Genomic DNA, 57,671 nt, shown 5'->3' on the forward strand with positions numbered 1-57,671 from the left:
AAGCCCACCAGCGCCGATGGTACTGCGAAAGCGGGAGAGTAGGTCGCCGCCAGTTTTTTTTTAAGTCCTCAATCGTAAGATTAGAGGACTTTTTTTATGCTAAAGTCTCATACATGTATTTGTATGAGACTTTTTTCGTTTATAACAGAATATTCAAAATTCCATATTCAAAATCCGAGATTTAAGATTTGGTATTCAACAATTAAAATCCAGTACTTAAAGCTCAATATCCAGTATTAAAAAATCTAAATCCTTGATTTGATATTTAATATTTCAAATACAAATGAATAGGTTTCAATTTCAAACAAAATTTAGAGTTCTGTCTTTAGTTTAATAACATATGTCAAGCATAAAACGTGAATAAACAGACAAAAGTGATAAGATCCGTTGGTGAACACAGATTTAGATGAATACGGATCAATATAGAAGATTGTGCCGCTCCTAAGGAGCTTCATAAAATGGATATGAAACCTTTTCTACAAAATCTATAATGTCTATAAAGGTATCGCTCCTACGGAGCTCTCTAGACAAAACCCACTGAATATATAGCACGACTTAATAAAATCATAAACGTTTAAAACTACAAATAAATTAAAACGAACTGTAAGAGCAATATTGACAATAAAAACAAAAGAGCTAATAATTATTAATATTAATTTATTCTGCTCCGTAGGAGTGTAAGCTTTTATATAAAATCCTGTTCGAATAGCCTAAATAAAAGCATTTACCATGCAACAAGCATAGAAAATTAAGTATTGCTAATAAAAAAGTATCGAAGAAGTGAGGCGTAAATGCAAATAGAAGGAAATAGATCCTAATAAAGTACAAAAGTGTAATAAACTCCTGTAAATAAAGCTGATACACAATTGTATCAGCTTTACAAATTTATGAGTACAAAAATCATGCTAAATGTTTATATTTTCAAAAAAAAACATTAAATTCGTAGATATTATGTTAACAGACACGAAGTAGAATATGCTAAAACAACATTTACAACTTAAATTAGGTCAGAAACTTGCACCGCAGCAGATTCAACTGATGAAGCTGATACAGCTTCATACTTTGGAGTTTGAGGAAGAACTTGAAAGGGAACTTGAAGAAAACCCTGCATTAGAAATTGCTAAGGATGAATCTAAAGAAGATGAATATGCTTCTTTGGAAGATAATTATGAAAGTGAAGGTACAGAAAGTATCGAGACAGATTTTGATGTGAACGAATATCTGTATGATGATGAACCAAGCTATAAAACTGCATCAAGCAATTATTCCGCAGATGACGAAGATTTTGATAACGAAAGTCTTTTGACTGAAGGACAATCGCTTTTTGACTATCTGATGGAACAGATTAACCTTATCAATATCAATGAAGAGGATCTGAAAATAGCTGAATATATTATTGGTAATCTTGATACAGATGGTTATCTGAGAAGAGAAATTAAGTCCATCGTTGATGATCTTGCATTTTCTCAAGGGATTTACACTACAAAAGAAAAAGTAGAAGATATTCTTGAAAACTATGTGCAAAAGCTGGATCCGTCTGGCGTGGGAGCAAGAGGTTTGCAGGAATGCCTTTTATTGCAAATTGAAAAGAAAGTAAGCGCAGATAAAGCAGTTTCGTTGGCAGCAAATATTTTAAGACATCAGTTTGATGCTCTTACAAATAAGCACTACAACAAAATTATTCAGAAATATGATATTGAAGAGGAAGATCTGAAAGATGCCTTAGAAGAAATATCTAAATTGTCTCCGAAAGTAGGTGGAAATTTCGATACTCAAACGATTACCATTAATCAGGAGATTATTCCGGATTTTGTAATTCAGGTGAAAGACGGGCAGGTTATTCCTATGTTAAATAGCAAAAATGCTCCGACACTTAGAGTTTCTGAGGAATATAAAGATATTTTAACGACCTATTCACACGATAAAAACTCGTCTGAGCACAAGCAAGCGGCTTTATTTATTAAACAAAAGCTTGATGCTGCAAAATGGTATATTGATGCCATTAATCAGCGTCAGAATACTTTATTGCAGACAATTACTGCGATTGTGAAATTCCAGCATAATTATTTTATTACAGGTGATGAGAAGTCATTAAGACCAATGATCCTGAAAGATATTGCAGATATCACAGGTTTTGATATTTCTACAATTTCAAGGGTAGTAAAAAGTAAGTATGCGGATACTCCGAACGGAATTATTTATCTGAAAGATCTATTCTCCGACAGTCTTACGAATGATGATGGTGAGGAAGTTTCCACAAAAGAAATCAAAAATCACCTGCAGGAAGTAATTAGTAAGGAAAATAAAAGAAAGCCTTTAACAGATGATGCTTTAGTGGTTATTTTAAAAGAGCAAGGCTACAACATTGCCCGAAGAACAATTGCAAAATACCGTGAACAGCTCAATATTCCGGTTGCAAGACTGAGAAAAGAGCTTTAAAAATAAAAAGCATTTCAAATTTTGAAATGCTTTTTTTGTATTTTGATAAGTGAATTTAATTTTCCTGAGATTCTATTTCTTTAAGCTGATTCAAATTCTTGTCGAGCCTGTTCATAATAATTCCGTAAACAAGTCTGTAATAAATCCAGATCAAAGTAACGCACAAGATTGTACTTACAGATATTGCTATTATAAAACTCATCAGAGAAGAACGTGAAAGGTGTATCTGTTGAGAATTAAAAATATAAAATGCAAAAGCAGTCAGTGCTCCGATGACAATTAATAATAATCCAATATTGGTTAAGATGAACGCATTGACCGTCTTTTTGAAAGTAATTATCCTGATGATAAACAATTTAAGATCTTCTTCGATTTTTATTTTACGATAATTCTGATAAAATTTTATAACAAAAAATCCTGTTACTAAAAGACTTAGAATTTTAATTACTAAATAAATGGTATCAAGGCTATTTTGAATAGTATCATTACGCTGTACACCCATTTTTTCAAGAATATTAAGCAGGCTGTCGAATTCATTGCTGTTTACGAGGTAAAATATTCCCATTAAACTGAAAAATAAAAACTCTGCCACGCTGATCCAGAAAATATATTTCATATAGTTGCGTGACTTTTTATTGAGCATTTTCAGAATCTCATTATCATCGTATTTCGGTTGAACAGGCTGTTCCTGCCAGGTTTTCTTAAAGCTGTCTAAATCAAATTCAGGCATGTTTTTCCATTTTTTCTTTAAGGATTTTCTTTAATCTGTTCATTTTCACACGTGCATTTACCTCAGTTATACCTAAATTTTCTGCAATATCTTTATAAGGAAGATCATCGAGATACATCATCACGATTGCCCTTTCTACATTGGGTAAAGTTTTGATTACGGTGTAAAGAAGTGAAATTTGCTGCTGTTTGTCATCATCATCTTCGATAAAATCTCTGTGATTGATGTCGAGCTCATTGGTTTGTAAACTTTTACTTTTTTTTCTGAAAAGAGTGATTGCTGTGTTCAGCGCAACACGGTACATCCAAGTAGAAATTTTTGAATTCCCTTTAAAAGAATCATAGCTTCTCCACAGCTGCAAAACAATTTCCTGAAAAAGATCTTCCTCATCTTCCAGTGAATTGGTATAAAGACGCGAAACCTTGATTATCAATCCCTGATTATCTTTCACAAGCTGCGCAAACTCTTTCTCTTTAGAAATCACAATAAATGTATAACGGCACGAAGATAATAATTATTAATCAATTGTGAATTTTACTTTGTAAGTCAATTGTGAATTTTATTTTGAAAATTTAGTTATAAAGTTTCAAAAATTGACAAGGAAACGAATTGACTATTCACAATTCACTTTTTATCTACGGCAATTTCCTATCTTTGCAGCCACGAGAAAGTCGGCTTGTTGATTCTTATTTCGGTAAGGGTAGGAAAGTCCGGACACCATAGAGCAGCAAAGCGGATAACATCCGTCATCCGTGAGGATAGGACAAGTGCAACAGAAAGCAGGTACAGTTCGGCTGTAGTGAAACCAGGTAAACTCTTTGCGGTGCAATGATAAGTATATCGGTTCTTTTCAGCAATGGAAATAGGGGCGGCTCGTCCTGAAAACCGAGGGGTAATCAGCTCAAGTTTTGCAGTAATGTAAAACGCAGATAAATAACAGGCATCCCGAATTTTTGGGAGACAAAATCCGGCTTATAGATTTTCTCGTGATTTTTTTAAGATAGAAGATAGAAGTTGGAAGAGGGAAGTTTTTAAACTGAATGATTTAAACCTCAATCTTCAAACTTCCATCTTCCATCCAAATTATTTCTCGCTTTCCAATTGCTTTTTAGCATCATCCAAATCTTTTCTATCTTCGTCTGAAAGCTCAGGAAATTTCAAATCCATTTTTTCTAAAGTATCAATAATGATCTGTATCGCAGAAAGTCTGGCAAACCATTTATTATCAGCCGGAATCACATACCAAGGAGCATGATCTTTAGAGGTTTCATTAATGGCAGTTTCATAGCACTCCATATACTTCGGAAATAATGCTCTTTCGGGAAGATCAGAAGCTGAAAATTTCCAGTTTTTTTCCTGTTCATTGATGCGGTCTAATAATCTTTTCTTTTGCTCGTCTTTAGAAACATGTAAAAATATCTTAACAATTGTAGTTCCGTTTTGAGCAAGATGTTTTTCAAAATTTCGAATGCTTTCATATCTGTTTTCCCAGAATTTATCATCAAAATCTTTGACAGAATCCCATGTTTTTTCGCTTAAATTATATTCAGGGTGCACTTTGCAGACTAAAACACTTTCGTAATGAGAACGGTTGAAAATTCCGATCATTCCTTTTTGGGGAAGAGCCAAATAATGCCTCCACAGAAAATCGTGTGAATATTCTCTTGAACTTGGCGTTTTAAAACTTGTTACATTACAGCCTTGAGGATTTACTCCGCCGAAAACGTGTTCAATCAAACTGTCTTTTCCCGCTGCATCCATTGCCTGAAGTACCACCAATAGAGATTTGCTTCCATCAGCGTAAAGCTTTTCCTGTAATTCTCTAAGTTTTTCTTTTTCACTAATAAGTATTTGTACACCTTCTTCTTTTGTAAGTTTTCCTTTGTATTCTGTTGAAGATTTTTTGATTGAAAATTTTCCTTTTACCTGAAAGTCATCTGAGAAATTATTATTCATGTTTTTAATTTATTTAAAGTTTAGAATTTAAATCAAAAATTAATGTTTAGCAGATTCCATTAACCAAAATCAATCAGCCATCAACTAAACCCAACATAAATGTAATAAAAAAAACCGCCTCGATTGAGACGGTTTAGATATTTTAAGTAGAAATTTATTTTGCTGCTGCTACTTTTTTTGCAGCTTTAGCAGCTTTTTTCTCTTCTTTAGCTTTAGCTTTAAGCTCTGCCGGAGTTAATGGTTTTGGATCCGGAGCATTAGGAGTAACTTCTCCTTTGATGTAAATTACACTTCTGCTGTTTACAGGATCGTTAGAAAATACCTCGATCATTTTGTTGAAAGGAGAAACACTTGCAGTGTTATATCCAACTTTAATTTTAGCAGATTTACCAGGAGCAATCGGTGCAGTGCTGAATTCCGGTGTTGTACATCCGCAAGATGGCTTTACATTAGAAATAATAAGAGGCTTATCACCTGTATTCGTTACTGTAAAGAATCTTGTTCCGTCAGAATTTGGTTTAATCTGACCATATTCATAGGTAGTTTTATCAAATGTGATAGTTTGCGCAGATGCTAATGCAAATGTTCCGAATAATGCAATTCCTGCAAATAAATTTTTCATATTCTTGAATGTTAATATGTTTGTTAGATAAATTTTGAGAAACAAAGTTAAAAATTATTTTAATTAGTGCTTACATTTTTTTAGATTAAACTATTTTTGCAGATTATAAGTTAAAGAAACTAGAATTTATGCAGATTTCAGAAAAGTACAATCCACAGGAAACAGAACAAAAGTGGTACAATTACTGGTTGGAGAATAAATATTTCCACTCGGAGCCAAATGAAAAGCCGCCTTACACTGTTGTAATTCCTCCGCCAAACGTTACGGGGATTTTGCACATGGGGCATATGCTGAATAATACCATTCAGGATGTTCTGATCCGTCGTGCAAGAATGCAGGGCTTTAATGCTTGTTGGGTTCCGGGAACAGATCACGCTTCCATTGCTACGGAAGCTAAAGTTGTTGCTAAACTGAAGTCTGAAGAGGTCAATAAATCTGATATTACTCGCGAAGAATTCTTAAAACATGCTTGGGACTGGACTGACAAATATGGAGGAACAATTCTTGAGCAATTGAAAAAACTGGGCTGTTCTTGCGATTGGGACAGAACCCGTTTCACAATGGAACCTAAACTTTCTCAGCAGGTAATCAAATCTTTTGTTGATTTATACAATAAAGGGTTGATTTATCGAGGCTACAGAATGGTAAACTGGGATCCGGAAGCGAAAACCAATATTTCTGATGAAGAAGTAATTTTTAAAGAACAAAACGGAAAATTATATTTCCTAAAATATAAAATCGAAGGTTCGGAAGAATTCCTTTCGGTAGCTACAACACGTCCTGAAACGATTTTCGGAGATACTGCGGTTTGTATCAATCCTAAAGATGAGAGATACGCTCATTTGAAAGGTAAAAAAGTAATCGTACCGATCGTAAACAGAGTAATTCCTATCATTGAAGACGAATATGTTGATATCGAATTCGGAACAGGTGCTTTGAAAATTACGCCGGCTCACGATATTAACGACTACGAAATCGGACAAAAACACAATCTTCAAATGATTGATGCTTTGGATGATGACGGAAATCTTAATGAGCACGGTTTACATTACGCCGGTAAAAATAGGTTCGATGTAAGAAAACAAATCACGAAAGAATTAGAAGAAAAAGATCTATTGCTGAAAGCAGAAGATTATGTAAATAAAGTGGGAACTTCAGAAAGAACGGGAGCAGTTATCGAACCTAAAGTTTCTGTTCAGTGGTTCTTAAAAATGTCTGAAATTGCAAAACCTGCCTTGGATGTTGTAATGGATGACGAAGTAAAATTCTATCCTGAAAAGTTTAAAAATACCTACAAACACTGGATGGAAAACATCCGCGACTGGAATATTTCCCGTCAATTGTGGTGGGGACAGCAAATTCCTGCGTATTACTATGGTGATGGAGAAAATGATTTCGTAGTTGCAGAAAGCATCGAAGAGGCGTTAGAACTTGCGAAACAAAAATCTCAAATTTCGAATCTGCAAATTTCAAATCTTCGTCAGGACGAAGACGCTCTTGATACATGGTTCTCCTCATGGTTGTGGCCAATGTCTGTTTTCGACGGATTGCTTGATCCTGAAAATAAAGACATTAATTATTATTACCCGACTTCAGATTTGGTTACAGGTCCGGATATTATTTTCTTTTGGGTTGCGAGAATGATCATGGCTGGATTGGAATACAGAAAAGAAGTTCCTTTCAAAAATGTTTATTTTACAGGAATTGTAAGAGATAAGCAGAGAAGAAAGATGTCAAAATCTTTAGGAAATTCACCAGATCCGTTGGAATTGATGGATAAATATGGAGCAGACGGAGTTCGTGTAGGAATTTTATTAAGTTCTGCAGCAGGAAACGATCTTCTTTTTGATGAAGATTTAATGCTTCAGGGAAGAAATTTCATGACGAAGATCTGGAGTGCTTTCCGGTTGATCAACATGTGGAATCATGAAGATAAGCCAGCGAATTCAACAGAAATTCAGGCAATTGAATGGTTTGAAAATAAATTAAACAAAACAATCATTGAAATTAATGATCAGTTTGAAAAATTCAGAATTTCTGATGCTTTACATTTAATTTATAAGCTGATTTGGGATGATTTCTGTGGTTGGTATTTAGAAGCAATTAAACCCAATTACGGAGAAGGAATTTCAAAAGAAGTTTACAACAAAACAGTTGCACTTTTTGAAGAATTAATGAAACTGGTTCATCCGTTTTTACCGTTCCAATCAGAAGAAATCTGGCAATTGATTTCAGACAGAAATATTGAGGATGCATTAATTATCGCTCAGCAGAAAAAAGCAGAAGCATTTAATGAGGATATTATCAAAAACTTCGAAACAGCATCAGAAGTAATTTCGGGAGTTAGAAATTACCGTCAGACAAAAGGAATTTCTCCAAGAGAAGTAGCTGAAATTTACACAAACGCTTCAGAATTTGCGAACGAATCAGTGATTAAAAAACTAGCCAACGTTTCAGAAATTCATTTTGGAACAAAAACAGATAAGCCGAGCTTTACATTTTTGGTGGGTGCAACGGAAATTTCTATTCCTTTAAGTGAAAACTTAGATTTAGGAGAAGAAAAAGCGAAGACTGAAGAAGAATTAAAATATTTAAAAGGATTCCTAATTTCTGTTGATAAAAAACTTTCAAACGAAAAGTTTGTTGCCAACGCAAAACCGGAAATTGTAGAAGTAGAGCGTAAAAAACAACAAGATGCTCTCGATAAAATTGCGATTTTGGAAGAGAAGCTAAAAACATTGTAGGAGGATGTCGGAAGCTGGATGTCGGATGATTTTAAAGTCATCATAAAAACATCCAGCTTCCATCATCAAACACCCAGCAAAAAATAATGACACACTTAGAAAATATAGAAAAACTTTTCTCTAAAGACTTTGTAGAAAGTCCGTTATTAGAAAGTTTTGAAGTCGGAAAAATATATCTTTCGACCGGAAAACTGGTTGCCTGTGATCCTTTAATCACCAATGATATGCAGCCTTTTTCTACTGAGTTTCCAAAAGGAGACTTTCAGGTTTTGCTTCATAAAGAAAGAGAAAGCAATTGTGTTGCTTATGCCGAAATTATTTTCAGCAATGCCAACATTTCTTCATGGAAAATGGCGACTACGAGCAATCAGAATATTAAAGAACTTTCTGATGGTGAAGTTTTCGGTTATCCCGTAGAAAGCGGGATGGGTTGTTTTATGGATCTGCAAACTCAGGAGCAGCTTAATCTTTTAGAACAAAAACTTTTCCAGAGAAAAGGAGACGATTTCATGGGGATATATGAAGAGTTTTTTCATGAGCATTTTTTTGATGAAAACGGAGCGATAGACCAGTTTGCATTTTTAAAACCTAATGAAGAAAATCCGGGAAATATTTTTGCTTTCGAAACTGGTTATGGAGAAGGTTTTTATGCAAGCTATATAGGATTTGACGATAAAAATAATCCGGTAAAAATAATTACAGAATTTATTGAGATATTGGTCAATTAAAATTCCTTACATTTAGTAGGTCATATTTATTGGCAAGTTTAACGAAATAAGTTATGAATTTTTCTTCAGAACATCCAAAAATTGTAGTTGTAGGCAGTTGTTCATTAGATTTGGTATTGTATACCGAAAAAATTCCAACATGCAATGAAACAGTGGTTGCAAGGCTCTCGGAAAATCATTTTGGAGGAAAAGGTGCCAATCAGGCAGTGGGCACGGCGAGATTGGGAGCAAGTGTTTACTTTGTCGGTTGTGTCGGGGTCGATCCTTTAGGGCAGCAAATCATGCGTAACCTTGTGAATGAAAACGTAAATGTAGGTTTTGTTTATGAAACCGATCAGGAATCTACGGGAATTGCCTATGTCACCAATTGTGGCAGAGATTTTTCGATTGTAGTAGATCCTGCTGCCAATAAAAATGTTTCCATAAAACAAATTAGTGATGCTGAAAAATATATTTATTCATCCGACCTTGTTCTGGTTCAGTTAGAAATTCCGATAGAAGTAATAGAATACACAATAAAGAAAGCAAAAGATCTGGGTAAATTAGTAGGTCTTTACGCATCACCGGGAACAAAATTGAGTGATGAAATTCTTGATCAGGTAGATTTTATTGTGGCTAAAACCAATGAACTTTCAATAATTTTCGGAGAAGATCAGAGAGAAGATATCCTTAAAAAGTATTTCAATAAGTTATTTGTAAGAGACGAAACCAATTCGACTATTTATTTCGACGGAACCGAAATGAAATACTTCCGTAACGAAAATGAAAGCATGGTGTATAAAATGGGAATGGGAGATGCTTTTACCTCGGGTTTTGCCGTGGCTTTGTGTCATAAAAACACCCTTGAAGACTGCGTGAAATTCGGAAATCTTGTTTCTTCAAAAGTTTCTTTGGGGAAAGGTGCGCAGTCGGCTCTTCCTTATCTTAAAGATTTGATCTAAACGATATTTAATGCATATTGAAAAGTCTTCAATAATAAAGATTTATAAAAGTAAAATTTCCACATTTGATGTGGATTTTTTTATTTCTTGTTCATGGAAAAACTGATACTGACCACTCAAGACCAAATTCATCTTACTGCACATCTTTTTAAACCAGAAAACGACAACGGCAAAATCATCGTGATCAATTCCGCAACCGGAGTGAAACAGCAGGTTTACTTTTCTTTTGCCCAGTTTTTTGCCGAAAAAGGATTTACAGTTATTACGTACGACTATCGTGGAATTGGACTCTCAAAACCTCAGAAAATGAGAAATTTTAAAGCTTCGATGCGAATGTGGGGAAGTGAAGATTTCAGAACGATTACCGAATTTGTTGTGAATAATTTTCCAGATTACCAGAAGTTTTGTTTAGGACACTCTGTCGGCGCTTTAATCGTAGGAATGAATGAAAGATCAGAAATATTTGAGAGATTTGTTTTCGTCGCCACTCAAAATGCATTCATCGGAAACCTGAAATGGAACACAAAAATGGAAGCTTTTTTCGGTTTTGGATTGGCACAGCCGTTTTTCACAGAGCTATTTGGTTATTTTCCAGCGCATTGGTTCGGGTTGGGAGAAAGTCTTCCAAAAAATTGCGCTTATGACTGGAGAACCTTAATTTTGAACAAGAAATCCACCGGAAAATTATTGCTTAAAACAAATGATTATTCTAAAAAATTAAATCAAAAAGTATTGGTTTTATATGCTGAAGATGATGTTTGGTTAACTGAAAAAGGGGTGAAAAGTCTTCTCAGTGATGTTTATTCTGATCTTAAACCGACTTACAGACTTTTGAAGACTTCTGAATCGGAAAAAAGTGAAATTGGGCACGTCAATTTTTTCAGAAGTTATAATAAAAAGCTTTGGAATATTGTTTTAGATAACATCAAAGGTTAAGCAGTAAAAATTTCCCTCCAAAGGAGGGGTGGATAAATTTTCAAAGAAAATTTAGACGGGGTGGTTTAAGCATAATCTACATTAAAATTTAATTCAAATGAGCTACGTTATAGAAAACACAATTCAATTCGTAAAGGAAAAACTTGAAGGAGCAGAAGCAGGACACGATTGGTTTCACATCGAAAGAGTCTGGAAACTTTCCAGAAAAATTGCTCAGACTGAAGAATGTAATCTGGAAGTTGTAGAACTTTCTGCACTGTTGCACGACATTGCCGATCCTAAATTTCATAATGGGGACGAAACTTTAGCCTTAAAAATCTCGAGAGAGTTTTTAGAAAGTCAGAATGTTGAAGAAAAGATTATTCAGCAGGTTTTATTCGTGATTCAGAATATTTCATTTAAAAACAGGGGAGAAACTCCCAAAGATTTACCAATCGAATTAAAAATCGTTCAGGATGCAGACAGAATTGATGCCATCGGAGCGATAGGAATTGGCAGAACATTCAATTTCGGAGGTTTTAAAAATAACCTTATGTATCATCCCGATATTCAGCCAAAACTGAATATGTCGAAGGAAGAATACAAAAAATCGAACGGAACAACCATTAATCATTTCTACGAAAAATTATTACTTCTGAAAGATTTGATGAACACCCATGAAGGCAAAAAAATAGCCGAAGAAAGACACCAATTTATGCAGGCTTTCCTCGACCAGTTTTTGAAAGAATGGAATGTGGACTAAGATTCTGATGAGCTGTTTTAAATAAGTATCTTTGCGATATGGGATTTATCATTTTTGTTATTTTTCTGTCATTGGTTTTATCGCTGCTTTTTTCAAAACTGAAAAGGGGCAGATTGGGTCAGTTGGCTAAACTGTTCCGTATTGCAAGTGTTGTTTTTGCAGTTTCTATTTTTACCTATTGGTTTATTAAAAAATCTGTTGTTCGGATTGTAAACGATTCTTTGTCTTTGCAGGTGATCAATAAACTTCCGCAACCGCTGGATTTTTATGTAATCAATGTAAATAATCTGGATGAAAATACACCTTTAGAGACCAAACACATCGGAAAAATCCGTCCCGAATACTACAGAATTGAATATTTGAAGATGCATAAATCTGATGAATACTGGATCGCAGGATTTTTAGGCAAAAAAAATCTTGTTTATTTTTCGCAGCATTCAGTTCCGAATAAAAATATGGATCAGATGATTGAAGTACAGAATTACATCAACCAAAGCGAAAAACTATCGGATATTGCTAAAAAAGAGATTGATGAAGACAATTACCAAAATATGCTGATGGGAATCTGGGTAACGCTTTGTTTTCTTTTACTATTCCTCAATTTCGTTTTGCTGGTCAGAAGAAAATAATTTAAAACAAACTCGGCATTTTATCTTGTCCCATTACCGGAATATGAATATCGATTTTCCATTCTTTATTTAAATTCTCAATAAAATAGGCGGACAAAAGAGGTGATGCTTTTTCAATATTTTGATGAACAAAGAAATAGAGATTCTGCAAACCATCTTTTTTCCATGTTGTAAGATGTTGCAGCCAGTCGTTTAGCCTTTCATAATCACTTTCCGCATTGGCTCCTACGTATCGGATGAACGCATTTGGTGTAGTCAACCGCATATGAAGCATATCTCTTCTTCCGGCGGTATCGACGATGATATTGGTAATATTGTTTTCTTCAAAAAGCGTACAGGTTTTGTCTAAAATTTCCTCATCTGTAAACCATTCTGTATTTCTTAACTCAATTGCTAACGGAACTTCTTTAGGCCATTTGTTAACGAATTGTTCTAGCCTTTCGTAATCTTTTGGCTTGAAATTATCATGAAGTTGAAGAAAAACCATTCCCAGTTTTTCATCGAAATTCAGAACTGCCGTTGCAAACTGAGTCACAACATCATCAATATTCAAAAGTCTTCTGAAATGAGAAACAGTATTGGTGATTTTAGGGAAAAATTTAAAATCTGCAGGTGTTTTTTCCTTCCAGGTTTGCACCTGTTCCGATGTTGGCATTCCGTAGAAAGTTGCGTTTAATTCAATGGAGTTGAATTGAGTTGCGTAATAGGTTAATTCATCCTTTGTTCCTTTCGGGTAAAAACCTTTAAGATCGGTTTTGTTCCACTTTGCACAACCAATAGAGATGTTTTCAAGTCCTTTTTTATTTTGCTTTAAAATCTCTTTCGTTCTTGGATGGTCTTTTGGTAACTTAAAATCTATTTTTGAAGGATCTTCTACTTGTCCGAATTTCATTGGGATTAGGTTTTAGGAATTATTAAACTACACTAACAAATATAAAACAAAAACCACAGAATTTCTATGGTTTATGTGTTAATCTGTTTTAAAATTACATTTGATTATTGCTAATCTTCCGGTTCCAGTTCAAAAATATCCTCCACCTTTTTACTGAAATACTTAGCAATTTTTAAGGCTAAGACCGTTGAAGGAACGTATTTTCCTGCTTCCATAGCATTGATCGTTTGTCTTGAAACTCCAATTTTTTTTGCTAGATCTTCCTGAGTAATATTTTTTAAAGCCCTTTCGATTTTAATAGTGTTTTTCATTTTTTAAGCAATAAATAATTAAATCTGAAAACATACAATACCAATGGTAAAAACATAATCAGGATCATTACGGTGAAGAAAAGTGTTCCGAAGATGGTTAAAAATAAAATCAAAACAATGGAATAGGTGACAATAAGGCTCCAGAAAACAGATTTTAATCTTAAACTTGAAATATATTCATCCTCAATTTTTTCTTTGGAACAACCGATTAAAATTCCGCCGATAATGATTAAAATTCCAAAGAGATTTGGAAATAAATCTATTTCTGCATTTTTAAATAATCCTGGCTCTTCACTGCTGAAAGGTAGTCCTGAATTATAAAAAACAGGCAACGAAACTTCCGGAAAATTGATCAAGTTTGAAAGTGATAATAATCCCATAGCTAATGATGGAATAAAAATTAACCAGCCTATTCTTTTATAGCGGTGTGGGAAAAGTTGTAATGTATTCATGTCTGTAATTTTTAATTATTCAAATGTAAAAAATATTTTACATATTGTAAAGTTTATTTTACTTTTTTATTTATGAATCATAAATCACTACAAAAAGTTTTCTAATAACCGTTATTTTCATGCCTGGATTTTTAACCACGAAGAGCACTAAAGATTTCACAAGGAACACAATCGTTGTGAGCTTCGTGAACCGCCGTTGTGTACATTGTGGTAAAAAATAATCATGATGACAGCAAACAGCATTTATGGTTGAAAGTTTTTAAAACAAAAAAACCGCAGAAAAAATTTCCACGGTTTAATATTTTCACAGCCAAAGAACTTGACACTTTTTACTAGGCTCTTATCTTAAGCTTCACAAGCTGAACAAGTCACAAAATTCACCATCATTTCTTTAGAAACAGACGAACTTCTTTGGTAGTACAATGTTTTTACCCCTTTTTTCCAGGCTTCGATGTAAAGATAATTTACGTCTTTTACAGGCATCGTTGAAGGAATCTGCAGGTTCAGAGACTGCGCCTGATCAATGTATTGCTGTCTTTGTGCAGCCTGAGAAATGATCTCCATCGGAGAAATTTCTTTGAAGGTTTTAAATACTGCTTTCTCGTCTTCAGTCAACTCATTGATGTGTTGTACCGAACCGTGATTCAGCATGATGGTTCTCCATGTTTCTTCGTTGTCAAGACCTTTTTCTTCTAATAATTTAGCAAGATATTTATTCTTACGCATGAAGTTTCCTTTTGCCAAACCAGCTTTATAATAATTCGAAGCAAACGGCTCAATTCCTGGAGAAGTTTGGCCCAAAATTGCCGAACTGGAAGTTGTAGGAGCAATTGCCATGGTTGTTGTATTACGGATTCCGTAACCTTTTAACAAGTCTGGCTCTCCATAGATATTTGCCAATTCTCTTGTCGCGATATCAGCTTGTTCTTTAATTCTTCTGAAAGCTCTTGCATTGAACTGAGTCGCCTCAAAACTTTCAAACGGAATCATGTTTTTTTGAAGATAAGAATGGTAACCTAAAACTCCCAAACCAAGCGCTCTGTGACGCATTGCGAAGTTTCTAGCTCCCTGAAGGTAGTAATTTCCTTCTGTTTTCTCGATAAATTCAGATAAAACAGCGTCAAGGAAGTAGATGGCTAATTTTACAGCATCCGTATCTTTCCACTCATCGTACAATTCTAGGTTCATCGAAGAAAGACAGCAGATGAAAGACTCTTCTCTTGTCGACGGAAGCATGATTTCCGAGCATAGATTACTTGCATTTACCGTTAAACCAAGATCTTTATAAACCTGTGGTTTGTTTCTGTTAACGTTGTCAGTAAAGAAAATATAAGGAAGACCTTTTTGCTGACGGCTTTCCAAAACTCTCGCCCAGATTTTACGCTTATCCATATCGCCATCAATCATATCCTGCATCCAGTAATCAGGTACGCAAATTCCGGTAAACAGGTTTTGAATCGGGCTTCCGATGTCTTTGATTGATAAAAATTCTTCAATATCTCCGTGGTCAATATCCAGATATGCTGCGAAAGCACCTCTTCTTACACCACCTTGGGAAACTACATCCATTGCAGTATCAAAAAGCTTCATGAAAGAAACCGCTCCCGAAGATTTTCCGTTGTCGGTAACGGCAGTTCCTCTGTTACGAAGTTCCCCGAAATATCCTGAAGTTCCGCCTCCGATTTTCGTCTGCATAATGACTTCACCCATTTTGTGGGTAATTCCTTCGATACTGTCCGGAATATGAACGTTGAAACAAGAGATTGGAAGACCTCTCTGTGTTCCCATATTGGCCCAGACCGGAGAAGAAAAACTGATCCAGCCTTTGGTAATCATTTCTTTGAAAGCAGGCTGTAGTTCAGGTTTGTATAGTCTTTTTGCTGCGGCAGTGGTAATTCTGTCAATCGCACCGTCTACGGTTTCTCCTTTCAGAAGGTAACCTCTGTTCAACATTTGCTCAGATTCTTCGTTGAGCCACCAGATATTTGTATTTTGTTCTTCCATGTTCTTTTATATTGTAAAATGTACGTTGTACATTGATTTTTTATTTTTTAGGAGCATCAAGTTTTGTACTTCTCCTCATTGTTCTGCCTGCTTTCGCTACTCGCTTTTTTTGTTATTGCAAACAAATTGAAGTAATTTATTGAACTGTTTGTCTGCCACAATTACAAAAAGAGCTCAGACAGGCCGCTCAATCAGGGCTAAGACAATGATTTGTTTTCTTTACTTCTTCATCCAGCCATTGCGTGGAACGAAGCAATTTTTTTAAGTTTCGGCTAAAAGCCTTTTCTTATTGATTCAAGTTTGTCATTCCGAGGAACGAGGAATCTCTATTTTGTTTGTGAGATGCTTCGACTCCGCTCGGCATGACATCTCTAATACTAACTGTTTCGACGCTCGCTTCGCTTGCTCCTCAATTTATCTATTCAACTTCAACAGATTTCAATATTTCTACTTTATGAGAATCATTCAATCCGCTTTCGTCTCTTAATTTCTGAAATTCTTTGAAAGACGGAATATTTAATACCGTATTCTGTACTTCTTCGTTTTCATAATTTGAAAAATGAACAAACGTAACACCGTCTTCTTTTACAAAAACTTTATATTCAAATTTTGTCTGGTCTAAAGCTTTAAAATCATTCAAAAACTGCTGAATATTGCTTTTGTTTTCAGAAACAAATTCAGGTTTTACGGTATAGGTTACGATGACGTTAATCATTTTCATATTTTCGTTATTGCGAGGAATAAAATAATCTTAAGTTTTTCCAATTCTTAAATTAATATAGATTAGTATAGTTTTGTTATTAAATTTTAGATGAGAGTTAATTTTCTTTCATTGAATAATTCTGTTAACATAACTTTTGCTTCCTCAAACAATATTTTAAACTCGTTGTAATAGTCTAAGAAATTTTTAACATCTACTTTACCACTTGAATTCATCACCTCTATTCCTTTGTAAAACTGAACTTGAGTTGCTGGTTCTAATTTAGGATCATAAGTTATTTTTGACATTGTTTTTGAATGTGCGTGCGCAAATCCATTTCGTATAGCAGATAATTTTCTAATTTTTTCAAGAACCTCTTTTGAAACATAATCAATATTTGCAAGAATCTTGATTTTCCCACCAAAACTAATTATCGAAGCGTTTAAAGCTATTTTTGTAAAATCATCAATATTTATTGGTTTAAAGAAATCAACAATTAATTTGTCAACGAACATTTCTATTCCATTTAAACAATCAATTGTCCAACCTCTCACTTCTTTGAGGTTATTTTCATCTACTAGTTTAGGTGTAATTATCATTTCTTAAAACAAATCATTTGCCGTAATACTCTTATCATGCTTCGTATAATCCACTGGCCTTTTAGCAAAGAAATCATCCATAGAATTAGCAAAAACTTCTTCTTCAAACCACATCAACGGACGGTATTGTTCAGGAGAGATGTTGTATCTCGGAGCCATGTTGATCTTCTTTAAACTGTCATCAACACGGTATTTCATAAAGTTGATTAAATCTTCTTTTGAAAATTTATCAAGCTCTCCCAATTCAAAGATCCAACTTAAGATTTCGCCTTCCAATTCAACAGACTGGTCTACCAAAGTATAAATATCTTCGATATCAGAATCAGTCAGAAGATCGGGTTGTTCTTCACGAATTTTGTTAATCAAATAGATTCCTCCGTTGGCGTGAATCTGCTCATCAACTGAAGTCCAGGCAATAATGTTGGAAACATTTTTCATGTAACCTTTAAATCTTGTGAACGAAAGGATGATGGCAAATTGAGAGAATAAAGACACGTTTTCAATCAAAATGCTGAACAGTAAAAGAGAAGATACATACTCTTTTGGCGTTGCAGAATTGGCGTGTTTCAAAACATTTGATAAGAATTCGATTCTTTTTTTAAGAGCAGGAACTTCTACAACATGAGTAAATTCTTCATTATAACCCAAAACTTCCAGCAAACGAGAGTAAGCTTCCGAATGACGGAACTCACATTCTGCAAAAGTGGCTCCCAAACCGTTCAGTTCAGGCTTTGGAAGGTGGTTGTAAAGATTTCCCCAAAAAGATTTTACAGAAACTTCGATCTGAGCAATCGCTAAAAGTGCATTTTTTACTGCGTTTTTTTCGTGCGGCTCAAGCTGAGAATGAAAATCCTGAACATCGGCGGTGAAATCTACTTCCGAATGTACCCAGAACGATTTGTTGATGGCTTCTACAAACTGCAGAACTTCAGGATACTCAAATGGCTTATAACTTACTCTTTTATCGAAAATTCCCATATTAAATTGTATTGTCTTACTGTTTTACTTAAAAATAGATTCTGCAATGTGCTCAGAAAAAGATAAGTATTTGATTTTTTGAATGTTATTCAATTTTGCAATCAAGCTTACTTCCTGTGTCAAACTATCTACAAAGTTAGAAAACCAAGCCCTATTTTGAAAGAGGAAAACACTAAAAGGCTGACTTTTAACCTTAAAAGTTTTCCACATTTACATGAAACTCCCTTTGCCATTGGATTAGAGGAACTTAAGCTTAAGAAACAAATCTCAAACAAAGATAACAGTTAAACACTTAATTTTATTTATTTGATAATCATTATTTTAAATATTAAACATGAAGAATTTTAAAGATTTTTTTATTCTTGTAACAAATTGTGTTTTATAACTACTTATAATGCATAAAAACATCCAAAGCTTAATGTTAGTAATTCAGGATTTACATAAATCATACGATACGGGAAAGAGTAAACTGCACGTTCTCAAGGGTATTAATCTTAATATTTCCGAAGGTGAATTTGTCTCTATTATGGGAAGTTCAGGTTCCGGAAAATCTACTTTGCTGAACATCATCGGAATTCTGGATGAGAAAGATTCCGGAGTATATGAGCTTGATGGTATTCCGATCGAACACCTTAATGAAGTAAAAGCCGCAGAATACCGTTCAAAATTTTTAGGATTTGTATTTCAGTCTTTCAACCTTATTGGTTACAAAACGGCTTTGGAAAATGTTGCGCTCCCATTGTATTACCAAAATGTATCGAGAAAAGAAAGAAACCAAAAGGCTTTAGAATATCTCGAAAAAGTTGGCTTGGCGCAATGGGCAAACCACTTACCGAACGAGCTTTCAGGAGGACAAAAACAGAGAGTTGCCATCGCAAGAGCTTTGATTACCAATCCGAAAGTGGTTTTGGCAGACGAACCGACAGGAGCATTAGACTCAAAAACAACACATGATATTATGAAGCTTCTTCAGGACATCAACAACGAAGGGAAAACCATCATCGTTGTAACCCACGAACCGGATGTTGCGGCACAGACGAAAAGAAATGTTATCCTCCGCGACGGAATTATTGAAAGTGATGAGTTTATTAAGCAGGTTGTTTTGTAGCTGGAAGATGGGTGCTGGAAGCTGGAAGTTTTTAGGACTTCATTATTTTCAGATTTAGTCAGAGGAAACAAAAATTTATTATAAAATAAAAAATCGGCGGTAAGATTGATAGACTTCCAGCTTCCCGCTTCAAACCAAAATATATGTTTGACCTAGATCGTTGGCAGGAAATATTCAGTTCGATTCGCAGTAATGTATTGCGAACGGTACTTTCGGGCTTTACCGTGGCATTGGGACTGTTTATTTTTATTGTTCTTTTCGGAATTGGGAAAGGTTTGCAGAATGCCTTTACCGAAGGTTTTGCAAGAGATGCCCAAAACCTGATTTCCATATTTACCGGGAAAACGACCATTGCTTACAATGGTTTGCAATCTGACCGTACCGTTACGATGAATAATGAAGATTATGATTTTCTGGTGAATACCGATAAAGAAAAAGTTGGGTACGCTTCACCAAGATATACCGCCAATCTTCTTGTAAAATATGGGAAAGAAAGCGGAAATTACCAGATCAACGGTGCCAATATGGAAGAGAAGTATATCGAGAACCGAAAAATGCTTCAGGGAAGATATTTGTCTCCAATAGATCTTGAGAGAAAGCAGCATGTTGCAGTTATCGGAAGAATGGTGCAACGTGACCTGATAAAAAACGGAAATCCTGTAGGAAAAGATTTAGATATTAACGGAACCATGTTTAAAGTGGTCGGAGTTTTTTCTGATGATGGAGGAGATTGGGACGAAAGACATATTACCATTCCGATCACTACTTTACAGCAGATGAAAAAGGGTTCAGATACTGTAAGTACGGTTTATATAGCATACGATGATAAGCTGACACCGGATCAGGCCATAAAATATGGAGATCAGCTGAAAGAAAAACTAAAATCACGTAAAAATGTTTCTCCGGATGATGAAAACGGAGTCCGTGTCTGGAACAATGCCCAGAATATGAGCGATACTTTTGTATTTATGGCGGTGCTTACAGGGATTGTCGGTTTTATTGGTCTGGGAACTCTAATTGCCGGAATCATCGGAATCAGCAACATCATGGTGTATATTGTGAAAGAAAGAACAAAAGAAATCGGAGTGCGAAAAGCGATTGGTGCAAAGCCAAGAAGTATTGTTGCGCTTATTGTTCAGGAAAGTGTTGTGATTACGGTAGTTTCAGGATTTGTAGGAGTAGGTTTGGGTATTGTGACGTTGAAGTTGATAGGAAACAATCTTGAAGAATTTTTCATTAAAAACCCAAGTGTAGGTTCAGGTGAAATCATCATGGCATTTTTTGCGCTTGTTTTCGCCGGATTTATTGCAGGTTTTGTTCCTGCATACAGAGCTTCGAAAATTAAACCAATTGAAGCACTGAGAACAGAATAGTTTAATGGTGAAATGTGAATTTTGAAATTGACTTACGAAACAAAATTCATTGTAAAACAAATTCACTTTTACAAAGTAAAAATTGACATTTTAAAGATGAACATTTTATTTAATAAAGATACATGGCAGGAGATTTATTATTCATTGAAGAATAATAAGCTTCGTACTTTTCTCACCATGATCGGCGTGGGTTGGGGAATGTTCTTGTACGTTGTGCTTTTGGGTGCTGCAAAAGGAATGGAAAATGGTTTTGATAAGCTTTTTTCTGGTTTTGCAACAAATTCTATATTTCTTTGGGCACAAAATACTTCTATTCCGTATGAAGGATTTCCGAAAGGAAGAGAAATGAATCTGAAACTTCAGGATATAGAAATGCTGCAGCGAAAAGTAAACGACATTGATTATATTTCTCCCAAAAATTCGAGAGGAAATTTCGGTAAAGCCGGAGAACAAATGTCGAGAAACGGTAAAACAGCAACTTATACGCTGAACGGAGATTATCCGATAGGAAATAAAATTTCAGAAAAAAAACTGATTTTCGGAAGATATTTGAATGATGCGGATGTTTCACAAAATAAAAATGTGGCGGTCATTGGTGAAGAGGTTTACAAAAACTTTTTTAATGCTAAAAAGAACGAAAACCCGATCGGTAAATCAATCAATATTAAAGGGATTTTCTTCAATGTGATCGGCGTTTTCAGGGTGAAAAAGGGTGGTGGTATGGATAATGACCAGACTGTTTTTATCCCGCTTTCCACTTTTACTAAAATATTTAATGACGGAGACAACGTCGATGTTTTTGCGATTGTAAGCAAGCCGAATGCAGATGTAAATTCGGTTGAAGATAAAGTAAAAAACGAGCTGAAAAAGAAAAATAAGGTTTCGCCGGAAGATACCAATGCTTTTGGAAGTTTTAACCTTGGAAAAGAATTTAAAAAACTGACCGGATTTCTAAGCGGAATGCAGCTTTTGACCATCATCGTAGGAACTTTGACGATTCTTGCGGGAGTAATCGCCATTTCGAATATCCTTTTGATTACTGTAAAAGAAAGAACCAAAGAAATAGGCATCAGAAGAGCTTTGGGAGCAAAACCAAGCGAAGTGAGAAACCAGATTTTGCTTGAAAGTGTAGTGATTACACTAAGTTCCGGAATTCTGGGTTTTATTTTTGGCATTATGATTCTCATGCTGATGAATATGATGACGCAGAATCAGGACGAATTTCCGTTTTATAATCCGACGGTAAATTACGGGAATGTATTCGGAGCCATGTCAGTAATGGTTATTTTGGGATTAATTATCGGAATGATTCCGGCTCAGAGAGCGGTGAAGATCAGACCAATTGAAGCTTTAAGAACTGAGTAAGGATGATGAAAAGATTCTCATTATTTCTGATTATTTTATGCTTTGGTATGGCTAAAGCACAGCAGAACGATTTTTTTGTATTTAAAGAAAGCGAAGTTTACAGTCTGTTCAATTTCATGGAAACGGCATCCAAAAAGCAGGGAACTTCATCAAATTACAGACAATATATTGAATCAAAATTATCAGGAGATCAAGAATTTCAGAGGCTTGCCAATGATTTTAAATCGATTGATTTTAATGAAGGAATCGTAAGACAGGATTATCCGAAAGGAAGAAATTACAGAAAAAGTTATCTTACATTATTAGTGGCGCAGTCTTTAAAGTCTAAAGATTTGAAAGATTTTAACGAAAGGATAACCGGAATACTTCCTGTAAATGAGCAGGTAAAAATGCTGGATATCCTTAAAAATGCACAGCCATACTTCAGGAAATATGTCTGGAATGATGGCGAATTGAAAATAAAAAACCAGATCTCAGATCTTAAAAAATACAGAGAGATGAGCTCTCAACTGTTTATAAAGTTTAATAAATTTTATAAATCTTCATGGGATCAGCAGATTCCGTTTTATGTAACGCTGTATCCAATTCCGGGAAAAAGCGGAAGTACAGTTTCTACACCTCATGCGAATGCTTTGTGTATAGGAACGCTTACGGATGCCAAAGATACGGAAGGAACTTTGAGTGTTACGATGCACGAAATGTGTCATATTCTGTATCATGAGCAAAGTCGCAACGTTCAGTTTGAGCAGGAGAAATATTTTAATGAAAACCCGTCTAAATATTCAAAGCTAGCCTATTCTTATTTTAACGAAGCGATGGCAACGGCTTTAGGAAACGGATATGCATGGAAGATGTTGAAAAAAGGAGTTTTGGATCAGGGTGAATGGTATAATAATACGACTATTGATCTTTTTGCAAAAGCAATTTATCCGATGACGGAAAAATATCTGGAAAGCAATAGGTCTATCGACAAAGAATTTATAAATCATGCTGTGAAAGTATTTGGAGAAACCTTTCCGGATGCTATTTATGAATATGATCAGAATTTTAATACCATTAATATTTTCACGGATGATATCGATGGCAATTATATTTTCGATAATTTCTTTGATTATTTTAATGCCAATAATGTCGGAGTAAGCAGCCCGATGAAAAATATTTCGCAGAGCCCGAAGCTTTTGGAAGACAGTTCATCTTTTATCATCATTTTAGATAAACAGCAGAAAGAATATCTGGAAGAATTGAAAACCGTTTTTCCTGAGATTAAAAATATTAAATATGACCAGTCGGTGCAGAACATCAGTTTTCTCGATTCAAAAGGAAGGATGATTGTATTGCTTTTCATATCTAAAAAAGAAGATCTGAAAGCCGCAATGGAAAAGCTTTCAAAACACAAGAAAGTAGACAAAAATAAACTCATTCAATATTAAAATAAACGATACATATGAAATCCTACAAGATTACATATGGTAATTAAAAAAATAAAAATTTACATATGAAAAAGAAATTCACCCTGAAAAAAGCCATTTATATCCTTTTAGGGATCGTATTTGCGGTTGCTCTGATTTCAGGAATCGGATATGTGATTAAATCTAATTCTAAACAAAATGAAGCATTCCTGACCAGAAAACCGACCATTCAGAATATGGAAGATAAGGTGATGGCAACAGGAAAAATTGTTCCCAAAGAAGAAATCGAAATTAAGCCCAATATTGCAGGTATTATCGATAAAATTTTGGTTGATGAAGGTGATAAAGTAGAGGCAGGGCAACTGATTGCCACTGTGAGAATCGTTCCTAATATCGCTGAAGTAAACAATGCACAGCAGAATGTTCAGAACGCACAGCTTCAAATTAATAATGCAAAAGCCAATGTTTCGAATATGCAGACCCAGTTTGCGATGTCTGAAAAATTATTCAAGCAGGGTGTGATTTCAAAGCAGGAATATCTTACGGCTCAACAGCAATTGTACACCCAACAACAAACTTTGAAAAACGCAAATCAACAGTTGGTAACTGCCCAAAAATCATTGCAGATTGCTAAAACAGGTGCGATTCCTGAGTTACAAGGTTTGGCAACTACTCAAATCCGTTCAAAAGCATCAGGAACCGTTCTTGAAGTTCCGGTAAAAGTAGGAAGTCAGGTAATTGAAGCCAACTCATTCAATGCAGGAACAACGATTTGTTCAATCGCAGATTTAAGTTCATTGATTTTCCAGGGTGAAATTGATGAAGCACAAGCCGGAAAACTGAAGCAGGGAATGGACATGAACATTGTGATCGGTGCTTTGCAGAACAAATCTTTCCCGGGTAAACTGACGATGATCGCACCCAAAGGAAAAGACACCAACGGAACAATAAAATTCCCGGTTGAAGGTGATGTAAACAATCCAAATAACGAATACATCAGAGCCGGATTTTCGGCAAACGGAGAAATCGTAATGAGTTCTCAGAAAAATGCTTTGCTTTTGGATGAATCTCTGATTCAGTATGAAAAGAAAAACAGTAAAGACGTTCCTTTCGTTGAGGTAAAACAGAAAGATGGCAAGTTTAAAAAAGTAAATGTTAAATTAGGCGCAAGTGACGGAATCAACGTACAGATTTTACCGGGCTCAGGAATAGATCAAAATTCTGAAGTGAAAGTCTGGAATCCTTCTGATAAAGACAAGGAGGAATTAAAAGAAAAAGCGAAGAAATAATCAGTTTAAAAATACTGACTTATTATATGAAGAAAATATTTTCTTTTTTCCTTTTAAGCTTAATGACAAGTTTGTTTTTTGCGCAGTCCGATAATTATAAATCAATGGCTGATCGTTTTCAGAGTGATTATAATTCAGGAAATTACGACGCAATTTATAACAGCTTTTCTGCTGAAATGAAAACAGCATTGCCTTTGGAAGATACAAAACAGTTCCTATCAGGCTTAAAGCTTCAGCTAGGTAAAATTGAAAGCAAAGAGTTTGTCACCATGGAACAAACCTATGCGGTCTACAAAACCAAATTTGAAAAAGCTGTTTTTGCGGTGAATATTTCTTTGGATCAGCAGAATAGAATCAACGGACTTTTTGTAAAGCCTTATGAAGAAAAAAACAAAGCTGATGGAAATAACAAAACAGTAAATGCTTTACATGGATTTCCAAAAAGCATAAGTGACGCTGTATTTTCAAGTGCGAAAGATTTTCCGGATAATACACAAATTTCAATTGCCTTTATTCAAAATGGTAAAACTCAGTTTTACGGAATTACTAAGCAGAATGATACGGTAAAAAGTATTAAAAATCAAAACAAAGTTTTTGAAATTGGCTCGGTTACAAAAGCTTTTACAGTAACGGTTTTGGCTTCGTTGGTTCAGGATAAAAAGATCAGTTTAAACGATAATATCAATTCATATTTTTCTTTTCCTTTTAAAGATAAAATAAAATTAAATTTTCAAAGTTTAGCAAATCATACTTCAGGTTTGCCTCGTCTTCCGGATAACTTGGATTTATCTAATGAAAGCAATCCGTATAAAAATTATGGTAAAAAGGAGATCGAAGATTATCTTAAAAACAATTTGAAATTAGAGAGCAATTCTTCAACGAAATATGAATATTCAAATTTAGGAGCAGGATTGTTGGGCTACACACTTGGATTAAGCCAAAAAACTACATTTCAGCAGTTGTTGCAGAAAAGAATTTTCGATCGATATAACATGAAAGATTCCTTTACCAGTTCTGAAAATCTGAAAGACAAGCTTGTAAGCGGGATAAATGCAAATGGAGAAAAAATTCCCAATTGGGACTTTGATGTCTTGTTTGGAGGTGGCGGAATTTTATCAACAGCCGAAGATTTATCCAAATTTATAGAGGCACAGTTTAATATTAAAAATGCAGAACTTGCCTTAACAAGAAAACCCACTTTTACCATTAATGATAAAATGAAAATCGGATTAGGTTGGCATATTCTGAAAAATAAAAACAGCAATGAATTTTTATGGCATAACGGCGGAACAGCAGGATATTCTTCATCTTTGGCTTTTAATGCTGAAAATAAAAATGCTGTAATTATTTTATCAAATGTTTCAGCTTTCAATCCTAAAATGGAAAATATAGATAATTTATGCTTTGAATTGATGGATTTGACAAATAAAAAATAAACGAAAAACCGATTTCATCTTAAATAAAAAGTCCCAAATTTTGGGACTTTTATGTTTTAAATTTAAATTAGCTCAGAAACTTTATTTCTTTATCTTTAAAATTGTTTTTTGCGACGATTTTATTCATAGTAACCAGCATTCTTTTGCGAAGCTTAGCCAATTTTCTGATGTTCTTATCTTCACTGTAATCAAAAATACTGTCTTTGAAACTGAAGGTATCACCGTCTTTAAATTCTATTTTATTTTTCTTCAGTTCTCCGAACAGCATAAGGTTGGTCATACTTTCAAGGATGTAATGTTCAGAGTTTTCTAAAGATTTTAAAGTGTTAAGTAATTGTTTTTTGTATTTTTTCTTTCCCATAATTCAGACAATTTTTCTTTACGCAAATATATTGTTTTCATTATAAAGTTATTTTATAATATCTGACTGAATAATTTTCTGGTGATGATAAAATTTAAAAATTAGTTTTACAATATATTTTATTATCGTAATATTGCAATATAAAAGTTAATTATGGGACTTACAAAAACTGAAATTTTTACTGAAAAGCAAAACAGATTAGCAACGCTTTTCAAAGTTTTGGGACATCCGGCAAGAATTGCAATCCTGCAACATATTATCGATCAGAAAGCCTGTATCTGTAATGATCTGGTAGAAGAATTAGGTTTGGCACAAGCCACAATTTCTCAGCATTTAAAAGAACTAAAAAATATTGGGATCATCAAAGGGACTATTGATGGGAAATCTGTTTGCTATTGTATCGACGATAATATCTGGAATGATATTAAAAGTGAACTTGGCTTGTTTTTTAATCAGGATACTCAATCAAAAACTTGCTGTTAAAAGCATTTTTTTGCAAATAATAATCGGTATATAGCGATATAACAATATTAAACATAAAAATTAAAATATGAAATTATCAGAGATTAAACAAATTTTACAATCAGTTGAAAATGTAGAATTTCAATTGGAAAACGGAAGATTCGTTCCGGAACATTTTCACGTTACAGAAATCGGAATGGTTACCAAAAACTTCATCGATTGCGGTGGAACAATCAGAAAAGAAGAAAAAGTAAATTTCCAGCTATGGAATGCGAATGATTATGAACATCGTTTGAAACCGGCAAAACTGCTTCACATCATTCAGCTTTCAGAAGAAAAATTGGGTATTGAAGATTCCGAAATTGAAGTAGAATATCAGGATAAAACGATCGGCAAATATGATCTCGAATTCAATGGGAACAACTTCATTCTGAAAAATAAACTGACTGCCTGTCTCGCTGAAGATGCATGCGGAATTCCTGCCGAAAAACAAAAATTAAATTTGCGTGACTTGTCAGGGAAACAAGACATTTGTTGTACTCCAAATTCAGGATGTTGCTAAAAGATGAAACAAGCATTCATTAAATATAAAAAACCAATCATAATAACATTTTCAGTAATTGTTTTGCAATTGGTTTTTGGTTTTGATCCTAAGTTTTTCATTATTAATATAATTTGGTTATTCGTTTAGATATGGAAAAAAGAATATTAGTGCTTTGCACGGGAAATAGTTGCAGAAGTCAGATCGCAGAAGGCTATTTAAGGTATTTCGCTCAAAATAAGGCAGAAATTTACAGTGCCGGAATTGAAACACATGGCGTGAATCCGAAAGCAATTGCAATGATGAAAGAAGATGGAATTGATATTTCTAATCATACTTCAAATAATATAGACGAATATAGAAATGTAGATTTTGATTTTGTGATTACGGTTTGTGATCATGCTAAAGAAAATTGTCCTTACTTTCCCTCAAAAGCACAGGTTTTTCATCATAATTTTCTAGATCCTGCGAAGGCAAAAGGTACAGATGAAGAAATTTTTCATTATTTTAGAGAGGTACGCAATCAGATTAAAGCATACTGTGAAAATTTTATTGAAGATAATATTAAAAAGTAAGATTAAATATTATAAAATTAAATCATCCAAAGCATTGCATGAATCTTGGCGAAATTTTCCGTATTTTTGGGCTTGAAATTTAAAAATCTATAAGTAAATGGACATTATTTTTGACCTTATCGAAAAAGAAAGAGAAAGACAGTCTCACGGATTAGAGCTTATTGCTTCAGAGAATTTTGTTTCTGAAAATGTGATGAAAGCGATGGGAAGTGTGTTGACCAACAAATATGCAGAAGGATATCCGGGAAAAAGATATTACGGAGGTTGTGAAGTGGTAGATGAGGTTGAAACTTTGGCGATCGAAAGAGCAAAACAGCTTTTTGGCGTTGATTATGTAAATGTTCAGCCGCATTCTGGTTCTCAGGCAAATGCTGCAATTTATTTGGCGGTTTTGAAGCCCGGAGATAAAATTATGGGGATGGATCTTTCGATGGGAGGTCACCTTACTCACGGTTCTGCAGTGAACTTTTCCGGAATTCAGTATGATGTGGTTTCTTACGGAGTACAGCAGGAAACAGGTTTGATCGATTATGATCAAATGAGAGAAGTGGCTTTGAGAGAAAAACCGAAAATGTTGATCGCTGGTTTCTCGGCATATTCAAGAGATTTAGATTATGCTAAATTCAGAGAAGTGGCAGACGAAATCGGAGCGACTCTTTGGGCAGATATTGCGCACCCTGCAGGTTTGGTGGCTAAAGGATTATTAAATTCTCCGTTCGAACATTGCCACGTTGTAACAACAACTACCCACAAGACTTTGAGAGGTCCTAGAGGAGGAATGATCATGATGGGGAAAGATTTTGAAAATACGTACGGTCACAAAACGCCGAAAGGAGAAATCAAAATGATGAGTCAGGTTTTGGATGGTGCTGTTTTTCCGGGAATTCAGGGTGGTCCGTTAGAGCACGTTATTGCAGGTAAAGCAGTTGCATTTGCAGAAGCAATCGATGATCAATTCTTAACGTATGCAAAGCAGGTTAAATCTAATGCTCAGGCTTTATCTAAAGCGATGATTAGCAACGGATTTGATATTGTAAGCGGCGGAACAGACAATCACTTAATGTTGGTAGATCTTAGAAATAAAGGCGTAAACGGAAAAGAAACTGAAAAAGCTTTGGTAAAAGCAGATATTACTTGTAATAAAAATATGGTTCCTTTTGATGACAAATCGCCGTTCACTACTTCTGGTATCAGACTGGGAACTGCAGCAATCACAACAAGAGGTCTAAAAGAAAATGATATGGAAACCATCGCAGGATTAATTTCTGAAGTAGTTGATAATATCAAAAATGAAGAAGTAATTGCTGATGTTAGAAAAAAAGTAAACTCTTTAATGGAGGGTAAGGCTTTATTTAATTATTAATAAATTTTTAGCTGTTGGCAATTTGCTTTTAGCTTTTAAAAAAATAAATCAAAAGAGGTGCAAAGTATTTTGTGCCTCTTTTTTGCAAATTGTAATTTTGTACCATCAACCATCAACCATCAACCATCACCATCAACCATCAACCAAAAAAATGAATTCCGACAAAAAATTGTTCACCTTTGAAGAAATAAAACAGAAACTGGTCAACTATTGTGTATATCAGGATCGATGTCATGCAGAAGTGGAACAAAAGATGCGTGAATTTGTTTTGATTCCTGAAGCGAAAGAAGAAATCCTTTTGTATTTAATGAAGGAAAATTATCTGAATGAGGAGCGTTTTACCCGAAGCTACATCCGCGGAAAATTTTATATTAAAAATTGGGGAAAAACCAAAATTAAGATTAATTTAAAACAGAAAGGCATCACCGAAAAACTAATCTCTACCTGTTTTGATGAAATTGATGAAAATGATTATTTAAACATAATAACCAAGATCTACGGAAATTACGAGGGTAAATTGAAAGGATTACAGAATTATCAAAAAAAAACTAAGACTATTAAATATCTTCTAAATAAGGGCTTCGAATACGAAACTATTTTGCAAGTAATTGAAAATTAACATATACGTAATTTTAACGTTCATTAATATTATTTAGATTTGTCAGACGAAAAAAATAATTTATATGAATTTAAAATTACAAAGTAAATCAAGGACGATTTTTGCGTTTTTGATGGCTCTGTTCTCGGTCTGGGGATGGGGGCAAACAGTGTGGACATATAATTTTGGAACCACTACTGCTACTGTAAGTGGTGCTTCTTCGGATGCATCAAACAGTTTCCCAAACACTCAAACAAATGGCGGGACTGTAAAAGCGCGTATTGGAAATGGTACTGGATCTAGCGCCGGATCTTTTACACTTGCTAATCCAGGGCTTCCAGCATTAGGAACGGAAGCAGAACTTCAATTCAAAACTAATGGCGGAACAACATCTGCAACAAAATTTGGATTGTATGACTACACTGCAAGCAGAGAAGGTTACATGAAGTTTAGGATTGCATTTTCTGGAGGATCTGCAGGAACTTATGCACTTGCTTTGGGTGATGGAACTAATTTTAGTGATAATAACTCTGTTAGCAGTACTCAGATATTTTCTGGTATACAGTGGCAATTTGGATCATCTAATGCTATATCATATCAAGTGCTGAATGGTGGAAGTTGGGTAACAACAGGTCTTCCAGCAAATAGTTCTACAACTCTTTTTTCACAAAGTACATCAAATGTTTTTGAGGTAGAGATTTATTATAATAATACGGCAAACTCAATTACATATTCAAAAGGAGGATCATATGATCTTAGTGTAGGGAAATGGGATTTATGGGTAAATAATGTTAAGATTAATACTTCAGAATTATCAAAAGGATCGCTAAGTTCCACTGGTAATATAGACTCTTTTATATTCTATCACCAATCTAGTGTTGCCGGTGGTACTCAAGGTACTATTTACATTGATGATATAGAGTATTCAAATGCTCTTCCTGTAGTGTCTTGTACAGCACCTGCTACACCTAATGGTGTAATTTCAGGAGCACAATCAGCTTGTAATACAGGTACTTTGACATATACTTACGGAACCGGTGAGCCATTAAGTGGTGTTTCTTATTATTGGCAGACATCTGCAACAGGAACAAATAGTACTGCTGCAAATAGTGCATCAAACCCTTTGAATATTACTTCTTCAGGATCATATTTTGTTAGAGCCTACAATGGCACATGTTGGTCAACAGCAACAACTGCTTATGGTGTAACAATTAATTCTAATCCTACAATTGGTTCGCAGCCATCAAATCAAACAGTAACAGCTCCAACAGCAGCTATTTTTAATGTAACTGCTCCCGGAACAAATACCTATCAATGGCAGGTAAATAAAAATAATGGAAATGGTTTTGTTAATGTTACAGATGGAACAGGTGGAACAGGTGGAACAACGGCTTCATATACCACAGAAGCTACAAGTGCATCTATGAATGGTTATCTGTATCAAGTGCTGGTAACAAACTCTTGCGGTAATGTAACATCGTCATCGGCTACATTAACAGTAGTAATCCCCCCTGCAAATGATCTTTGTTCTTCTGCAACAGCTTTAACGTCAGGAAATACCTTAACCGGATCCATGGTTAATGCAACAGCAACATCTGGTCTTGCCGCATCTCCAACAAAAAAAGATGTTTGGTATAAATATACTGCATTAAATTCTGGTAACCATGTTATCACTGCTAATTTTGCTTCAGGAGTAGATTTAGATATTCATATATACACAGGAGCTTGTCCTGCTTCTGGTAATGCTACATTTGTTGGGGAAACTGTAGGTGGTACATCTGAAGTTCTTAACGCAAATTTAGTAAGCGGAACTGATTATTATATCCGAGTTATTGATTACGATGAAAATGCCACTACATTTACAATCAACTTGCAGGAGCCTTTGCCATGTGTAGCTCCAGCTATTGTAACCAATCTCAATTTAACGCCAACATCAAGCAGTATTGCAGGTACATTTACTGCTAACACTGCTTCTGGATATATGGTTGTGCTTAGTACCAATTCTACATTATCTTCTTCTCCGGTAAATGGAATAATTTATAATGTCGGAGACTCTTTTGGAGGCGGAACCGTAGTTAAATTTTCTGCTGGTGCAAATTTTACAGCTAATAATTTAAATCAAAATACAAATTATCATTTTTTTGTATTCTCATATAATACGCAATGTATTGGGGAGCCATTTTACAACGGAACATCTCTAAATGGAACTGTGGCTACTTTAACGGGACCTTGTTTAAGTGAAGATTTTACAGGTTGGAGTAATGCTTATGGAAATTGGACTAGAACAACTTCTGCCGGAACGTGGACTGCAGTTGACTCTTTTTCCGGAGGAGGACAGATTCAAATGAATGATGTAGGAGATTATTTAGAACTTCCTCTTTTAAATAATCCTTCTTCAATGTCATATGATGGTGCTCTGAGTTCTTCTCCAAGTAGCAACAATAGAATAAAAGTACAGTATTATAATGGTACTTCATGGGTTGATGTAATAGAACACACGGCTACATCTACAACATTTGCTTCTTTTACTGCAACCTTTCCTAGTCAATTAGCTTCAATGACTGGAGTACGAGTGAGATTGTATCGATCAGCTGATGATAGAACGCATTATATAGATAATGTTCAGGTATTTTGTGCTACACCAATTGCAGGAACTACATGGACTAATTCAGGTTGGTCAAACGGTACTCCTTCAGCAACAGTTGATGCGATTATTTCAAGTAATTATTCTGGAAGTGGTTTTGTTGCGCAGAATCTAACAATTGATCCAACCTATACCCTTACAATCAATAATAACGAAACCGTTACCGCAGGAAATGTAACGAACAACGGTAACATTATTGTAAATGACGGAGGTAATTTTGTTCAGACAACTGGCGGTGTTTATACATCTGGAACAGGAGCTTCTTTTATAACAAACAGAAACAGTGCAAGTGTTGGAGGAAAATATGTATTCTGGTCATCACCAGTTGCAAACCAGAATTTGTATACAGCATATTCAAATGGTTCTTCTGCTACTGCACCAACTTATGTTATGACTTACGATACAGCAACAAATCTTTATCCTAACGTTACAAATGATAATGCAAACTTTACCAATAATGCAGGGAAAGGATATTCTGTAAAAGTACCTGCAAATAACGCAACCGTAGCTTTTGGAGGAGGTTCTCAAATTCCGAACAATGGTACCGTGAATGTAGCATTAGCAGGAACATCTGGAGGTATCAACAATTTTAATTTAATTGGAAATCCGTATCCTTCTAATATCGATTTGAATGCCTTCTATTCTGCAAACCAATCTTTATTAAATTCAACATTCTGGTTTTGGGACAACACAACGGGGAATGTTACTACACAAACAGGTAATACTTCGGTTAATGTAGGTTATGCTACGGTGAATGCTGCGGATCCTGCAGGCAACACATGGGTAGAAGCACCGGGAACACAGACTTATAATAATACTGTTCTTAATGCAACAGGAAATATTGCAAAAGTGGGGCAGGGCTTTATTGTAAAAGCGCTTGATGCCGGAAATGTTTCGTTTACAAACGCAATGCGTTCTTCAAGTGTTGGAGGTACATTAAACAAAAATGCAAGTTCAGGTAAATTCTGGATTAAATTAACGACTTCTTACGGAAATACAGTTACTCAGGCAATCACATACAGTCAAGGTGCTTCAGATGCTTATGATGTATATGATTCTAAGGCAATGGGTATGGGTTCTGATGCATTCTATAATTTAGTTGGTGCTGAAAAATTGGTTATTCAGGGTAAATCAACTTTCCATATTGATGATGTTGTTCAGTTGGGTAACAAACATTTCGAAAACGGAAACTTTACCATTTCTTTATCTCATAAAGAAGGTCTGTTTGCAAATGGTCAGGATATTTATCTACATGATAAACAAACGGGAACTTATACAAACCTACAGTCTGGAGCATACAACTTCTCAGCTAATGCAGGAGATTTCACAAACAGATTTGAGATCGTATATAAATTAAATGTATTATCTACCAACGAAACAGAAAAAGGAAGTTTTGAAGTTTACAGAAACGGTGAAGATTTCGTAGTAAGAAACAATAAGAATATTCAATCTGTTGAAGTTTTTGATGCAGCAGGAAGAAAAGTTCAGCAAGTTACTTCTAATTCAAAATCGCTAACTGTAAAAGTTCAGGCTAAAGGTCTTTATATTCTAAAGGCAATTTCTGAAGGTAAAGAATATACTCAAAAAATAATTAAATAAGAAGATGATGAAAAATATAGTAACAGGATTTTTATTGGTTATTTCTAGCGTTGCATTTGGGCAATCAGATAATCCTTATGTTTATGACGAGCCAGAAATGTCTACAATGGCAGATGGTGAAAATCCGGCTGGACCGGGAGATCCAAAGTTGGTTCCAATTGATGATTATATTCCGGCTCTAATGGTGGTTGCTGTGATCTTTACTTTTGCCTATGCAAAAAGAAAGAAATTGTCTGCAGAATAATCGTCAAAAATCAATTAATCTATATAGACTTCCGAAACAAATTTTCGGAAGTCTTTTTTATATTACTCATAATTAATAAATTGTATAACAGAAGACTTTGTTTTGTAAAATTTTTATTCATTTATGTTTTTTATTGAATTTTTTTACATTAATTTGTGATTTGTGTTAATTTTAAAATATATAATTTTGTTTAAAATAAAATATCTCCATTACTAATTTTTTTATAGAAATAATATGATTATATTTGCCAAAAATAATTGAAACACCGAAATGTTGAATGAAAAAGCTTAATGATGCTTTTGCTGCCTTGTATAATGGGGATAATATTGTGAAACTCACAGAGCTAAGATATATACCAAGATGGATTGTAATTTTGATAGATGTTTCTATTGTATTATTCTCAATTCTTCTTTCTTATTTTTTTCTCGAGAAACTTCATGTAAGTGTCAACTTTCCGCAGTATTTATTTGAACAAAAGCTTTTATTGATTGCTGTAAATGTACTGTTTATGTTTGTTTTTAAAACATATGCAGGAATTATCAGGCACTCTACCTTTTTTGACTTGTTTAAAATCATCCTGTCTTCGGGATGTACTTTGTGCACTCTTTTGTTGATCAATGTGGGAACGGAATTTTGGCTTCAGAAGCCTTTGTATCTGTATCCTAATTTATTTCTTTACTTCTTTATTTCTGTTTCCATCATGTTTTTTTTCAGAATGGTTACCAAACAGTTCTTTAATATCTTGATAGATTATAAGGGGTCATCTTCCAAAGTAAGAGTTGCTGTAGTGGGAGTAGGTGATGCTTCTGTATCTTTAGCTAGAGCAATTTTACATAATCCAAATTATCCTTATCGTTTATCGGGGTTTCTTACAAAAAGATCCGATTCGCATAAAGCTGTTCTTTTGGGGCATAAAATTTATAATATCGACCACTTTTTCAGTAATAAAAACTTAGTAAGCCGGTTTGATGCAGTTTTAATTATTAAAGAAATTATGACCAAGCACGAATTGGAAGAATGGATGACCCTTGCATTAGACAATGGGTTAAAAGTTTTGAAAGCACCTACCCTCAGTAAAATGCGTGATTCTGATCTCGTTGGTGGAATTCGCCAATTGCAGATTGAAGATTTACTGAATAGAAGACCTATTAAAATCGAAAATGAAGAGGTAAGAAGAAGGCATTTTGAAAAAAATGTATTGGTTACGGGTGGAGCAGGGTCTATTGGAAGTGAAATTGTTAGACAGGTTTCGCAGTTCAATCCATCACTTATCGTTGTTCTTGATCAGGCAGAATCTCCTTTGTATGAATTAGAATTGGAACTTATTGAAAAATTTCCTGAGCAAAAGTTTAAATTTGTTTTGGCCGATATTTCAAATAATTACAGGCTCGAGAAAATTTTTGAAACCTATCAGTTCTCAATGGTTTATCACGCAGCAGCATATAAGCACGTTCCGCTGATTGAAGAAAATCCACACGAAGCAATTTTTGTAAATGTTTTGGGAACTAAAAATTTAGCTCTATTATCAAAAAAATATAAGGTAAACCGTTTTGTAATGGTTTCTACAGATAAAGCGGTGAACCCTACTAATGTGATGGGGGCATCCAAAAGAACGGCAGAACTTTTCGTACAGTCATTGCAGAATTCTGAAGGAAACAAGACGAAATTCATTACAACCCGTTTTGGGAATGTTTTAGGTTCTAATGGATCAGTAATTCCACATTTCAGAAAACAGATAGAAAAAGGTGGACCTGTCACGATTACTCATCCAGACATTATCCGTTATTTTATGACAATTCCGGAAGCTTGCGAACTGGTACTTCAGGCAGGGACGATGGGACAGGGTGGAGAAATCTATGTTTTTGATATGGGAGAGCCTGTGAAAATTTTGGATTTGGCGAGAAGAATGATCAAATTATCCGGGTATACTCCCGATATAGATATTGAAATTAAGTTTATAGGATTAAGACCTGGAGAAAAATTATACGAAGAACTGTTGAGTAACAATGCAACAACAGTTCCTACCCACAATGAAAAAATAATGATTTCTAAAGATCCTTCGTTAGGATTTGATGAAATTGAAGTCTTATGTAAACAGATCGTTAAATCTGCTGTTAAGAGAGATAAATTGCAGGTGGTAAAGCTTTTGAAAGACATTGTCCCAGAATTTATAAGCAACAACTCAGAGTTTGAAATTTTAGATAAAAAAGAAGTTGCTCCGGCGAATATTGTTATTGACAATTAGTTTTTAACTAAAACTTGTTAATTTATTAAAAGGTGAATTAACATTTAATAAACAAGCAAATTTTGTTTAAAGAATAATAATCCTATTTTTGTGAAAAATTTATCAGAAATGATTTTAAAAAAATATTTTATTTACGGTTTTTTAAGTTTGGCAATCTTTTCATGTACTCCTAGACAGGAGATTAATTACATGAAAGATATTGAAAGCATAGCTTTGGATAATTCTATTAAAAACAGCCGAAGCACTTTACAGCCGGGAGATCAGTTAATTATCACGATTACTGCAAAAGATTTGGATGTAGTGAAACCTTTTAACCAGACTTATTCTTCCAGTTCTACAATCACACAATATTCTAATCCCAGCTCAAATAGTCTTCCACAACAAATTCCCGTTTCAGGACCTACATATAGTGTAGATACAGATTATAACATTGTTTTCCCACAAGTCGGAAAAGTGAGTGTTCAAGGTGAAAATGTAGAAAGCTTTAGAGTAAAACTTGCAGGACTAATCAGCCAGTACGTAAAAGATCCTGTTGTGGATGCCAAACTGATAAATTTCAGGGTTTCAGTAGTAGGTGAGGTCACAAGACCGGGTACCTATGTCGTTCCGGATGGAACTACTACGATTTGGGGGGCATTAGGATTGGCAGGTGACCTTACTCCATTTGGAGTTAGACAAAATGTCTTAGTTATAAGAACTGTTGATGGCGTTATTACACAGAATCGTATTGATCTTACAAGTGCACAATTTATTAATTCTCCATATTATTATTTAAAGCAAAATGATGTTATTTACGTACAACCAAATTCAAACAGAGAAAAAGCTGCGAGGGTAGACCCAAATACAGGTTTATATATTTCGGTGGCATCCGTTCTTGCTTCTTTGGTAATCGGGGTTTTAGCATTGGTTAAAAATTAAGAAATTTATTTACGAAATTTATTTTACTATATAGTGGATTATAATCAAAACCAGGAAGAGTTTCAGGAAGAAACACTCAATATCAGAGAGATTATTCGACCATATATTCATAGATGGTATTGGTTTATCGGGGGCTCGATAGTATCAGTCATTTTGGCATGGTTTTTTTTGCGTTACAGTATACCGGTTTATAGTGCCGAATCTACATTATTGATTAAAGAGGTTAAAAAATCGGCTTCAGGGCAGCCTGAAATGTCTGTTATTTCTGAATTAGGAGGTATAGGAGGTATGGGAACAAATTCCGTAGACAACGAAATTGAAATTCTTAAGTCTAAAAAGCTGATGCTTTCTGTAGTAAAAGAAGAATCTCTGGAAACCAATATATATGCAAAAGGGAAAATAAAAGAGACAGAACTTTATAAAGAAACTTCTCCTTTTATCGTACGTATCATCAGCGAAAATAAGAAAGCTATATATCCTACAAAGATTGTTGTTGCTAAAATTGAAGGCAACAAAATCATTATAGAATCTGAAGAATTTAAAAAAGATATTATTGCTGAATTTAATAAATCGGTCACTATGCCTTTTGGTGTGATTATGTTTCAGAAAAATGAACAGTATAGATCCGCACTTAATGATAAATCGACAAAAGAATTCAGACTTCAGTTCATGTCAGCTATGACCAGAGCGAGATATTACTTAAGCAAGTTAAGTGTCAATTTAGTTCAAAAGGAAGCTACAGTATTAAAGATTTCAATTACAGATCCTGTTCCAGATAAAGCAGAAGATATTCTGGATGCTTTGGCTATTAATTATAATAAGGAAGCGGTTCTTGACAAAAACTCTGAAGCTCAGAAAACTGCTAGTTTTATTGATGAGAGAATTAATCTAATAGGAAAAGAGTTAGGAAATGTTGAGAACCAGAAAGAGGATTTCAAGGTGAAAAATAATATTGCCGATATTCAAACTGAAGCAGAACTTTCTTTGGAAACGGCAATGAAAAACCGTCAAAGCCAACTTGAAGTAGAATCTCAGCTTGAATTGGTGAATGGCTTAATTAATGATTTAATCAAACAAGGAAATTATCAGGTTCTTCCTTTGAATGTTGGTCTGACAGATTCAAATATTACTTCTGATATTGCAGCGTATAACCAACTTGTAATTGAAAGAAACCGTTTGCTTGAAAACTCTACAACAGCAAACCCTGTTGTTCAGGATGCAACTAAACAGATCAGCAGTATGCGGAGTGCAGTATTGCAAAGTCTGCAAAAAAGCAGATCGGGGCTACAGATTTCAAGAAATAGCATTTCAGGAGAACTTAGCAGATTATCAGGTAAGATTTCAAAAATTCCTGTTCAGGAGAAAATGTTTCGTAGTATCGAAAGACAACAGAATATTAAAGAGCAGCTTTATCTTCTTCTACTGCAAAAAAGAGAAGAAGCGGCCATTTCATTGGCCATAGCAGCACCGAAAGCAAGAATTGTTGATGATGCTTTAGTAAATCCTACACCAGTATCTCCGAAGAAGATGATTATTTATCTGGCTGCTTTAGTTATAGGGTTACTGATTCCATTTGGTATTATTTATTTGTTGGAATTATTCAACAATAAAGTTAAAACTAAGCAAGAATTAGAAAAACTGGCTGATGGAGCGACAGTTATCGGAGAACTTCCTTCTTTAGAAAAAGGAGATCCCGAAATCGTGCAGCTGAATGATTTGTCGCCTTTAGCGGAAGCTTTTAGAATTTTAATTACAAACATTAATTTTATGTTGCCTAAAAATAAAAAAGGCAATGTGATTTTTGTAACATCCTCAGTAAAAGGTGAAGGTAAAACTTTTACCTCTGTAAATTTGGCGCTTACATTAGCGACACCACGCAAAAAAGTCATTATCATTGGCTCAGATATCAGAAATCCGCAACTGCAGAGGTATAACGAGAGCAGAAGAGGTCTGATTGGGTTGTCAGAATTTATGTATGATGAGCAGATGGAAGTATCTGAAATCATTCATCCAACTTCATTTAATCCTTATTGTGATGTAATTTATTCAGGAGCGATTACACCAAATCCGACAGAATTATTATCTAACGGAAGATATCAGGAATTGGTAGAAAGTCTCAAGCCAATGTATGATTACATTTTGCTAGACACGGCTCCTTTAATGCTTGTAACAGATTCATTCTTAATTGCAGATGTAGCAGATGTTACGGTGTATGTAACAAGATCTGGTTATACAGAAAAAGAATTAATAGGATTTGTAAGCAAACAAGTAAAAGACAAAAAAATCAAAAATGTAGGTTTGGTACTTAATGATGTAAGTAAAGTTCATAGTGGATATGGTTATGGTAAATATGGCTACGGATATTCGGCAGACAGTCATAAGCCTTGGTGGAAAAAATTATTCGGAAAATAAATTTTTTAAAAATATTAATTGATAATAAATTTAATCTAAAAAAATAGAAACTCAATTAGTATTTCAAGGTAATTTTAGTATGGAACAAATAAAAATTGCAATAGTAGGTTTAGGATATGTAGGTTTGCCTTTAGCAAGGCTTTTTGCAACCCAATATCCGGTAGTGGGTTTTGATATAAATCAGAAGAGAGTAGATGAATTGCAGAACGGAAAAGACACTACTTTAGAAGTTGATAACGACATACTACAGTCTGTTTTGTTGAAAGAGAATCCATTTGATAATAATTTAGCCGGATTATTTTGTTCTGACAAAATTGAAAATATACAAGGGGCAAATATTTATATTATTACAGTTCCCACACCTGTAGACAAGCATAATCATCCGGATCTGACCCCTCTGTACAGGTCTAGTGAAACTGTTGCTAAAGCTCTCAAAAAGAATGATATTGTTATTTACGAATCTACAGTTTATCCGGGTGTCACAGAAGAAGAATGTGTTCCTGTTCTAGAAAAAATTTCTGGTTTAAAATTCAATCAGGATTTTTTTGTAGGATATTCTCCTGAAAGAATTAATCCTGGAGATAAAGAACATACGGTTGATAAAATATTAAAAGTAACTTCGGGTTCTACACCGGAAATAGGTAAAATTGTAGATAATCTTTATAAATCTGTTATATCTGCAGGAACACATCTGGCTCCGACAATTAAAGTGGCAGAAGCTTCAAAAGTGATTGAAAATTCTCAAAGAGACATCAATATTGCTTTTATGAATGAGCTTGCTAAGATTTTTTCTCTCATGGATATTGATACCCATGATGTACTGGAAGCAGCCGGAACAAAATGGAATTTTTTGAAGTTTAAGCCTGGATTAGTTGGCGGTCACTGTATTGGCGTGGATCCTTTTTATCTAGCTCAAAAAGCGCAGGACATTGGTTATTACTCAGAATTAATTTTAGCAGCAAGAAGACTAAATGACTCAATGGGTTCATTTGTTGCTTCACAAGTAATAAAATTAATGATTCAGAAGGAGATTAAAATTAAAGATTCCAGAATTTTAAATTTAGGGATTACTTTCAAAGAAAATTGTCCGGATATTAGAAATTCAAAAGCTATTGATGTTATCACAAATCTTCAGGATTATGGTGCTCAGGTTATTACTTATGATCCTTGGGCAAATATAAATGAAGTAAAAGAAGAATACAACATCAGTTGTTATTCTGAGCTTACCGATGAACTTCAAAAATTTGATGTGATCGTTTTAACAGTTGCACACCAGGAATTTCTTGATATGGATCTCAACCGCTATCTCAAGGAAAACAGTGTGATTTATGATGTGAAGGGTGTTTTTTCGAAAGATAAAATAAATAAGAGACTTTAAAAAAAGGATTTTTAAAGAATTTAGTGTAATATTAATAATATTTTAAGTGAAAATGTTAGAACACGATGTAAGACCTTGGGGAGAGTATTGGGTGTTGGAGGATGCAGAAACACATAAAGTAAAAAGAATCTTGGTTAATCCTGGAGGAAGGCTTTCTCTCCAGTATCATCATCGTCGTGCAGAAGTGTGGACAATAGTTTCAGGTATAGGCACTATTACAATTAATAATGAAATTAAAGATTATTCGGTAGGAAATGTGGCACAAATTCCTTTAGGTGCACATCATCGTATCGAAAATAAAACAAATGAACCTGTCATTTTTATAGAAGTTCAATATGGAACTTATTTTGGTGAAGATGATATTGTAAGGGTTGAAGATGATTACAATAGAGAATGAAAATATATAACGTCATATTATCGGGAGGTGTAGGAAGTAGGCTTTGGCCGCTTTCACGTAAACAACACCCAAAACAATTCCTTAAATTGTTTTCTGGTAAAGCATTATTTGAATTAACAGCAGAACGTAATCAGAAAGTTGTTGATCAAATTATGGTTGTCGGAAATACAGATCATATTGAATGGAGTAAAGAACTTCTAAGTGGTATTGCTTTGTCACAAACCTTTATTACAGAAACAGCAGCCAGAAATACAGCTGCAGCCATTGCTTTCGCGGCTTTAGCAGTTGATCCAAATGATATTTTGATTATCACACCATCTGATCATCTGATTCAGAACCAAGATGCTTATGAAAAGGCTATAAAAGAAGCTGTCGAATTAGCAAAAAAGGATTTTTTGGTAACTTTTGGAGTAGTTCCTTCAAAACCGGAAACAGGATATGGTTATATAGAATACGAAGGAAAAGATGTGCTTTCATTCAGAGAAAAGCCAAATACTGAGACGGCTCAGGAGTTTTTAGAAAGAGGAACGTTTCTTTGGAATTCCGGGATGTTCTGTTTTAAGGCAGGAGTTTTTTTAGATGAATTAAAAAACTATCAGTCTGAACTATTTGATAAATGTAATGAAGCTTGGCAAACGTCAGAAGACCAATGTTTAAATATAGAGGCTTCACTTCAGATTCCTTCTATCAGTATTGATTATGCAGTGATGGAAAGATCAAAAAAAATAAAGGTTGTTCCTGCGCATTTCAGATGGAATGATTTGGGATCGTTCGAATCTTTATATGATTATTTACGTTCTACAGGTCATCCCGTTGATGAAAATGGGAATATGGTCATCGGAACAGAAATTTTTACAGCTTTTGTAGGGCTTAAAGATTCTATTTTGGTTCATACACCAGATGCATTGTTGATTCTTCACAAAGAAAAATCGCAGGATGTAAAAAAAGTGTATAATCAACTTGAAAAATATAAATCTACTTTAAGATAATTAAATCGAAAAAAAATGATTTCAAAAGAATCTAAAATATATATTGCAGGACACCGTGGTATGGTAGGATCTGCAATCTGGAGACAGTTATCGCAGCAGGGATATACCAATTTAATTGGTTTAACCAGTAGTGAATTAGACCTTAAAGACCAAAAGGCGGTAGCTGAATTTTTTGCAACTAAAAAACCGGATGTAGTGATTGATGCAGCAGCAAAAGTCGGGGGTATTTTAGCCAACAATACATTTCCATATCAGTTTTTGATGGAAAATATGCAGATTCAGAATAATCTGATTGATGCTTCATTGAAAAATGATGTTAAAAAGTTTATTTTTCTTGGTTCATCATGCATTTATCCCAAATTAGCACCACAACCATTGAAAGAAGATTATCTTCTAACAGATTCTTTGGAACCGACAAACGAATGGTATGCTGTAGCTAAAATTACAGGAATAAAAGCGGTTGAATCAATCAGAAAACAATTTGATAAAGATTATGTTTCTTTAATGCCTACCAATCTGTATGGTACACATGATAATTTTGACTTAAATACATCTCATGTTTTGCCTGCAATGATAAGAAAATTTCATGAAGCAAAGGAAAATGATAATGCACCTGTAACATTATGGGGATCAGGAACGCCTATGAGAGAATTTCTTTTTGTAGATGACATGGCTGCTTCTGTAATTTTTGCTTTAGAAAATAAACTTCCGGAACATTTATATAATGTAGGAACCGGAGTTGATTTAACGATTAAAGATTTAGCCGAATTAATTCAAAAAGTTACAGGACATACCGGAGAGATTCTTTGGGATTCAGAAAAACCTGATGGTACCCCAAGAAAATTAATGGATGTATCAAAAATGCATGAATTAGGTTGGAAACATAAAGTAGAACTTGAAGATGGAATTACAAAAACATATCATTGGTTCTTAGAAAATATCAACAGCTTTAAGCAGGTAAAAATGTCTTGATAAATTTAGCATTAAACATCACTCATCAACATCAATTATAAAAAGCATACATCACGAAGATGAAAACAGCATTAATTACAGGAGTTACCGGACAAGACGGTTCATATTTAGCAGAGCTTTTATTAGAAAAAGGATATAGAGTTCATGGTATTAAAAGAAGAGCTTCTTCATTCAATACACAGAGAATAGATCATTTATATCAGGATCAGCATGAGCAGAATGTGAATTTTACTTTACATTATGGTGATTTAACAGATTCTATGAATATTATAAGAATCATTCAGGAAACTCAGCCGGATGAGATTTACAATCTAGGAGCTATGTCTCACGTAAAAGTATCGTTCGACTCTCCGGAATATGTCGCGAATGTTGACGGAATAGGAACTTTGAGAATTCTTGAAGCTGTTCGTATTCTTGGTTTAGAAAAGAAAACAAGGATTTATCAGGCTTCAACATCTGAATTATATGGTGGGTTGCCTGAAAATAAAAATGCTGCTGGTTTTTATGATGAAAACTCTCCGTTCTATCCACGTTCACCTTATGGCGCTGCAAAAATTTATGGTTTTTGGATTACCAAGAATTATCGTGAGGCTTATGGTATGTTTGCATGTAATGGTATTTTATTTAATCATGAATCTCCAAGAAGAGGTGAAACATTTGTGACCCGTAAAATTACAATGGCAACCGCTGCAATCGCAAAGGGAAAACAAGAATGTCTCTATTTAGGAAATCTAAATGCTCTTCGTGACTGGGGACACGCTAAAGATTATGTTGACGCAATGTGGAGAATTCTTCAGCAAGATAAACCTGAAGATTTTGTAATTGCTACAGGTGTTACAACTTCAGTAAGAGATTTTGTACGTATGGCATTTAATGAAATTGGGGTAGAATTATCTTTTGAAGGAGAAAATGAAAATGAAATTGCTAAAGTAATTGCATGTAATAATCCTCTTTATCAATTGGAAATTGGTAAAACAGTAGTTTCTGTAGATCCTGAATATTATAGACCTACAGAAGTAGATCTTTTGATTGGTGATCCTACAAAATCTAAAACACAGTTAGGTTGGAAACCGCAGTATGATCTTCAGGCTCTTGTAAAAGAGATGGTAGAAAGTGATCTTAAAGTTTAGAATATAGAGTTTAGGTTTATAAAAATGACATTTAATAAAATTTTAAATAATATAATATTCGCAAGAATTGAATAGTTTGGCTATCAATAATACTTTTTACAAATACTTCTCATATGTTAATACAAAAAATAAAAAATAGCAGATTATTAATTGGATTATTTTGGAGTAGTATAGAAAAAGTAGGTATTATCGCAATTCAGTTTATATTAGAAATTATTTTAGCTCGTCTTCTTAACCCTTCTGATTATGGTCTATTAGGAATGATTGCTGTAATTATGGGAGTTGCACAAACTTTCGTAGATGGAGGTTTTACAACAGCACTTTTACAAAAAAAAGATAGAACAGAGAATGATTATTCTACTGTATTTATTTTCACTTTATTCTTAGGAATATTATCATACTGTATTTTACTTTTATCATCATCTTATATTAGTGAATTTTATAATAAAGATTTGAATATCTTTATAACAGTGATGGGTTTGTCTCTATTATTTAATTCTCTAGGATCTGTTTTTAGGGTAAATTATATGATAAATTTAAACTTTAAAATTCAAGCTAAAATATCTCTTATTTCTATATTATTATCAGGTATAATAGGTGTCTTTTTAGCATATCATGGTTATGGAGTCTGGGCTTTAATTATTCAAACAGTTTCTTTGTCATTTTTTACTAATTTGTTTTTAATTATTGTTTCAAATTGGTTTCCAAAATTTAATTTTTCTGTAGAATCATTTAATAGCTTATTTGGTTTTGGGATTAAAGTTTTTTTTTCATCTATAATTCAATCAATATATATAAATATAACTTCAGTAATATTAGGTAAATTTTACAAACCGGCAACATTAGGATATTTTACTAAAGCTAATCAACTAACAATATTTCCGACATCAGTTTTTACAGGAATTATTCAAAGAGTATTGTTTCCTTATTTAACAGAATTTCAAAATGATAATAAAATTTTGTATGCTAATTCAATAAAAAATATAAAATTTTATTGTCTTTTTGGATTTCCAATTATTACGATTTTATTTATATTTTCAGAAGATGTCATATTATTAATATTGGGATCTCATTGGATAGGTATTGTTTCAGTTTTTAAAATTCTATTGTTAAGTTGTGCTTTTTATCCTATGATAATTATGAATATGAATATCATACAAATTAAAGGGAAAATGAATTTATTTCTTATCATAGAAATTACAACAAAACTTATTGGTCTTATGATTTTATTTTTTACTTATAAGTTGGGATTAGTATACATTGCTTATGGAATATTATTGCAATTCTTTTTACAATTTATCATTAGTTCTTTTTCTAGCTTAAAATTAATGAGATCAGGTATGACCGAATTATTTGGTTATGTTTTTTTGATGGGATTATTATGTTTCATGGTATATTTTATTTCTTATTTAAGTAATCAATTTTATATTCATGAAATTGCTAGAATGGTGTTGTGTGTTTTTCTATGCATTATTATTATTTATGCGATGGGGAAAAATCAGTTTCGTCAAATATTAAATAAGTAAGAAAAAAGTTATGATTTTTATATACGTACTCTTTGATTTTTTCAAATTGATATTATCAAAAGTGAAATTTCTTTACCTTCGCAGGCAATGGGCAATAAAAAACAAGCATAATTTTACAGCTGTAAATAGTATATTTTCTTTCAAAAAAGTAATGGTTGGGAAGGGTACTTATGGTTTGCTCAATATATTAACATGGAATCAAGACGATGAATTTTTGGAAATAGGAAATTATTGCTCTATTGCTTCAGGAGTTAAGTTTATATTGGGCGGTAATCATAAAGTAGATAATGTATCTACTTATCCGTTTTTATTTTTTAATAGAAATGAAAATGAAGCTCTAACTAAAGGAAAGACAACAATAGAGGATGATGTCTGGATAGGTACTGACGTAATTATTCTTTCCGGACTTACTATCGGAAAAGGCTCTATAATAGCTGCAGGAGCAGTCGTAACTAAGAGTTTTCCTCCTTACAGTGTTATTGGAGGTAATCCGGCTAAGCTTATTAAAAAAAGATTTAATGATTCAGATATAGAATATTTATTAAAAAATTTAGATTATAAATCAGATGTTAATATCGATTTAGTGACTGGTAACATTGATAATTTCAAAAAAAATCATAAGTGATTTTTCAATTAGATATACATAATTTACTATAATTTTTAATGCTTTTTATTTTATTTTTAATTATCGTTTATTTTATTTCTATTTTCTTAGATATAAGAAAGGAGATGAGATTTTTGAATTTTATCATCGCATTTTTTTTATTAGTAATACTGATTGGTTTTGTTACTTACACCCCCGATTACGAAAGCTATAAGTTTTGGTTAGAGTCAGGCAATATTCCTGATCAGATTGAAATAGGATATAAATTCTTAAATAATCTAGCTTTTAATAATAATATAAAAATGATTGATTTTCAATTGCTGTATGCAGTTGCAACATCTCTCTTATTACTTTTATTCGTTTCTAAGTTTAGTAATAAGAATATCGTTCTGATAATGATAATATATCTGTTTTATATTTTCCTTTTTTATACAACACAATTAAGATTTTTTTTAGGTTTTTTCATTTTTATCGTAGGTGCATATTACCTGTATGTTGAGAATAAAAAAATAGGCATATTATTAGTGTTGATAAGCGCATTATTTCATTCGGGTATTATTCTGTTGATGTTAGTTTTTCTCTTTCTTTTTTTTCCATCCCAATTAAAAAAAATTAAATACTATTTTATATTTTCTGTTTTATTTACCTTTTTAGTATTATTTAACCCGCTAATTACAGTTTTAACATCAAGGTTTGGAGTTTATTCAAGTCAGGAAGGGCGTTCTTCAATTTTAGGAGGTTTAATTGTCTTTTTACCATTTTTATTATATTTTTATCTTATCTACAAGCTGCATTTGATTAATATAAAAAATAATCCTTTATTGAAACTTGATAAAAAATATAATTTTTTGCTTGTTTTTATATTGACGAATTTTTTATTTTTCCCGATCTCCCTTTATATACAAATAGTAGGGCACAGAATAATAATACCGGGTATAATTATGCAAATATTATTTTTCTATTATTCATTATCGCATCAAAAAACTAATAAAAATAAAAAGGTATTTTTGCACTTTATTTTTATTGTAGTTTTTTTATCGAATTTAATTTATAGTCTTTATCTGCTACCTGCAATTTTAGGCAGTAGTGAAATAAATGATGTAATTCATCAGATTTTACTTTCAAACAAATTTATATACAATACTTTATGATTAAAATAAGTACAATAATAGTCACATATAACTCATTAGACCTTATAAAAGATTGTATTGAGTCTGTAAATCAGAATAATGATTTAAATGAAGATGAAATAGAAATTATTGTTGTAGACAATAGTGATGATCCTAAAGAAGGAGAAGCAATGCGCGATTTTTTATCTACAAATTATGGTGATTCTGTTATTTTTATTAAAAATAAAAATCTAGGATACGGTGAAGGTAATAATGTAGGTGTTCGCAAAGCAAAAGGTGAAATTATTGCAATTATGAATCCCGATATCAGGCTGACAGAACCGCTTTTTAAAAAAACTTTGCAGCATTTCAGTGATAAGGATATTTCGTCTTTGGGATATAAACAAATTAATAATGTTTCAGATTATTCCTTTTTTAAAATGCCGGAATTTTTTGTACCTGTTTTAACGAGTTATTATATAAAACTAAATAATCGAAAGGAAAAATTCAATCAATACAAATACTATCTTTCAGGAGCATTTGTGTTTTTTAGAAAAGAAGATTTTGTTAAAATTGGAATGTACGACCCAAACTTTTTTTTATTTTACGAAGAAGCAGATGTTGCACAGAGAATTAATAAGATTAACAAAAAGATTATTTATGATAAATCTAAATCTTACCTACATTTAATGGGGCATAAGGATGCCTTCCACCCAAAGATGCTTGATATAGGAAGCGATTCTATTAAAAAATATTTTACCAAGTATAACCTCAATCTAAGAGGATATATCAACAAAAGAATTTGGGAACTCTATTTTTACAAATTACTTTTTACTTTAAATGGAAATAAACAAAGAGTAGAAAAGGCAGATGCCTACATAGACTCATTAAAGAAAATTAATTATTAAGCAGTATGCTTTAGTATAAAATCAAAAATAAATTTTTATAAAATATTATATAAAAATTGACAAAAATTTCAGAATAAATTAAACATGTTTATATATCCTAAATTACCAGCTGTAAAAACTTTTTCTTTCTTTCGTGTTGGAGGAAATGGTTTGGCAAACTGTATGTTTATTGCAGCTCGTGCGGCTGTAAAATCAAAAAAATATAATCTAAAGTTTATAGAGCCTACATGGTTAAATATAAGTTTAGGAACATATATAAGAGGCCAGAAAGACAAAAGACATTATATTGGTCTGTTCAATAATTATAGAAACTTATCAGGATTAAGAAAAGCAGCTCTTTTGCTGACGAAGAAAAAATTCTACGATGAAAACAAAATTGAAAAAACAGAGGATAACAGTTCGATTTATATAGAAGAAGGCTTAGGCAATTATTTTCAAGATATTATAGACGATTATTCTGATGTTGCTGATTATTTTAATAATATTATAAAAAAAGAAGTTCTTCAGGTAATTGAAAATAAAGACTTCTCTCAATCAATTGCAGTTCATATTCGTTTAGGAGATTATTCAGAAGCTTTAAGAATTCCTATTTCTTGGTATAGAGATGCTATCAATTATATAAATGAATGTACTGATAATAAATATGAAATTTTAATATTTTCAGATGGAAGCTTAACTGAACTGGAAGAAATTCTTAAAATTCCAAATGCAAAATTTTTCTTTGGTGGAAATGCACTTGCAGATATTATTTCAATTAGTAAATGTAAGTTTTTGTTAGGATCAGATTCTACTTTCTCAGGATGGGGGGCTTATCTAGGTCAGGTTCCCTGTATTTTCTCTAGAAAACACTATGGTAGAATTTTAAGTAATCAAAATAATGAATTGATTACTGATGATGTTTCTAAAAATATAAAAGCACAGACATTAATAAAAAAAATCTTGGTTGATAAAATATAATTTACTGATTAATTTTTTTTAAACTTAAAACTCATTTTATAAATTTATTTTATCAATTATTATATATATAATTATATTATTGTGATTTATTCAAAAATTATCTTAACAAATTTGCCTGCTTTCTATAAAATTAATTTGTTTAATAAAATAGCAGAGACCGAGAAAATTCTTGTAATCTTTACAGGTAATAATGCGGAAATCAGAAACTCTGATTTCTTTAAAGAAAATTTGATAAAATTTGATTTTTCTAATTTAAAGGGTAAATCTTTATTTTATAAATTTTATTTCTTAACAAAAATTTTTATTAGCAATCGCTATTCAGAACTGATTATTGGTGGTTGGGATGAGCCTCTGCTATTATTTTCAAGTATCATAAGCAAAAAAAGAAAAAATTCGGTTATTGTTGAGTCTAGTATTTATGAGTCCAAAATAACAGGTGCTAAATCTGTCGTTAAAAAATTATTTCTTAGCAGAATTAACAAGGCTTATGCATCAGGAAAATCTCAAATTAATTTATTAAAGGCTTTAGGTTTTAAAGGTATAATAAAGAAAACGAAAGGCGTAGGAATATTTAATGTACATGAACAACCTAAATATGAAGAAAGAGCGAGAGTATTTAATTTTCTTTATGTTGGGAGGTTATCAAAAGAAAAAAACTTAGAGAAACTTATAAAAATATTCCCGGTAACCACGGATTTAATCTTAAATATTGTTGGTTTTGGACCTGAAGAAGATTATTTGAAATCAATTGCATCTCAAAACATTCATTTCCATGGTGCAATTAATAATTCGGATCTCCATGAATATTATAAGAATTATGATGTATTTATTTTGCCATCTCTATCTGAACCTTGGGGGCTTGTAGTTGAAGAAGCTTTGAATAATGGCATGCCTGTAATTGTGAGTAATAAAGTTGGTTGTGCAGACGAAATCGTAATAGATAATTATAATGGTATTATTGCTGATTTAAATGATGAAAATAGTCTGTTAAAAGCAATACAGAATATGAATAATATAGACTTTTATAATTCTTTGAGGGAAAATATTTCGAAGATGGACTTTACCAAAATTACCGAAGAGCAGGTAAATACTTATCTGAACTAACATGAAAACTATCTATTAATTTTAGATTAAAAAATATGGTTTTAGGCATTGATGCAACAAATATTCGCACAGGAGGTGGGCTTACCCATCTATTGGAGATTTTACAGCATGGTAATCCAAAATTAGTCGGGTTCGACGAAGTTGTTGTATGGTCTAATCATCAGACATTGTCAAAATTACCAGATAAAGAATGGATTAAGAAAGAAACTCACTCTTTATTAAACAAAACATTTATCTTATCTTTTATTTTCCAAATTTTTTATTTATCAAAATTGGCAAACAAAAGAAATGTTGATGTTTTATTTGTGCCGGGAGGAACTTTTTTGGGTACATTTAGAAATATTGTATCTATGAGCCAGAATATGTTACCTTTTGAGAGGGAAGAGCAAAATAGGTTTCCCAATTGGAAAACAAGATTAAGGTTTAAAGTTCTTTATTATACCCAATCTTTAACATTCAAAAAATCAAAAGCGATTATTTTTTTAACCCATTACGCCAAAAATTTTATAGCAAAAAAAATCAAATTAGAAAAAAAATTTCAAATTATTCCCCATGGGATTAATCTAGATTTTTTAAAAATGCCGGAAAAACAAAATAAGATTGAAAATTATTCTATAGCAGACCCATTTAAATTAATATATGTTTCCATTGTTACTGTTTATAAGCACCAGTGGAATGTAGCTCAAGCTGTTATAAGATTAAGAAGAGAAGGCTATCCGGTACAGTTAGATTTAGTGGGTGGTTTTACCGAAGAGTCTTTGCTAAAACTAAATAAAGTAATGGGTTTAGATACTGATAATTGTATTAACTATAAAGGATTAATTCCGTATGAAAAGTTAGAATCCATATATAAAAATGCAGATGCTTTTGTTTTTGCATCTTCATGCGAAAATCTACCGATTATTTTAATTGAAGCCATGACGTCTGGCTTACCCGTAGCTTCTTCTAACATGGGGCCTATGCCGGAAGTATTGAAGGATGGGGGATTTTATTTCAATCCTCTGGATGTAGATTCAATTTATCAAGCAATAAAAAAAATGTTAGATGATGAAAAACAACGTTATGAAAAGTCCCTTATTTCATTTAATAATTCAAATTCATATACTTGGAAAGAATGTTCCGATCATACTTTCCGGTTTTTGTCAGAAATAGCAAAACATTCTTAACATGAAAATCCAAAATAAAACACTTCTGATAACTGGAGGTACTGGTTCATTCGGAACAGCAGTTCTAAACAGATTCTTGCAAACTGATCACTTCAAAGAGATCCGTATTTTTTCCCGCGATGAGAAAAAGCAGGATGATATGAGAAATTTGTACAAAAACGATAAAATTAAATATTATATCGGTGATGTGAGAGATTTTTCTAGTGTTGAGCCCGCTACAAGAGGAGTTGATTATATCTTTCATGCAGCAGCTCTTAAACAAGTGCCATCTTGTGAATTTTTTCCAATGCAGGCGGTAAAAACCAATGTGGAAGGAACACAGAATGTAATTCGTGCTGCAGCTGCTAATAAAGTGCAAAAAGTAATTTGTTTATCCACGGATAAAGCAGCATATCCGATCAATGCAATGGGTATTTCCAAAGCAATGATGGAAAAAGTAGCCGTTGCAGAAGCAAGAAACCTTTCGGATACTGTAGTTTGTCTTACTCGTTACGGTAATGTAATGGCTTCAAGAGGCTCCGTTATACCTTTGTTTTTAAATCAAATTCAGAAAGGTGAACCCATTACGATTACAGATCCGAATATGTCACGTTTTTTCATGTCTTTGGAAGATGCAGTAGATTTGGTTTTATTCGCTTTTGAACATGCTAATCCTGGAGATTTATTTGTAAACAAAGCTCCGGCAGGAAGCATTGGTGATTTAGCAAAAGCGCTTATTGAATTAACAGGTAAAGAAGTTCCAGTAAAAGTAATCGGAACCCGTCACGGAGAGAAATTATATGAAACTCTTTGTACGCGTGAAGAAATGGCAAAAGCAGAAGATATGGGAGACTTTTACCGAGTTCCGGCGGATAACAGAGATCTCAACTATGCACAATATTTTTCGGAAGGTGAAGAAGAAGTTGCACATATCGAAGATTACCATTCTCACAATACCGAGCAGCAAGGTGTTGAAGGTCTGAAAAAACTGATTTCTACTTTACCTTTGATCCGAAAAGAAGTTTTTGGTGAAAATGTAATGCAATATCCTTATTAGAAAGATTCAAATAAAAAGTAAATTTGTAGGTAATGCTTTTGGAAGGTAAAAAACATCATGACCAAAGAGGAATTATTACATTTAATAATGATTTTGACGCCTCAGCAATAAAACGAATTTATACGATCGAAAACCACTCTACAGAATTTATTCGCGGTTGGCAAGGTCATAAAATCGAGCAGAGATGGTTTGCCTGTATGAAAGGATGTTTTGAAATTTCTGTTATTGAAGTTAATGATTTTACAGAACCTTCAAAAGATTTAACAATGCAGAAATATCTTTTAAAAGAAGATACCTTAACTTACCTGCATATTCCTGCAGGATGCATTACTGCAATTCAATCTAAAATAGGAAACAGCAAATTGCTGGTCTTAGCAGATTACGGATTGGGAGAAATTAATGATGAATACAGATTTGATTTAGATTATTTTAATGAAAATCTATAAAAGATAAAACAGAATACATGAAAAAAATCGGAATTACCGGTCAGAATGGTTTTGTCGGAAGACATTTATACAATACTTTAGGGCTGTTTCCTGAAGATTTTCAAAGAATCGATTTTCAGAAAGAATATTTTGAAGACGAACAGAAATTAGATCAGTTTGTTGCACAATGTGATGTTATTGTACATCTTGCAGCAATGAACCGTCACGAAAGTGAGCAGTTCATCTATGAAACCAATGTAGGTTTAGCTCAGAAATTAGTTGATTCTTTAAGCAGAACAGGCTCAAAAGCTCATGTGATGATTTCATCTTCGACACAGGAAGAAAGAGATAATCTTTACGGAAGATCAAAAAAAGAAGGTAGACAAGCTTTGGCAAACTGGGCAAATGAAAATGGCGGAAAAATTACTGGATTAATTATTCCTAATGTTTTTGGAGCATTCGGAAAACCTTTCTACAACTCATTTATTGCAACTTTTTGTCACCAGTTAACGCATGGCGAAACGCCAAATATTGCTAATGATGGTGAGGTTAAATTAATTTACGTTCAGGAGCTGGTAGAAATTATCATCAACGAAATAAAAGAAGACAACAGCAAAGCTGAATATTTTGTAGAGCCGACTGCCACTAAAAAAGTATCTGAGGTTTTAGCATTACTAAATGATTATAAAACTAAATATTTTGATGGTGGAGAAATTCCGGTGATCAACGATTCTTTTGAACATAATTTATTCAATACGTATCGTTCTTATATTGATTATAAAAACCATTATCCGGTAAAATTCACACAGCATACAGATACTCGCGGAGCTTTTGTGGAAGTAATTCGTTTGGGAATTGGCGGTCAATGTTCATTTTCAACTACAGTTCAGGGAATTACCAGAGGAAATCATTATCATACAAGAAAAATTGAAAGATTTGCCGTTATCAAAGGGAAAGCTCTTATTCAGCTTAGAAAAATTGATACGGATGAAGTATTAGATTTTTATCTGGATGGAACTGAGCCTGCGTATGTAGATATGCCAATTTGGTATACTCACAACATCAAAAATATAGGTGAAGAAGATCTGTACACTATTTTCTGGATCAATGAAGCCTTCAATCCGGAAAATGCAGATACCTATTTTTTAGAAGTATAAATTGTTAATTTAAATTAAGCTGAAAGCAGAGCTAACAGCCCAAAGTCATATGAAAAAACTAAAAGTGATGACGGTCGTAGGAACAAGACCGGAAATTATAAGATTATCAAGAGTATTAGACGCTTTAGACGCTTCTGAAGCAGTAGAACATATCATTGTTCACACAGGACAAAACTATGATTACGAGCTAAACCAGATCTTTTTTGAAGATCTGGGACTTCGTAAGCCTGATTATTTCCTTGAAGCGGCTGGAAAAACTGCAACAGAAACAGTAGGAAATATTTTAATTAAAATAGATCCTTTATTGGAAGAATTAAAGCCTCATGCATTTTTGGTTTTAGGAGATACAAACTCTTGTTTATGTGCGATTCCGGCAAAGAAAAGACACATTCCAATTTTCCATATGGAAGCAGGAAACAGATGTTTTGACCAAAGAGTTCCTGAAGAAACGAACCGTAAAATTGTAGATCATACTTCAGATATTAATTTAACGTATTCTGATATTGCAAGAGAATATCTTTTAAAAGAAGGGCTTCCTGCAGATCGTATTATTAAGACAGGTTCTCCGATGTTTGAGGTTCTAAATCACTATTTACCTCAGATTGAGTCTTCAAATGTTTTAGAAAAATTAAACTTAGAAGAAGGTAAATTCTTTGTAATATCGTCCCATAGAGAAGAAAATATTAATTCAGAAAAGAACTTCAGAGGGTTAATGGCTTCTTTAAACGCGATTGCAGAAAAATATCAATATCCGATTATTGTTTCAACTCATCCGCGTACAAAGAATATGATTGATAAAATGCAGATCGAGATGCGTCCTGAAATTCAATTTTTAAAGCCGCTTGGTTTTCATGATTATAATGCTTTGCAAAAGAGAGCTTATGCAGTATTGTCTGATTCAGGAACAATTTCTGAAGAATCATCAATTTTAAATTTCAGAGCTCTAAATATTCGTCAGGCTCACGAAAGACCAGAAGCGATGGAAGAAGCAAGCGTAATGATGGTTGGTCTGTCTCCTGAACGTATTTTGCAGGGTTTGACACAAGTTTTACAGCAAAAAGTGGGAACTGAAAGAAACTTTAGACAGGTTTCAGATTATTCGATGCCGAATGTTTCAGAAAAAGTGGTAAGAATCATTATTTCTTATACAGATTATATTAAAAGAACTGTTTGGTCGGAAGAAATTTAAAAGATGAATATACTGTTTTTGACGCTTGCAAGAATTGATGATGTTTCGCAAAAAACAATCTATAATGATCTCCTCAGAAAATTTAAAAATGAGGGGCATCATGTTTTCGTAATTACACCTACAGAAAGAAGATACAAAGAAAGCAGTGTTGTTTCAATTCAAAATGGGATTAATATATTAAAAATTAAAACATATAATATACAGAAAACTAATATTGTAGAGAAAGGTATTGGAACTTTAAGTATTCAGAAACAGTATTTACAGGGATTAAAGAAATATTTCAATAATGTTAGTTTTGATCTTGTGTTATATTCTACACCGCCTATTACTTTTACGAAAGTAATTAAATATGTGAAAAAACGAGATAATGCCAGAACTTATCTGCTTTTAAAAGATATTTTCCCTCAAAATGCAGTTGATATTGGCATTTTAAAGAAAAATGGATTACTATATAAATATTTTAGAAATTTAGAAAAGGAACTATATAATATTTCAGATACAATTGGCTGTATGTCACCTGCAAACGCTGATTTTGTAATTAAACATAATTCTTTTTTGGATCAAAGCAAAATTGAACAGAATCCTAATACAATATTTACAAATCAGGAAATAACAGTTTCAAAATCTAAAAATATAGTAAGAGAAAAATATAATATTGCTCCTGATATAGTAACTTTCGTGTATGGTGGCAATTTAGGGAAGCCACAGGGAATAGATTTTTTAATCAAAGTACTTTCGGCTAATGTAATGCGTAAAGATATTTTCTTTTTTATTGTAGGATCGGGTACAGAATATGAAAAAATAAATCAATGGTTTAAAAACTATCACCCCAAAAATGCGAAACTGATTTCTAATCTTCCGAAAGCAGAATACCAGGATCTGTTACAATCCTGTGATGTGGGCTTGGTTTTCTTGGATAATCGATTTACGATTCCCAATTTTCCTTCCAGAATTTTAGACTATATGCAATTGGGAATGCCTATTATTGCAGCTACAGATAAAAATACAGATTTAGGAAAAATCATGGTAGAAAATGGCTTTGGGCTATGGTGTGAAAGTAAAAATGTAGAAGATTTTAATAATCTGATTGATCTTGTAAAAGACGAAAACCAACGAGAAAATATGGGTAAGAAAGGACATCAATACCTTATAGAGAATTATGATGTACAAGTTTCTTATGATAAAATTATTAAATAAAAAAATGTATAAATTTTTTTTAAAACGACTGCTGGATTTCTTGATTTCATTAACTGCTTTAGTGGTACTGTTTCCGATTATA

At 33.3% G+C, this 57,671-nt stretch carries 53 protein-coding genes and 1 other RNA gene (1 of these 54 running past the window's edge); 42 read left to right on the forward strand and 12 right to left on the reverse strand.

The window, feature by feature from the left end; all coding sequences use genetic code 11:
- Positions 1–975: 975 nt before the first annotated feature.
- Positions 976–2,439, forward strand: a complete 1,464-nt coding sequence (gene rpoN / locus BM371_RS00005) for an RNA polymerase factor sigma-54 (protein ID WP_034674444.1) — start codon at positions 976–978, stop codon at positions 2,437–2,439.
- Positions 2,440–2,494: 55 nt separating this feature from the next.
- On the opposite strand, the gene BM371_RS00010 is transcribed toward rpoN, so the two are convergent.
- A complete protein-coding gene (locus BM371_RS00010) occupies positions 2,495–3,169 on the reverse strand; it encodes a hypothetical protein (protein WP_034674448.1) in 675 nt (224 codons plus the stop codon).
- Positions 3,162–3,653, reverse strand: a complete 492-nt coding sequence (locus tag BM371_RS00015; RefSeq protein WP_034674450.1) for an RNA polymerase sigma factor — start codon at positions 3,651–3,653, stop codon at positions 3,162–3,164. Before BM371_RS00015 ends, BM371_RS00010 begins: the two co-directional genes overlap by 8 nt.
- 179 nt (positions 3,654–3,832) lie before the next feature.
- On the opposite strand from BM371_RS00015, the gene rnpB reads away from it, so the two are divergent.
- An RNA gene (gene rnpB, locus BM371_RS00020) (RNase P RNA component class A) lies at positions 3,833–4,160 on the forward strand.
- Between the two features lie 92 nt (positions 4,161–4,252).
- Here rnpB and BM371_RS00025 read toward each other — a convergent pair.
- On the reverse strand, positions 4,253–5,125 hold the full coding sequence (locus BM371_RS00025; RefSeq protein ID WP_034674452.1) for a polyphosphate kinase 2 family protein: 873 nt from the start codon (positions 5,123–5,125) through the stop codon (positions 4,253–4,255).
- Between the two features lie 154 nt (positions 5,126–5,279).
- Positions 5,280–5,747: a DUF1573 domain-containing protein gene (locus BM371_RS00030; protein WP_034674454.1), complete on the reverse strand. Its 468-nt coding sequence runs from the start codon at positions 5,745–5,747 to the stop codon at positions 5,280–5,282.
- A 128-nt stretch (positions 5,748–5,875) separates the two neighbouring features.
- Between BM371_RS00030 and BM371_RS00035 the strand changes: the two genes are divergently transcribed.
- The 6 genes from BM371_RS00035 (at position 5,876) to BM371_RS00060 (ending at position 12,467) form a co-directional block, all read left to right on the forward strand.
- A complete protein-coding gene (locus tag BM371_RS00035) occupies positions 5,876–8,491 on the forward strand; it encodes a valine--tRNA ligase (RefSeq protein WP_034674455.1) in 2,616 nt (871 codons plus the stop codon).
- An 86-nt stretch (positions 8,492–8,577) separates the two neighbouring features.
- Entirely contained in the window at positions 8,578–9,219 is a 642-nt protein-coding gene (locus tag BM371_RS00040; RefSeq protein ID WP_034674458.1) for a DUF4241 domain-containing protein, read from the forward strand.
- A gap of 53 nt (positions 9,220–9,272) precedes the next feature.
- Positions 9,273–10,160 carry a ribokinase gene (locus BM371_RS00045; RefSeq protein ID WP_034674460.1) on the forward strand — a complete coding sequence of 296 codons (888 nt, stop codon included), beginning with the start codon at positions 9,273–9,275 and terminating at the stop codon, positions 10,158–10,160.
- A 93-nt stretch (positions 10,161–10,253) separates the two neighbouring features.
- Entirely contained in the window at positions 10,254–11,096 is an 843-nt protein-coding gene (locus tag BM371_RS00050) for an alpha/beta hydrolase family protein (RefSeq protein ID WP_034674462.1), read from the forward strand.
- A 97-nt stretch (positions 11,097–11,193) separates the two neighbouring features.
- The gene (locus BM371_RS00055) at positions 11,194–11,838 is read left to right on the forward strand and encodes an HD domain-containing protein (protein WP_034674463.1); all 645 of its coding nucleotides are present in this window, start codon (positions 11,194–11,196) and stop codon (positions 11,836–11,838) included.
- 38 nt (positions 11,839–11,876) lie between these two features.
- Positions 11,877–12,467, forward strand: a complete 591-nt coding sequence (locus tag BM371_RS00060; protein WP_081874531.1) for a hypothetical protein — start codon at positions 11,877–11,879, stop codon at positions 12,465–12,467.
- 1 nt (position 12,468) lies between these two features.
- Here BM371_RS00060 and BM371_RS00065 read toward each other — a convergent pair whose 3' ends face one another.
- The 7 genes from BM371_RS00065 to BM371_RS00095 form a co-directional block, all read right to left on the reverse strand.
- Positions 12,469–13,359: a DUF72 domain-containing protein gene (locus BM371_RS00065; RefSeq protein ID WP_034674464.1), complete on the reverse strand. Its 891-nt coding sequence runs from the start codon at positions 13,357–13,359 to the stop codon at positions 12,469–12,471.
- Positions 13,360–13,469: 110 nt separating this feature from the next.
- Positions 13,470–13,670 carry a helix-turn-helix transcriptional regulator gene (locus BM371_RS00070; protein ID WP_034674466.1) on the reverse strand — a complete coding sequence of 67 codons (201 nt, stop codon included), beginning with the start codon at positions 13,668–13,670 and terminating at the stop codon, positions 13,470–13,472.
- Entirely contained in the window at positions 13,667–14,122 is a 456-nt protein-coding gene (locus BM371_RS00075; protein WP_034674468.1) for a hypothetical protein, read from the reverse strand. The genes BM371_RS00070 and BM371_RS00075 overlap by 4 nt, the downstream gene beginning before the upstream one ends.
- A gap of 345 nt (positions 14,123–14,467) precedes the next feature.
- The gene (locus BM371_RS00080) at positions 14,468–16,126 is read right to left on the reverse strand and encodes a ribonucleoside-diphosphate reductase subunit alpha (RefSeq protein ID WP_034674470.1); all 1,659 of its coding nucleotides are present in this window, start codon (positions 16,124–16,126) and stop codon (positions 14,468–14,470) included.
- A 418-nt stretch (positions 16,127–16,544) separates the two neighbouring features.
- On the reverse strand, positions 16,545–16,841 hold the full coding sequence (locus tag BM371_RS00085; RefSeq protein WP_034677131.1) for a hypothetical protein: 297 nt from the start codon (positions 16,839–16,841) through the stop codon (positions 16,545–16,547).
- Positions 16,842–16,933: 92 nt separating this feature from the next.
- Positions 16,934–17,425 carry a hypothetical protein gene (locus BM371_RS00090; protein ID WP_034674472.1) on the reverse strand — a complete coding sequence of 164 codons (492 nt, stop codon included), beginning with the start codon at positions 17,423–17,425 and terminating at the stop codon, positions 16,934–16,936.
- A gap of 3 nt (positions 17,426–17,428) precedes the next feature.
- A complete protein-coding gene (locus tag BM371_RS00095) occupies positions 17,429–18,403 on the reverse strand; it encodes a ribonucleotide-diphosphate reductase subunit beta (protein ID WP_034674474.1) in 975 nt (324 codons plus the stop codon).
- Between the two features lie 418 nt (positions 18,404–18,821).
- Between BM371_RS00095 and BM371_RS00100 the strand changes: the two genes are divergently transcribed.
- The 6 genes from BM371_RS00100 to BM371_RS00125 all read left to right on the forward strand — a co-directional run bounded on the left by BM371_RS00100 (position 18,822) and on the right by BM371_RS00125 (position 26,383).
- Positions 18,822–19,511 carry an ABC transporter ATP-binding protein gene (locus tag BM371_RS00100; RefSeq protein ID WP_034674476.1) on the forward strand — a complete coding sequence of 230 codons (690 nt, stop codon included), beginning with the start codon at positions 18,822–18,824 and terminating at the stop codon, positions 19,509–19,511.
- Between the two features lie 143 nt (positions 19,512–19,654).
- Positions 19,655–20,884: an ABC transporter permease gene (locus BM371_RS00105; protein WP_034674478.1), complete on the forward strand. Its 1,230-nt coding sequence runs from the start codon at positions 19,655–19,657 to the stop codon at positions 20,882–20,884.
- A gap of 96 nt (positions 20,885–20,980) precedes the next feature.
- Entirely contained in the window at positions 20,981–22,249 is a 1,269-nt protein-coding gene (locus BM371_RS00110; protein WP_034677133.1) for an ABC transporter permease, read from the forward strand.
- A 2-nt stretch (positions 22,250–22,251) separates the two neighbouring features.
- Positions 22,252–23,679, forward strand: a complete 1,428-nt coding sequence (locus tag BM371_RS00115; protein WP_034674480.1) for a hypothetical protein — start codon at positions 22,252–22,254, stop codon at positions 23,677–23,679.
- Between the two features lie 65 nt (positions 23,680–23,744).
- Positions 23,745–24,947 (forward strand): efflux RND transporter periplasmic adaptor subunit, encoded by a 1,203-nt coding sequence (locus BM371_RS00120; RefSeq protein WP_034674482.1) that lies wholly within the window; start codon positions 23,745–23,747, stop codon positions 24,945–24,947.
- 26 nt (positions 24,948–24,973) lie between these two features.
- Positions 24,974–26,383 carry a serine hydrolase gene (locus BM371_RS00125; protein WP_034674483.1) on the forward strand — a complete coding sequence of 470 codons (1,410 nt, stop codon included), beginning with the start codon at positions 24,974–24,976 and terminating at the stop codon, positions 26,381–26,383.
- A 67-nt stretch (positions 26,384–26,450) separates the two neighbouring features.
- Here BM371_RS00125 and BM371_RS00130 read toward each other — a convergent pair whose 3' ends face one another.
- On the reverse strand, positions 26,451–26,744 hold the full coding sequence (locus BM371_RS00130) for a hypothetical protein (protein ID WP_034674484.1): 294 nt from the start codon (positions 26,742–26,744) through the stop codon (positions 26,451–26,453).
- A 153-nt stretch (positions 26,745–26,897) separates the two neighbouring features.
- Between BM371_RS00130 and BM371_RS00135 the strand changes: the two genes are divergently transcribed.
- The 28 genes from BM371_RS00135 to BM371_RS00270 form a co-directional block, all read left to right on the forward strand.
- Positions 26,898–27,227 carry an ArsR/SmtB family transcription factor gene (locus BM371_RS00135; protein WP_034674485.1) on the forward strand — a complete coding sequence of 110 codons (330 nt, stop codon included), beginning with the start codon at positions 26,898–26,900 and terminating at the stop codon, positions 27,225–27,227.
- A 67-nt stretch (positions 27,228–27,294) separates the two neighbouring features.
- Positions 27,295–27,768 carry a DUF6428 family protein gene (locus BM371_RS00140; protein ID WP_034674487.1) on the forward strand — a complete coding sequence of 158 codons (474 nt, stop codon included), beginning with the start codon at positions 27,295–27,297 and terminating at the stop codon, positions 27,766–27,768.
- 131 nt (positions 27,769–27,899) lie between these two features.
- Positions 27,900–28,322 (forward strand): arsenate reductase ArsC, encoded by a 423-nt coding sequence (locus BM371_RS00145; protein ID WP_034674489.1) that lies wholly within the window; start codon positions 27,900–27,902, stop codon positions 28,320–28,322.
- 97 nt (positions 28,323–28,419) lie between these two features.
- Positions 28,420–29,685, forward strand: coding sequence for a serine hydroxymethyltransferase (gene glyA / locus BM371_RS00150; RefSeq protein ID WP_034674491.1), 1,266 nt, complete (start codon positions 28,420–28,422; stop codon positions 29,683–29,685).
- 151 nt (positions 29,686–29,836) lie between these two features.
- The gene (locus BM371_RS00155; RefSeq protein WP_034677135.1) at positions 29,837–30,304 is read left to right on the forward strand and encodes a regulatory protein RecX; all 468 of its coding nucleotides are present in this window, start codon (positions 29,837–29,839) and stop codon (positions 30,302–30,304) included.
- A gap of 64 nt (positions 30,305–30,368) precedes the next feature.
- Entirely contained in the window at positions 30,369–34,526 is a 4,158-nt protein-coding gene (locus tag BM371_RS00160; protein ID WP_051882637.1) for a T9SS type A sorting domain-containing protein, read from the forward strand.
- Between the two features lie 7 nt (positions 34,527–34,533).
- Complete coding sequence (locus BM371_RS00165; RefSeq protein ID WP_034674493.1) at positions 34,534–34,770, forward strand: hypothetical protein; 237 nt, start codon at positions 34,534–34,536, stop codon at positions 34,768–34,770.
- A 277-nt stretch (positions 34,771–35,047) separates the two neighbouring features.
- Complete coding sequence (locus BM371_RS00170; RefSeq protein WP_034674494.1) at positions 35,048–37,015, forward strand: polysaccharide biosynthesis protein; 1,968 nt, start codon at positions 35,048–35,050, stop codon at positions 37,013–37,015.
- A 108-nt stretch (positions 37,016–37,123) separates the two neighbouring features.
- Positions 37,124–37,933, forward strand: a complete 810-nt coding sequence (locus tag BM371_RS00175) for a polysaccharide biosynthesis/export family protein (protein WP_034674495.1) — start codon at positions 37,124–37,126, stop codon at positions 37,931–37,933.
- A gap of 33 nt (positions 37,934–37,966) precedes the next feature.
- The gene (locus BM371_RS00180; RefSeq protein WP_034674497.1) at positions 37,967–40,345 is read left to right on the forward strand and encodes a GumC family protein; all 2,379 of its coding nucleotides are present in this window, start codon (positions 37,967–37,969) and stop codon (positions 40,343–40,345) included.
- Between the two features lie 79 nt (positions 40,346–40,424).
- Positions 40,425–41,723, forward strand: a complete 1,299-nt coding sequence (locus BM371_RS00185; RefSeq protein WP_034674498.1) for a nucleotide sugar dehydrogenase — start codon at positions 40,425–40,427, stop codon at positions 41,721–41,723.
- Positions 41,724–41,775: 52 nt separating this feature from the next.
- On the forward strand, positions 41,776–42,120 hold the full coding sequence (locus BM371_RS00190) for a phosphomannose isomerase type II C-terminal cupin domain (RefSeq protein WP_034674501.1): 345 nt from the start codon (positions 41,776–41,778) through the stop codon (positions 42,118–42,120).
- Positions 42,117–43,109 carry a mannose-1-phosphate guanylyltransferase gene (locus BM371_RS00195; RefSeq protein ID WP_034674503.1) on the forward strand — a complete coding sequence of 331 codons (993 nt, stop codon included), beginning with the start codon at positions 42,117–42,119 and terminating at the stop codon, positions 43,107–43,109. The genes BM371_RS00190 and BM371_RS00195 overlap by 4 nt, the downstream gene beginning before the upstream one ends.
- 18 nt (positions 43,110–43,127) lie before the next feature.
- Entirely contained in the window at positions 43,128–44,081 is a 954-nt protein-coding gene (locus BM371_RS00200) for a GDP-L-fucose synthase family protein (RefSeq protein WP_034677139.1), read from the forward strand.
- 59 nt (positions 44,082–44,140) lie between these two features.
- Positions 44,141–45,211: a GDP-mannose 4,6-dehydratase gene (gene gmd / locus BM371_RS00205; protein WP_034674505.1), complete on the forward strand. Its 1,071-nt coding sequence runs from the start codon at positions 44,141–44,143 to the stop codon at positions 45,209–45,211.
- A gap of 113 nt (positions 45,212–45,324) precedes the next feature.
- Positions 45,325–46,737 (forward strand): lipopolysaccharide biosynthesis protein, encoded by a 1,413-nt coding sequence (locus tag BM371_RS00210; protein ID WP_051882640.1) that lies wholly within the window; start codon positions 45,325–45,327, stop codon positions 46,735–46,737.
- Positions 46,738–46,747: 10 nt separating this feature from the next.
- Positions 46,748–47,362, forward strand: a complete 615-nt coding sequence (locus tag BM371_RS20860; RefSeq protein ID WP_051882642.1) for a CatB-related O-acetyltransferase — start codon at positions 46,748–46,750, stop codon at positions 47,360–47,362.
- Between the two features lie 38 nt (positions 47,363–47,400).
- Positions 47,401–48,492 carry an EpsG family protein gene (locus BM371_RS00220; RefSeq protein ID WP_034674507.1) on the forward strand — a complete coding sequence of 364 codons (1,092 nt, stop codon included), beginning with the start codon at positions 47,401–47,403 and terminating at the stop codon, positions 48,490–48,492.
- Entirely contained in the window at positions 48,489–49,358 is an 870-nt protein-coding gene (locus tag BM371_RS00225; protein WP_034674508.1) for a glycosyltransferase, read from the forward strand. Before BM371_RS00220 ends, BM371_RS00225 begins: the two co-directional genes overlap by 4 nt.
- Before the next feature lie 84 nt (positions 49,359–49,442).
- Positions 49,443–50,315 carry an alpha-1,2-fucosyltransferase gene (locus BM371_RS00230; protein ID WP_034674510.1) on the forward strand — a complete coding sequence of 291 codons (873 nt, stop codon included), beginning with the start codon at positions 49,443–49,445 and terminating at the stop codon, positions 50,313–50,315.
- A gap of 81 nt (positions 50,316–50,396) precedes the next feature.
- Complete coding sequence (locus BM371_RS00235; RefSeq protein WP_051882644.1) at positions 50,397–51,419, forward strand: glycosyltransferase; 1,023 nt, start codon at positions 50,397–50,399, stop codon at positions 51,417–51,419.
- A 35-nt stretch (positions 51,420–51,454) separates the two neighbouring features.
- Entirely contained in the window at positions 51,455–52,585 is a 1,131-nt protein-coding gene (locus BM371_RS00240; protein WP_034674511.1) for a glycosyltransferase family 4 protein, read from the forward strand.
- 1 nt (position 52,586) lies between these two features.
- On the forward strand, positions 52,587–53,621 hold the full coding sequence (locus BM371_RS00245; protein ID WP_034674513.1) for a polysaccharide biosynthesis protein: 1,035 nt from the start codon (positions 52,587–52,589) through the stop codon (positions 53,619–53,621).
- Between the two features lie 32 nt (positions 53,622–53,653).
- Positions 53,654–54,067 (forward strand): WxcM-like domain-containing protein, encoded by a 414-nt coding sequence (locus BM371_RS00250; protein WP_034674514.1) that lies wholly within the window; start codon positions 53,654–53,656, stop codon positions 54,065–54,067.
- A 17-nt stretch (positions 54,068–54,084) separates the two neighbouring features.
- Complete coding sequence (locus tag BM371_RS00255; RefSeq protein WP_034674516.1) at positions 54,085–55,203, forward strand: polysaccharide biosynthesis C-terminal domain-containing protein; 1,119 nt, start codon at positions 54,085–54,087, stop codon at positions 55,201–55,203.
- A gap of 49 nt (positions 55,204–55,252) precedes the next feature.
- Positions 55,253–56,392: a non-hydrolyzing UDP-N-acetylglucosamine 2-epimerase gene (wecB, locus tag BM371_RS00260; protein ID WP_034674518.1), complete on the forward strand. Its 1,140-nt coding sequence runs from the start codon at positions 55,253–55,255 to the stop codon at positions 56,390–56,392.
- Positions 56,393–56,395: 3 nt separating this feature from the next.
- Entirely contained in the window at positions 56,396–57,589 is a 1,194-nt protein-coding gene (locus BM371_RS00265) for a glycosyltransferase family 4 protein (protein ID WP_034674520.1), read from the forward strand.
- 4 nt (positions 57,590–57,593) lie between these two features.
- Positions 57,594–57,671 carry the start of a sugar transferase gene (locus BM371_RS00270; RefSeq protein WP_081874561.1) on the forward strand. Its footprint extends 564 nt past the window's final position, so 78 of the gene's 642 nt are visible here — the first part of the coding sequence; its start codon is at positions 57,594–57,596; its stop codon lies beyond the right edge, outside the window.

The organism is Chryseobacterium formosense (assembly GCF_900116415.1).
In the GTDB taxonomy this organism is placed as follows: domain Bacteria; phylum Bacteroidota; class Bacteroidia; order Flavobacteriales; family Weeksellaceae; genus Chryseobacterium; species Chryseobacterium formosense.

Bases quoted from the DNA above. Each gene is read 5' to 3' on its own strand.
- BM371_RS00130 (WP_034674484.1), bottom strand. From the start codon at position 26,744: ATGGGAAAGAAAAAATACAAAAAACAATTACTTAACACTTTAAAATCT.
- BM371_RS00220 (WP_034674507.1), top strand. From the start codon at position 47,401: ATGCTTTTTATTTTATTTTTAATTATCGTTTATTTTATTTCTATTTTC.
- BM371_RS00115 (WP_034674480.1), top strand. From the start codon at position 22,252: ATGATGAAAAGATTCTCATTATTTCTGATTATTTTATGCTTTGGTATG.
- BM371_RS00170 (WP_034674494.1), top strand. From the start codon at position 35,048: ATGAAAAAGCTTAATGATGCTTTTGCTGCCTTGTATAATGGGGATAAT.
- BM371_RS00125 (WP_034674483.1), top strand. From the start codon at position 24,974: ATGAAGAAAATATTTTCTTTTTTCCTTTTAAGCTTAATGACAAGTTTG.
- BM371_RS00030 (WP_034674454.1), bottom strand. From the start codon at position 5,747: ATGAAAAATTTATTTGCAGGAATTGCATTATTCGGAACATTTGCATTA.
- BM371_RS00085 (WP_034677131.1), bottom strand. From the start codon at position 16,841: ATGATTAACGTCATCGTAACCTATACCGTAAAACCTGAATTTGTTTCT.
- BM371_RS00010 (WP_034674448.1), bottom strand. From the start codon at position 3,169: ATGCCTGAATTTGATTTAGACAGCTTTAAGAAAACCTGGCAGGAACAG.
- BM371_RS00095 (WP_034674474.1), bottom strand. From the start codon at position 18,403: ATGGGAATTTTCGATAAAAGAGTAAGTTATAAGCCATTTGAGTATCCT.
- BM371_RS00145 (WP_034674489.1), top strand. From the start codon at position 27,900: ATGGAAAAAAGAATATTAGTGCTTTGCACGGGAAATAGTTGCAGAAGT.
- BM371_RS00025 (WP_034674452.1), bottom strand. From the start codon at position 5,125: ATGAATAATAATTTCTCAGATGACTTTCAGGTAAAAGGAAAATTTTCA.
- BM371_RS00195 (WP_034674503.1), top strand. From the start codon at position 42,117: ATGAAAATATATAACGTCATATTATCGGGAGGTGTAGGAAGTAGGCTT.
- BM371_RS00055 (WP_034674463.1), top strand. From the start codon at position 11,194: ATGAGCTACGTTATAGAAAACACAATTCAATTCGTAAAGGAAAAACTT.
- BM371_RS00035 (WP_034674455.1), top strand. From the start codon at position 5,876: ATGCAGATTTCAGAAAAGTACAATCCACAGGAAACAGAACAAAAGTGG.
- BM371_RS00190 (WP_034674501.1), top strand. From the start codon at position 41,776: ATGTTAGAACACGATGTAAGACCTTGGGGAGAGTATTGGGTGTTGGAG.
- BM371_RS00090 (WP_034674472.1), bottom strand. From the start codon at position 17,425: ATGATAATTACACCTAAACTAGTAGATGAAAATAACCTCAAAGAAGTG.
- wecB (WP_034674518.1), top strand. From the start codon at position 55,253: ATGAAAAAACTAAAAGTGATGACGGTCGTAGGAACAAGACCGGAAATT.
- BM371_RS00065 (WP_034674464.1), bottom strand. From the start codon at position 13,359: ATGAAATTCGGACAAGTAGAAGATCCTTCAAAAATAGATTTTAAGTTA.
- gmd (WP_034674505.1), top strand. From the start codon at position 44,141: ATGAAAACAGCATTAATTACAGGAGTTACCGGACAAGACGGTTCATAT.
- BM371_RS00135 (WP_034674485.1), top strand. From the start codon at position 26,898: ATGGGACTTACAAAAACTGAAATTTTTACTGAAAAGCAAAACAGATTA.
- BM371_RS00265 (WP_034674520.1), top strand. From the start codon at position 56,396: ATGAATATACTGTTTTTGACGCTTGCAAGAATTGATGATGTTTCGCAA.
- BM371_RS00165 (WP_034674493.1), top strand. From the start codon at position 34,534: ATGAAAAATATAGTAACAGGATTTTTATTGGTTATTTCTAGCGTTGCA.
- BM371_RS00080 (WP_034674470.1), bottom strand. From the start codon at position 16,126: ATGGAAGAACAAAATACAAATATCTGGTGGCTCAACGAAGAATCTGAG.
- BM371_RS00105 (WP_034674478.1), top strand. From the start codon at position 19,655: ATGTTTGACCTAGATCGTTGGCAGGAAATATTCAGTTCGATTCGCAGT.
- BM371_RS20860 (WP_051882642.1), top strand. From the start codon at position 46,748: ATGATTTTTATATACGTACTCTTTGATTTTTTCAAATTGATATTATCA.
- BM371_RS00110 (WP_034677133.1), top strand. From the start codon at position 20,981: ATGAACATTTTATTTAATAAAGATACATGGCAGGAGATTTATTATTCA.
- BM371_RS00230 (WP_034674510.1), top strand. From the start codon at position 49,443: ATGTTTATATATCCTAAATTACCAGCTGTAAAAACTTTTTCTTTCTTT.
- BM371_RS00255 (WP_034674516.1), top strand. From the start codon at position 54,085: ATGAAAAAAATCGGAATTACCGGTCAGAATGGTTTTGTCGGAAGACAT.
- BM371_RS00160 (WP_051882637.1), top strand. From the start codon at position 30,369: ATGAATTTAAAATTACAAAGTAAATCAAGGACGATTTTTGCGTTTTTG.
- BM371_RS00155 (WP_034677135.1), top strand. From the start codon at position 29,837: ATGAATTCCGACAAAAAATTGTTCACCTTTGAAGAAATAAAACAGAAA.
- BM371_RS00075 (WP_034674468.1), bottom strand. From the start codon at position 14,122: ATGAATACATTACAACTTTTCCCACACCGCTATAAAAGAATAGGCTGG.
- BM371_RS00250 (WP_034674514.1), top strand. From the start codon at position 53,654: ATGCTTTTGGAAGGTAAAAAACATCATGACCAAAGAGGAATTATTACA.
- BM371_RS00070 (WP_034674466.1), bottom strand. From the start codon at position 13,670: ATGAAAAACACTATTAAAATCGAAAGGGCTTTAAAAAATATTACTCAG.
- BM371_RS00240 (WP_034674511.1), top strand. From the start codon at position 51,455: ATGGTTTTAGGCATTGATGCAACAAATATTCGCACAGGAGGTGGGCTT.
- BM371_RS00175 (WP_034674495.1), top strand. From the start codon at position 37,124: ATGATTTTAAAAAAATATTTTATTTACGGTTTTTTAAGTTTGGCAATC.
- BM371_RS00225 (WP_034674508.1), top strand. From the start codon at position 48,489: ATGATTAAAATAAGTACAATAATAGTCACATATAACTCATTAGACCTT.
- BM371_RS00050 (WP_034674462.1), top strand. From the start codon at position 10,254: ATGGAAAAACTGATACTGACCACTCAAGACCAAATTCATCTTACTGCA.
- BM371_RS00210 (WP_051882640.1), top strand. From the start codon at position 45,325: ATGTTAATACAAAAAATAAAAAATAGCAGATTATTAATTGGATTATTT.
- BM371_RS00100 (WP_034674476.1), top strand. From the start codon at position 18,822: ATGTTAGTAATTCAGGATTTACATAAATCATACGATACGGGAAAGAGT.
- rpoN (WP_034674444.1), top strand. From the start codon at position 976: ATGCTAAAACAACATTTACAACTTAAATTAGGTCAGAAACTTGCACCG.
- glyA (WP_034674491.1), top strand. From the start codon at position 28,420: ATGGACATTATTTTTGACCTTATCGAAAAAGAAAGAGAAAGACAGTCT.
- BM371_RS00245 (WP_034674513.1), top strand. From the start codon at position 52,587: ATGAAAATCCAAAATAAAACACTTCTGATAACTGGAGGTACTGGTTCA.
- BM371_RS00140 (WP_034674487.1), top strand. From the start codon at position 27,295: ATGAAATTATCAGAGATTAAACAAATTTTACAATCAGTTGAAAATGTA.
- BM371_RS00120 (WP_034674482.1), top strand. From the start codon at position 23,745: ATGAAAAAGAAATTCACCCTGAAAAAAGCCATTTATATCCTTTTAGGG.
- BM371_RS00185 (WP_034674498.1), top strand. From the start codon at position 40,425: ATGGAACAAATAAAAATTGCAATAGTAGGTTTAGGATATGTAGGTTTG.
- BM371_RS00045 (WP_034674460.1), top strand. From the start codon at position 9,273: ATGAATTTTTCTTCAGAACATCCAAAAATTGTAGTTGTAGGCAGTTGT.
- BM371_RS00060 (WP_081874531.1), top strand. From the start codon at position 11,877: ATGGGATTTATCATTTTTGTTATTTTTCTGTCATTGGTTTTATCGCTG.
- BM371_RS00040 (WP_034674458.1), top strand. From the start codon at position 8,578: ATGACACACTTAGAAAATATAGAAAAACTTTTCTCTAAAGACTTTGTA.